Raw genomic sequence first — 55,415 nt, 5'->3', positions numbered from 1 at the left:
AAGAATTGTCTCTCGCTTACGGACTGTCTGAGGATCAAAACTGCCATCACGGTCACGAGGTGTCTCTACAGTTACCTCACCATACTGCGTCTGAACAGTTTTAGGCATTTTGCCATTACGACGATTCCCTGACTCACGGGACCCTTCACTCAAGTGAGCATCCATCTCACCCTCAAGAGCTGCATTCAAAATACGCTCCAACATTGGTGCCAATGCACCATCTTTTCCAAACAACGGCTTGCCTGTACGCAACTGCTCGGCTGCCAGCTTGTAATCAATTTCTTCGTTTGCCATCATAAAATAAACGTGTTAAACTACATTTTGTTGTAGCCTGACACAGTTTACTTTACATTCTCATTAATTTGCTTTTTTGCGATTTATTTGGTTTCGTTTCCATAATCTTGATCTTATACGATTTAATTATTTTAGTTATAATAATAGCTAGAAGTATTGCCTCAACCTATCATATAATATATAAATACCTTCATTTTTGTATATTATAAGATAGGTTATGCTTTAAAGCATAGTGATGAGAAATTGTTTTTGCTATCATACTATCAAGAACCTCATATCCCTTCTCATTAAGATGCATTCCGTCATTAAGGTATAATCGCTTTAGATCATTTTTATAATCTTTGTTCCATGATTTGTATCTTATTACACATACTTTATCTTTGTATCCATTTTCATTTAATAGTTCATCAAATGCATTTCTAAATTGTTGTTTACAATTTATGGGTGTTCCAGTGATCGCCATAGATACATATCTCAGTATTTTCCTGTGTATTTTATGATTAGTAAAAGCTTTTTCTGTGTTGTAGTCTGGAATTTCAATAATTATGGGAATAATTCCTTTTTCTAATAAATAATTAATGATGCACTTCATGCTTTCTTTATAATAATGAGTACTCATTTTTTGGTTTGTATCATTAACTCCTGCCATTATAACACAGTAGTCCGTATCATCTTCCATAAGTTGTTTGATTTCTGTATTCCTATACAGTTCGTTATACACTTCTTTGCTTGTAAGACCGCTAATTCCAAATGAAACTGTTTTTGAAGCTTTTCCTGAGAATTCTTTTATTAAATGATCTATACTGCATTGATGGTAATAGTGCCTTTCGGCCCAACTGTCACCTATAATAGCCACTTTTAGCGTATCGCTAGTTTTATGTTGCTTGTACTTTTGATGAGATTCTTGCTTTGCTGCTGAGTAATAATTGATAGAAAGGATGATTATATATATCAATAATAATATCCCCACAAGTGGCAGCCATATTTTTTTTGTGATTATTATATCGCTTTTCATCTTTTTTTTTGCAAAAGTACTATTTTTTTTGTGCAATCTGGCTTATTAACAACATTTTTTGTATTTTTGCAGACAAGTGTAGTTTCAGTAGTTTTTTGAAATGGAAAGAACAGATGTTAAACAAAGAATAGTTTGGATAGACTGGGCAAAATCTATATGTATCTTCCTAATGGTTGTTGGCCATTGGTCTTCTAATGATAATGTGCTACTTTTTATATATTCGTTTCATATGCCTGCTTTATTTATTATTTCAGGTATATTGTATAAACCTCGACCATGGCATAAGTCAATGTTGTCCTTTGCTGTTCCTGTCGCTTTCTTTTCTATTATTAATATTGCTTTTCTGTTATTAACAGGAAGCATATGTATAGAGAACTTATTCTCAAAAGACGTTTTTTTTCGATTGTTTCATTATAGATATGGTTTAGGAGAGGGTTTTTATTGTGGTGACTGGTTTCTTTGGGCACTGTTGGGTCTAAGATTATTTTATGGTGACATCAGCTATTTGTCAGCGCTTAGAAAGTATTATATTCCCATAGTTGTTAGTGTTATTGTCTATATGTCTTTAGAATCTCATTTCCTCACTATTGATACAATATTTAGGGGGGCATATGTTGGTCGGCTAGTTCCTGCAATGCCCTTCTTTTGCCTGGGATTTTTCTTGAAAGACAATAGCTGGAAACCTTGGGGTTTTTCTGTATATACTTTGTTGGCTTTAAGTGGCTTGTTGCTTGTAATGCCAATAATTAATGGTAATACTTCTATTAATAGCAATATTTATGGTATTTCATATAGCGTGTTTTTTGTTTTTGCTTCTATATCGAGTGTGATTTTGTTTGAATTATCAAATTGTTTGCCAGCATTGAGGTTTGTGACGGTAATATCAAATGGAACTCTTCTTGTTTTGGGATTGCATATTCCAATCATGAAATTTTTGGATATGTTTTTTCCTTCGTGTTTTCATGAGTTCTTGCCCTTAGCTGTTCTTCCAATTTGTTATTTCCCTATTGTGTTTTTGTATAAAAAGTGTCCATTGTTGTTGGGTAAGATTTAAATGATTTTTTGTAGCAAATTTGTGATTCATTATAATTGGATTTGGTATGGATAGTTTATCTTTTAGAATCGTTAATAGTAAGAATATGCTAAGGTATATTATAATTGTATCATTATTGTTTAATGTATGTTGTGGATATATTATTTTCTTTAAGACAGATGTTTGTCAAAAGATAATATATAAAATAGGCTTTGGTGAGAACCCATCAATGGTAAATAAGCGCAAAATAGAGTTTCGTTGTATTCAAGGATGGGAGAATACCTTGTATAAAATGAATGTTGATGCAGATATTGTTTTCTTTGGGAATTCTATTACATATGAAAGTAATTTTCAACAGGTGTTCCCAGATTTGAAGATTGTTAATATGGGATGTAATAAAGATATTATTGATGATTTAATAAATAGGGCGTTTATGATAAAAAGTGTACATCCTAAAAAAATATTTGTTATGGGGGGGATTAATAATTTTAATGCAACTCCACTTGATGAATTTAAGATAAAATATGAGACTTTAGTTGATTCGATAAGAATATATAATCCTGGTGCAAATATTTTTCTACAAAGTATACTTCCTGTGAATCCTACAAAAGGCGTTGGTACAATTTATGTTGACTGCGTTAATAAAATAAAGGATGCCAACGAAATTATAGAAAACATATCTCGAAACAATAACTGTACATACATAGACCTGTTTTCTGCATATCAAGTGAATGACACCTTGCCTCAGAAATATACCAGAGATGGATTACATCTATATCCTAAATATTATGATATTTGGGCTGATGTAATAAAACCATTTGTTGAGTGATTTGTACTTATATGCGCGATTCTGTGCTTATATTGAAAAAGAAATGCATAAAAGTTTGTGAGTAATAAAAAAATAGTGTATATTTGTAGCAAAAAACAGGATGTTGTTTACTGTCATTACGATAAACTATAATAATTGTAAAGGTCTGTACCAAACAATAGAAAGTGTGTTAGGGCAGACCTGTCGTAATTTTGAGTATATTATTATTGATGGAGGTTCTAATGATGGAAGTGTTGATTTGATTAAGGAGTATGGTAAGAAAATCTCTTATTGGTGTTCAGAAAAGGATCGTGGAATATATCATGCCATGAATAAGGGTGTAGCTCTAGCTCATGGTGATTATTGTATATTTATGAATTCTGGAGATCGGTTCTATGATAATAAGGTTCTTGATCAGATAGCTGAGATATATGCAGAAGAAAGTATTATTGTTGGTAAAGTCTCTATTGATGATAATGATAATATTATATCACCTCCTCCTCATGGCGAGTTGACATTTTATCATTTATATTCAGGCGCAATTCCTCATCAAGGGGCTTTTATTAAAACATCATTGTTGCATAAATATCCTTATGATGAGAGACTAAGAATCGCATCAGATTGGAAGTTCTTTGTTCAGACTCTGATAATGGATAATTGTTCTATTCGTTATTTGAATGTCTATGTTGCGTGTTATGATTTAAATGGATTAAGTTCATCAAATCCAGAGTTAATGCAAACTGAAAAACAAAATGTGTTGGCAGAACTATTACCACCAAGAGTATTAGCTGATTATAAGCGAATGAAACAGTCGGAATGTCTGGTACAATCTATAACTCCACAGTTAAAAATTAATTATGGAGTTGATAAACTTCTATATAATATTGGCAAAATACTGTTGAAAATAAGGAGAAAGTAGCATGAATGATATAATAAGAGTAACCATTTTGATGCCAATATTTAAGGTAGAACAGTATTTGGAGAAAACGCTTGATTCTGTTTTCTCTCAAACATACAACAATATTGATTATGTGTTTGTTAATGATTGTTCACCTGATAATAGTTTGCAGGTGTTAAGAAATACTATAAGCAAATATGGAATACCAGAAGATAGGTATACAATAATTGATCACAAACAAAATGAAGGAATAGCTGTTTCTAGAGCTGATTGTATTTCACATGCAAAAGGAGACTATGTCTTTTTTGTAGACAGCGATGACTGGATAGAAAAGAATACTGTAGAAAAAATGGTCGAGGCTACTCGAAATGGTGTTGTTGATATTGTTGGATGTGATTTTTATAAAGACTATTTATCAGAAGATTCTACATATCATCATGAAGATTATGCAGAAACCTGCATGGAGAATCTGTATAGATGCTTAAATTATGATATCGCTACGGTGCTTTGGAAACTCTTGATTAGAAGAACTCTTTTTGACAACTTTACAATAACACCACATGTGGATATTGTTGAAGATTATATTATGTCTGTTAAGTTATATTACTATGCGAAGAGCTTTGTTGCTATTCCGCAAGCTTTTTATCATTATGTACAATACAATCAGGCAAGGGTTTCTCTTCAAACATTATGGAGCGTTAATATGCATATTAAGGGAGTTCAAGAAGTTGAGGAATTTTGTAGAGAGAAAGGATTGTATGATAATTATGTTATGCACAAGCTAAACCTCCGTAAGTTTAATATAAAAAGTAACTTTTTAACAAAAGGCTTGTTAGATTATAAAGCATATAGAAATACATTCCCAGAGTCAAAAAGAATGTGGAGAGAAATGGGTTATACTCGAAACGAGAAACTGAAGTTTTGGCTTGCGGAACATGATTTGTTTGTTTTGTTGAAATTCTTACAAAGATAGATATGGAGCAGAAAGTAAAAGTTTCTATTCTCGTGCCTTTTTATAACGTAGAGAAATATGTAGGTCGTTGTGTTGAGTCTTTATTTACTCAGACATATAAGAATATTGAGTATGTTTTTGTAAATGATTGTACTCCAGATAAAAGCATGGATGTTATTAATGAGTATATTATTAAATATGGAGTGTCGGAGCAATGTAAGATAATAGTTCATGAGGAGAATAAAGGCATATCTGTTTCTCGCAATGACTGTTTGGATAATATGACAGGAGACTACTTCCTGTTTATTGATAGTGATGACTATATTGATAGAGATATGGTAGAACTCTTGGTTGAAGCCGCTTTGAAAGAGAATGCAGATATCTCAGGTTGTGGATATATTGAGGAATATGCAGATCATAGTGTAGAATGTCCGCAGAAGTATACGAATGATCATGATGAGATGATGCGTGCGATTACTCTTCTGACCATCAAAGGGGTAATGTGGAAATTGTTGGTCCGTAGTACGATTGTAACAGATCACAAGGATGAAGTTCGTTTCATCCCAGATCGTAATATGGTGGATGACTATTTGTTCTGTTGTCAATTGTTCTACTATGCTCATCGGTTCGCTGGAGTTGATAGATGTATGTATCATTGGATTCAATATAACCCAAACAATTATACTCATACAACAGTTTTTGCTGTTGAGAGTCAAGCTGCAGCAATTCGTATGGTGGAAGAGTTTTATAGAGGTAAAGGGGTCTTTGAAGTAGTTGAGAATGAACTTAATCAACGTAAATTTATCTCAAAGCTTCCATTGCTTTTGGATAAGAATTGTTTAAGTGTAGAAAAATGGAGGAATCTTTTCCCAGAGAGTAATGCCGTTGGATCTCAGTTGTATTTCTCTGTAGGAAACAAAATTCTTTTCAGGATTGCTTCTTCTCCTTTCTATTGGATTCTTCCTTTGATATATCCTTTTATATCTCGCAAATAATATGTGGCATTAATAATTTGTTATAGTGAATAGAGATAAAAATCTTGATTTATACAAGGGAGTACTGATTATATTAGTTATATTAGGCCATGCTCTTCAGTTTGGATTTGGCCCCCAATATAGATTTTCAGAATTGTTCTATGATGATTTTATGTTTAGAGCAATTTACACTTTTCATATGCCGCTGTTTATGACAATAAGCGGTTCCCTGTTTTACTATTCAAATTCAAAAAGCTATCAATCAGTAATATTGTCTAAAATTAAATATATAGGAATCCCTTTTTTGTCATACTTTGTTATTATTTATGGTCTCATTTTTTACTTTGCCAATGCAGATTCTTTTTATTTCATAGATTTTATTAATAAGATGAGAATAAATATGTGGTTCTTGTCATCTTTGTTGTTGAATTGTATGATAGTATCAAGTACGGTTCATTTTTTTAAAAAGAGAGAACTAGTTTATTTAGTATTCGCATTCATATTTGTTCTCTTTCATGTATTGTCTGATGATATAATCCCTTCTCATCATAAATTCATGTTTTTTTATTTTCTGGTAGGATATTGGTGTTGCAATAAGTTCGGCGTTTTTTTTATATGTAATAAAGTCTTGTTGGTATCTCTTCTTTCTTTATTATTTATATTCACTTTGTTTATATTTGATAAGGAACTATTTGTATATGGAAGTGGTTTATGTATAATAAAAGAAGGACGTTTGTCTCTCCAGCAGTTATTCATTGATATAATAAGATATGTAATCGGTATTGTTAATGGATTATGTTTTTGTAGTGTTCTTGTGTTATTAAATAAATATAGATGGTTTAGTAAGATTTCTGATTATCTCCTTCATTTAGGCAATAATACATTGGCAATATATGGCGTTCAGTCTATCGCATTTATACTTATATCAGAATTATTGGAATTACATGAGGTATGTATCCCTTATAATTATGTGATTCCTATTGCTTGGGTAATTATTGTTATTATTATATCAGAATTGTTTATACTTGTTTTTGATAAATCTAAATTATGTAGATTTTTGTTCTTGGGGCGAAAATAGATAAAAAATAGAATATTAAGATTCAAATGAGAACTAGTAAAAATAAATTTGTAAAGCGATACTTAATCTATGTATCATTTTTACTTAATATATTGTTTGTTGCTCTTTTCTGTTGTTTGTTTTTTAAAAAAAACATCATAAATGAAATACTTATTATGCTTGAATATAAGAAGAGTATAGAAATACCCTACAAGAATAAACCAGAATATCTTGTTGCAGAGGCGTGGGCAAATTCTCTTTCTAAGCTAGATATAGAGGCAGATGTCGTTTTTTATGGAAATTCAATTACTTTTGATAGTGATTTCCAGTTACTTTTCCCTAAAACTAGAATATGTAATATGGGATGTAAGGGAGATGATCTTGACGATTTGATTAATAGATCGTTTATTATTAGTTGTGTCAAACCAAAGAAAATATTTGTGTTAGGAGGTATTAATAAATTCTCTCAAATCTCTTTGGAGGAATTTAAGCATAAATATAAGTTGATGGTAGAAACAATAACGAAACAGAATCCTACAGCTCAAATATATCTTCAAGGAATGCTGCCTGTAAATATAAACTTGCTATATGGTAAGCAATATATTGATTGTATAGACAAGATTAAGGCTGGGAATGATATTATTAAAGATATTGCAACTTCGTCGGGCGTGGTTTATATTGACTTATACTCATTGTTTCAAGATGATGATTCTTTGCCTTTAAAATATACAGAGGATGGTTTGCATATTAATAAAGAAGCGTATTATATTTGGGCAAATTTCATAGAGAAATATCTATTGTAATAATTTACCTATGATGACTTAAATGGATTAATTCTGTATATTGGCTTTATTAAAAACCTTTCAATTATAAGAGCAATTGGATATGTTATTAGAAGAATTGTTGTAAGGTGAATGACATCATAAATAATAGTGTCTTTCGGCAGATTTATATAATATAGCAATCTTTCTGAAATAGTAATAAATGGCCAGTGAATACAAAAAATAGATAAAGAATTTCTTCCTATTTTTGAAAATATATGTGATATTTTTTTACCCTCAACTTTTTTTGCGAGTATTATTAAAATAACACTGCCAACTGAGGCTCCAGGGAACAATAGGAAAAGAGATCTACCATAATATCTTATTGATAAGTTTACTGACCAGGTATAGTATCTGAATATTGCATAAATGATTATTAATAATATAATATGATTTGTTGTGATCTTTTCTAAAATATTGTATTTGCGAATAAGAAATCCTTCAAATAGAAACAGTGCAAAAAGAAAAGCAGTGTCCCAACTCCATGGAAGTAGAATCGGTAAAAAGGATAGTGCATATGAAATAATGAGATACAAAGAAAAAAATACGGTTGTTTTATACTGAAATTTGCTTTCTTGTATTATTTTAAACACACAAAATGATGTAAACATAGAAGGAAGAAACCATAATGGACAATTGCCTGATTGTAGAAACAATATATTATTTTCGTTATTATAAGGAAATAAACTCCATCTAGCATATAATGCTCCTAATATGTCACTTATTGAAAAAGATTGAGAAACAATAAATGCAATTGTAGTGAATAAAATATATGGAATAATTAATTTCCATAATTTTTCCATTATTCTTATTGGCCGATTTGTGCAATATCCACTTATAACAAAAAAAACAGGGATGTAAAAAAGAGATGCCCATGACATAAGAGGGTAAGATGCATGACTACATACAACAAGTATAATTCCCAACCCTTTTGCTATATCTATAAATTCAATATTCTTTTTCATCAAATACGTGTTAATTATGCATTATGTTTTTGATTTTGACGCAAAGATATGAAAAAATACCCAATTATAAAAAAAAGATGATAAAGTTTTGATTATTTCCAAGAATTTAGTATATTTGCAATGGTAAATTTGATGTTTATGTTAAAACAAGGTCGTATAGAATTTGTTGATCTAGCTAAAGGTATTACTATTCTGATTATAGCGTTAACTCATACATATGGGGATTCGGGTGGTTTTGTCTTAGAAATATTTTCTATTTTTAAAGTTCCAACTTTTTTTGCATTATCTGGGATTTTTTTTAAAACTTATGAATCGTCAAATGTGTTTTTTAAGAAAAAAGCAAATCAGCTACTTATCCCTCTTATCTTTACATATTTGTTCTTATCATTGCCTTGGAATGTTTTTTTAGAACTGTATGGAGGTCATACATTGTCTGTTACGAACCTGATTCTTATGCCAGGAACAAATAGATTAAATTTTGGTATGGCTCCAGGTGCATGGTTCGTTTTGTGTCTTTTGTTTATAGAAATCTTTTATTATTTTATATTTGTATTATCTCGAGGGAATATGATGCTTATTTCATTTGTGGCCTTATTAGCCGGCCTTACTGGCTATTTCCTAAATGAAATGAGTCTTCCAATATGGTTTGACACAGCCTTGACATCTATGCCATTCTTCTTACTAGGAATACTTATTGGGCGTTATAGTAGTTTCTTGAAGTTGGAGATGTCCTCAAGACAATGGCTGGTTTTAGCTTTATCGATTATTATATTTTTATATAATATTTATATTCTTGGAGATGGCGAAATCTTTTATGCTGCTAATAGGTATAACGTTAATGTTTTTTGTCTCTTTATTGGTGGTGCGTCGGGCGTTCTTGTTGTTCTTCTGGTTTCAAAGGCTATTAGAACGTTATCATTGATATCATTTATTGGACGTCATAGTTTAATAGTGCTGCTGACTCATCAATTGTACCTCTTTATTCTTAGAAATATCGTATATCAATTAAACCTTCAACAAGATAATATTTTCGTAAGTTTTAGCCTTTTTCTAATTGTTGTAGTTTTATCTGTACCTACAATATATTTCTGTAAGAAGTATCTTCCATGGGCTTTTGGATTAAAGGAACTTGTTAAATGATGATTTTATATGAGGATCAATAAGAATATTATATTGTCTGGATTGTTATTATTATGTGCATTAAATTTATTCTTTATGCACATTAATGTACTCTCTGTAAGTCAAATAGAGGATCCGCTTGATGGTATCTCATGGGTTGATAATGTATTCAGAGTTATATTGGATGTTTGGATAATTTTCGCTATATTTGTTTTATTGGCGTGTGGACGATTGAGAATTGCTATAATAGTGACTTTTATAGTAACATATATATGGTCTTTCTCAAATGTTCTATATTCACGTTTTTTTTATCATTACATAACTCTGTCATCAATTTGTGAGGTGGGGGCTGTGGCTGATGGGTTAGTTATTAATAGTATGATAGCAGGAATCAGATTTATTGATTTCTATTATGTGATGGTTTTATTATTCTTTTTTTTGTTAAATCGTAGATGCACATTCCCAGATGTCAAATTATTACGTTATATGCGTATATGGGTAACCTTTTTTTTGTTCATATATGTATTTGATCTTGCTTCTCATGTTCTATACTGTGTCTCACAACCAGAATTGCGTTATTGGGGATATTGTAAGCGCAGAATAGGAAGACGTGTGTTTGGGCAAAATCATTTTTTTGCTTTGCCGATTTACGCTCATTTTCATAATGGTTCAATCAAATCACTTATTTTAGAGTCTTTTATGACTATAAGGGGAGAGATAGAACTAAATGATATGCAAACAAACTGTATATTAGAGACATTAAAACAATCAGAAAAGTCAATGATAAAATCTGTTCGGAATGGGGAAATAAAGAACTTAATCTTTGTCTTAATAGAATCCCAGATGTCTTTTGTTATAGATAAGATTGTTGATGGTAAAGAAATTACGCCATATCTGAATTCGCTCAAATCCGACTCTTCTGTATATTATAATGGACATGTTCGCCCTAATATAACAATAGGAGAGTCTTCAGATGGTCAGTATGTTTATATGACAGGAATTCTTCCTTTGCGTTCTATATTGACAGTATCAAAAGCATGTAAGAAAAAATTGCCAGGTTTACCAAGACAATTGAGAAAAGTAGGCATTAAACATTCAAGAATGATTCTTCCTACTTCTCCTTCACTGTGGCGACAAGATGAAATGTGTCAACAATATGGTTTCGAAAAATTATATTCAAGCAATGATTATCCTGGTGAACATAAACAAACTTTGACTGATAAACAGGTTTTTGAGTTGGCAGAGAAGTTGGATTCAGAAGAGTCTGATACACCTTTTTTCTCAATAGTTCTTACAGCATCGATGCATCAACCTTATAATAGATTATTAGATTCTTCATTTGAGATTAATGACTCATCAATTGATGAAGAATTAAAGTTCTATCTCAATGCATGTCATTATACAGATGAGGCTATTGGAAACTATTTGGTTTCATTAAAAAATAAGGGATTATATAATAATAGTATTATAGTTATTGCGTCTGATCACCATGTACATTCGACGGATTTCGGAGGTGGAATCTCAACAGATATTCCATTATTTATAATTAATGGAGATTTTAATGGCTCATATGCCGGGGCATGTAACCAATTAGATGTTTATACAACAATAGTTGATATGATGAATGTTCCTAATCCGTGGCCTGGTTTAGGTTATTCCCTACTTAATCCCAAGTACAATAATATTGATTTAAATAAACGTTGGGATGTTTCGGAATGGTTGTTGCTTAGTAACTTTTTTGATAGTTCTAGAATGTGTTATTGGTAAATTTTATATTATTGTTTCTTATTTCTTTTTCTCTTGTATTATATTATTTATTCGTCTTCGGCAATCATTTGCTCCTTTGCAAAATAATGAAATTAATAAAAAATTAATAGCAAGATAAATGATTAGTCCTACAGAACAGTAAAATGTGAGTGATAAGAAACCGCTATTGTACTTAATTGGTATTAAAGTTAAAGAGTAATGTGCAATAATAAAACTGATAATAGAAACAGTGTAGTTGCGGATTGCACCTCGCCAGTAAGTATAGATACTCTCATGAAAACCACTGTGGAAAAGGTAATATGGCTTCCACAATACTATAATCAGCAATGTTGAGACAATTTTACCTAGCAGAATACCGGTAATCCCCAAATAGAATCCGGCAATAATCGTTATAACCACGTTAATGCCAAGTTCTGTCCATGCAGACCATACATCGGCATACAATCCATGAGAGTGGTTATACATGTCAATAACTCCGCGAGACGTACTTATATAAATGTGTATGCAAAGTAAGATGAGTATATTATGACTTAAGATGTATTCTGGTCCTAACCACGTTGAGATAAAAGGTTCAATAAAGTGGAAAATAGAAAAACATAGGAAGCCGGCAACAAAATGCCGAATAGTCATGAGCTCCCAAAAAACTTTCATGGTGTTTTGTTTGTTGCCTTCTGCAACAAGATTACCTACTCCTGCATATGTGCTATCAAGTATTGAGCTAAAAATCTGTCCAACCTTTGCTACAATCATGGTATAATTCCCATAGTATGCAACCATTTTTAATGATACAAAAGCAAAAACAAATAGTTCATCACTTTTGTTAAGAATGAAATCTTTTATTTTGTGGATAAAGATTTGTCGAGTGTTTGTTAGAATGGTTGGATATTTCTTTAGAAGTTGCTTTCCGGCTTTTTTATCTGTTTTAAGCCAAGGATATTCCTTGTTGATTCTCCAATTTAGTACTATGCATCCAATAAGACTAAAAAGAAATTCTGTAGCAACCCAAATATATAGATTTTTGAAACGTATGGCTAGCCATATTTGAAGTGCTATTCGTATCATGTTTGCAGATTGAAAGTATATGGCAACAAGATAGCCTTTCTGGTCTGCTGATAATAATATTTGGCGATAATTTATGAAATAACCTATAAGTGAAGAGCCAAGAATAGAGAGAAAAGAGAAATAGATAATGAATAATGGTAGCTCATCGTTGTGGAATATTAGTGGGAAAAATAGTGAGATAAAAATTCCTACAGAGAGTATAATATATCCAATGCATCGATATAGATATCCAAAAACAGACATAATCTCGTTGATTTCTAATCGATTATTGGATTGTAATGGTTTAAAGAGAAAAAAGCTGATGCAACTACCAATTCCTAGTTCTGCTAAATTCATGTATCCAAGAATATTACTAAGTGTTCCTTGTAAACCTATGAATTCAGCACCGAGATTTGATAGAAATACTTTTCTTGAGAAAAAAGAAAGAAAGAGAGTCAGGAAGTAAAAAAGTAGATTTACTTCTGCATTTTTGATACTTTTACTAACTCGCTCTCCCATAATGAATTATTTGAAATGATAATAAAAATCATTTGAAAGACATCGCCAACACCAATGTAAGTTACTTATGTTCAGTCCATCATTAATGTCGTCTAAAGGCATCATTAGTGGAATGTGATTGATATGAAGATGGTGGTGCTCACAGAACACATTGATAAGCCTTTCGCTCATATATCCATAGATACGACTTTGAATAGGGTCATCTGTTGGTGGGACACGGCGTTCTACTTCGAAAAGTATATCGAATAACCATTCTGAATAGGCATCAAAATGTTTCCAATGTGTAATAAACATGTTATAACCTACAGCTTTATTGCAATGATCCATTGTTTTTTCGAAAGCTGGTATGTATTGAGGACTACGTTCCTTAATAATTTGACGTAGCATTTCCCAATCTTTCGCTATGTGATAATCGCCATATTGCTTAGTGTTGCTTACGCGCCAATGACGAGCAATAGGTAAGATAATATCGTATTTAGATAGTCTTTTCTCTAAATCTGGGAATTGATATTTCTGATTAAGAAATGACTCTGTAGATATAAAATGTTTATCTGCTGAGAATTGTGGCCATTTTTTTGTAAAGTCAAAATAGCGGCGATAATGATTTAGTCCGACAATATCAACATTCTTAAGGTTCTTCCATGCCCAGTAGTGACATGTGAGTTCACAGAAATGAGGATTCTTAATTGATATGTTTTCTCCTTCATTATCTGGCTGATAATCTTTAATGGGATTATGTATGGCCGCTCCTGCTTGGATTGGCAGGAAATAAGGATGTTGTGGTAGCAGAACCTCCTTATGAGCGCAGATGAAAATCTTTATATTACTCATATGCTATGTCGTATGTTCGGTGTGGATAAAATCTGTATTCTTTCTATCTATATGGAGAATGTTCTTCAGCATGCGGAGTACAAGTGTAGGGATAGTTAGTACTTTAGAGAATGAACGGAATCGGATTTCCTTAGGAATGGCGAAAAATAGTGATAGTCCTAATATAGCTAGTGTAATCCACCATTTTTCACACCATGATGGCATGGCAATAGTCATAAAAATGGAAATGCCGGCAAGTAAAACAATTAGTATTGATCTGGGAATTAATGCTTGCTGAATAGTCTTATCAACAAAGTTAATCTTTCCATGAGCTATTGCTCCTGGTATCTTAGGAAGATTGCTCATTAGGCTCTGAACCTGAGCGGTCATCCAGCGCATGCGCTGTTTCTGGAAGTTGTCTTGGTTACTAACCTTCTCGTCGAATACATGAATATCTGGCGCATATTTGATGAAAACTTCCTGATGGAGTAGGAGTGCTTCCATCTCGCGGTCTTCGCCTGCTGTAGATAGTTGGAATACATTCTTTTTGAATAGTTCATAATTGAAACACATACCAGACCCAATCAAGGCAGAAGACAATCCAAGGCGGTTGTGGGCTTTACGGAACAATGTGTTGTTAATTTCTTCGCTGGCTCCGTCAAGTACAGCAACATCGTTATTTGCGTTCTTAGCACAGCGGTGACATTGAATAGCATCGTAGACAGAACATAGAATATTGAGTTGAGATAAGAATTCTGGACGTACAACATTGTCAGCATCGAGTACCACCACGTTGTCGAATGATTCCTGTATCTCATTGATGGCATATTGCATTGCCTTTGCTTTTGAACTCTTCTCGAATGTTGGAGTAAGCAATGTAATCGGAAGGGTTCTTAGAAAATCATTAGTCTCAGGTTTCATGTGGTCAGAGATGACGGCCACAGTATAAAGGTCTGCTGGATAATCCTGCTCAAGGAAATGTTCTACAGCATTGATTATCACCCGATCCTCGTTGTAGGCAGGGTAAAGAATGAGAAACTTTGTCATTCTGTTAGTTAATGCTGCAGCATGTATAGCTACTCGATCTTCTTTCTCGTAAAACAATGAAATTATCGCAAAAAAAACTACATAAGCTACAGAGCCTAAGATTAGTACCCAAAGGGTTATGTCGATAATATGTAATATCTGCCAAATCATAATTGTGTTGAATGTATATTTAGTTGTTATCTTTTTTTCTGTGAATTAATTTTGTACTAATGATTCCCCATAGGGTAACAAATGGTGAACGCAAAAAAGTTCGGTCCCACATCTCATCGACTAGATAGTCTGGAGTAGCTAAAGCAAAAAAGAAAAGTGCCATAGAACTTAGAATCCACCATTTTATTACCATGGTCATGTATATGAAAGGTAGAACGATACTCATTACCATTAAAATACCGACCATACTGGTACGAGGGAGTAACATCCATTGAATCAGTTTGTCTGCCCAATCGTATTGTTTCCTAAAGATTGCTCCAGGTAAATATTTAATGTTCTTAATCAAATTCTGAATTTGTTGTAAGGTCCAACGGCTGTGTTGCTCATTCATCTTTGTCGTTGTTCTTTTCTTTTCACCATATAGGAGAATATTGTCAAAATAGTCAATAAAGTAGCCTTGCTTTAACAAAAGGGCTTCAAGCTCTTTATCTTCTCCTGCTGTTTTGGCTTTCATGACATTTTTCTTGAACCATGAAAAATCATATGCAGTTCCTGAACCAGCTAAAGCCGCAGATATACCGAGATTGATATGGCCTTTACGGAATATGGCATTATTAATTTCCTCGAAAATAGAGCCCATACGAGCTGCTGCTGTGTCTCTATTACGTGAGATACGATGCAATTGAATGGCTTTAGTCGCTGCGGTTTCAAAAGCATCATTTACTTTAGTAAGAAAGTCTTGTTCTACAATGTTATCTGCATCTAATACAAGAGCGATATCGTAGATTTTGAACTCAGGTAATTTTAGAATGGCATATTGTAGAGCCTTTGCTTTTGTACTTTCCGCAAAATCCGGAGTCAGTAAAGTTATAGGATATTGAGCGAGACGCATGTTTGTTATTTCTGATTGGTGGTCGGATACTACAACAACGTCAAACATACGTTGAGGATAATCTTGACTAAGAACAGATACAACGGTTTGCTCAATTACATTATCATGTTTATGAGATGGTATAATAATTGCAAAACGATTCTGTATTTTTGCTGTAGATAGAACACTTTCTCTGCTGAATAGTGATGCAATTGAAAAAACACCAAGATAAAGAACTGTACCACCAACTAAGATGAACAGAAACCAGTCGATAATGTATAATATAATCCAGAAATCCATTGCTCGAATTTAGAATTTGATGTTCGAATTAACAGTTCCTTTGAAGACGGCTTTGACTAAATCAAATCTGCCTTGGAGGGAATATTTAATCATGTCACGAGTTGCGACTATACCAATAAGGTATATATATGATAGGTATTTATTGATACCTTTATAGTTGCGTTTTACGAGAATGAGTCTATTGCGAGTGATGTAATAGGTGCGGAGGGGGCTATTTAGACCTGTTGTCTGACTTTCTTTGTGAAAAACAGTACAACATGGATCGTACCAGATTTCATAGCCGGCGTGGGTGAACATCATTGACCAGTCGATTTCTTCGTAATATAGGAAGAAGCAATCTGGCATCAAACCAACCTTTTCGATAGCTTCGCGTTTGATTAGCATAGCTGCACCATGAGCATAAGGGGTGGGGTGAGCTGTATCATATTGTCCTTTATCTTCTTCGCCAAAGCCAATAGCTTTATTTCTAAGTGTAATGCTTGATAGTGGGGTATATCCTGCAAATTGAATGGGATTATTACCCCAGGCAAAACGAAGTTTGGGGCAAACTATACCTGTTTTTTCAGAAGACTCTAATCGTTTGATAAGATTGTCAATATTGAACTCTTTAAAATAGGTGTCGTTATTTATAAGCAGAATGTAATCTCCTTTAGCCTCTTTGATACCCAAATTGTTTCCTCCTGCAAAGCCTAAGTTTTTGTCGCTACGGATTACTTTTACTTGCGGGAAACGTTCAGAAATGATGCTGGCTTCATCTTCTTTTGAGGCATTATCTACCACTATCACCTCCATGTTGTTATTGAAGGGGATGGAATCAATTAATTCGCAGGTATCTTTTATCCCGTTATAATTGACTGTAATGATAGATAATCTACACTCGTTTTGCAAGTTTCTTTTCTAATTTTAGTCTCTTCTTCTCTGCTTCTTCTGCAAGAAGTTTATCTTCATATTCCTCATATTGAGATTCAATTTTAGGTAGGATGAAAACTGTAGTCAATCCTCCGTAGAATATGAGGACATTAGGAAACTGCATTAAAATCTGGTTAGCATATCCTCCTAGATGCAAAGCTATAAATGCAGCACACCATCCAGCTCCGATTCCCATAAGAGATTTGTTCTTGATTCTAAAAAATACGTAGCTACATGCGCTAATAAACATAATTAGGTTGCAAATAATGAACCATGTAATTCCTATTTTTCCAGTGCGAACCCAAATAAAAACATATTCTGAATCAGGTGGTATTTGAGATACTATTTTAAATTTATTCCAAGCTGGAATATTATCTGCAAATATTCCAATTCCAATACCCCAAGGTGCATCCTTCATGTATTTGGCTATCGCTTCTTTGTTCACATCTCGTACATTGGCGGAAGCATCTTCTTTGTTAAATGCAGATCTCATTCGTCTTATCTGACTGTTGCCTTGGCCAATATCTGTGAATACTAATATAGAAAGGAATAATGCAAGTATTACACTTACAGGAGCTATTATCTTAACAGATTTTGATAATACTAAGAAAACACAGAAACCTGCAATTAGGCAAAAGATAGCAGTTCTTGTGCCTGAAGCAAACATCGCCCATACAGAAAGAATTCCTACAATAGCAAAAAATATCCTATACTTCTTTATCTTATTTGTGATGGCAAGGACTATGAAGAATACTCCTGCTGCAGCCATATGAATTCCAAATATTGCTGCATCGTTAAATACAGACCAATATCTGAGGATACCATTTACTCTGTGTGTTCTATAAGCATAATTATTCAACCAAGCATTTTCTGCTGCTGTAAATCCAATATTTTGTTGTTTCCACGTCCAAAAAACGGCAAACAATAATAATCCTGCCCACCAAAATATAAGTTGATTTATTCTTTTGGGAGTATTAATATATAGGCTAAAGACGATAACTGCATATAATAGTTGAAAAGCCATAAGTCTGGCTCCTGTAAACCATGCTGTTAGATTCATTCCTAAACCACAGGTATCATTAAAAACTTCAATAATACAAAATACACACCATCCTAATACACCGATTAGCATATAGTTGGCCAAATTCTCAAAATTAGATTCTCTTAGATCAATAATAGCTATGGCAATTAATACTAATTCGAGTAACTCGTTTGGTAGTGAAGCCGGTAATGGCATCTTGTTTTCTTTCTGAAGAAACATCACAAAGAAATTTATAAGAAAGAGTGCCCAAAAAGTCAGCATTCTGTAGCTAAATGCAAAATAGACAGCAACTATTGATATTGGTATTGCCAACATCATTGCTATGCCATTAATTCCAGAATTTTTAAAAGAATATAGAGTTAGCAAAAACAGGAGAAAGAGTAAAAAGACTCTTCCTCCGTTTTCATGTGCGTATTCTGAAAATCTGTTGGAATAAACTTTATTTATCATTATTTGGCATGACTATTTTCTACTGCAGTAATTCCCATTTGTGACATACGATAAATGAAGTTGTTGAAACCAGTATATGGTGGCAACTGACCAACAAATTCCTCAACAGCATAGCGCTGGCACTCTGTCAAGTACATGAATAATGAGTTTTTATTCTCTAAGCGCTCGTTTAACTCCTTTAGTGCTTTCTGGTCTACATCCTTCCATGTACGGTTGGCACGAGTTACCATCAAGTTAACTGTACCCATATTAAGCAAAGCTGGTGGAATTGAGTTGTCATCCAGGTTTGGATATTCTACAATAGCAATTTCATTAGGAAGAAGATCTGGGCAAATATCCTTGATATCTTTTGCCATAATGAATCGGCTATCCTCTGCAAGGTAATCTTCATCGTATGTGATACGACGAACCTGAAGGCCAATGGAAATCCAATAGTTCTCAAGTTCCTGAGCAATATAGCTCTTTCCGTTTGCAGCATCAGTGGAGAGGAGATTAAGTACGTTTTGTTTTCCATCTTCAAAGTGGGGCAGAAGAGCTTTGCTGAGCTGGCGTAATGCCATATCAGCAATAGTCTTATTGAATCGACGATAACGCAAGTTGCTCTCTTTAGGAAAACATCCCATTACAGGAAGCTTTGTTATTCTTTCTGAACGCATGCGATCACGAAGGGTGCGATCCAATAACTCTATAATGAAGAAGTACATGGCTGTTAACATGAATGTTAGCATAAATGCTGCCAAGAGTGTTGTCATGCGGTTTGTGGGTTGCGCATTCATGGGGAACATAGGTGGATTAAGTACCCTTAAAGTCGCGGTAGACATCTGGAGATTCTTCTGGCGTAGGCGTGCTGCATTAAGCGCCTTTAGCATCTCCATATAGTTTCCTTCAATAAAGGCGATATGACGATCTTTGCGAGCTATTGTTGCGCCTATTGGAGCGTAATAGAGTACTTCTTTGTCGATTTTTTCTCGCATAACATCTTGAGCACTCTCATGGGCTTTGGTCTCTTCTAATTTTAGAACTTGATCAAGCCATTTCTCTACCATGCCACTTGCCTTAACACCTGTCTCTGTGTTATAGTTACCAGCTTCAATATCTTTAACAAGTCCTCTAACATTGTTAGATGCTTCTTGCAACATACGTTGTGCTTTGGCCAATTCTTGTTGTGTTTCTATTTCGCTACCACCTCCTTCACTACTCATTAATCGAAGGTTAGAAATACGAGACTGGATACGAGAAATATCTGTTACTTGGTTAGTAAAGTCTCTATTGGCCTTGATAACTTTGGCTCTATCTCCTAATTGACGTTCCAAATAGTTCATCAAAGCACGAGTTGTAGTTTTATCTATCATCAGGTCATTATCAGTCGTCTTCTGTGTTGCATCCATACCAGATAGCAGCTTGGTCTGTTCGTCATAATTGATGATTCGTTTTTCAACATTATAACGAATCAAATCATCCTCGGCATTTGTTAAGATACGATAGAGACGAGCAACTTCTCGCTCAAAGAACTTAATAACATTGTTAGTTTCGCCGTAACGTAATAATGCATATTGTCGAGCAAATACATCGTTAAGAATATCCAATGTGTTATATGCTATACCTGCATCATTAGCCGAATAGCCAATATCTATAATGTCACTTTTTGAAAGTTGTACAACTTTCAAACGGCTAGTTATGCTATTTATTCCGAAATAGGGATGATAATTTGTAATACCGAAAATAAAGTTATCGGCAGAAGGACGTTCATATGCTTTAAGATTTGCATAAGTGGCATTTTCGCTATTGTGGTTAATGAGGGCTTTAACTTCTGCTGGTACACTATTATATAATTGGCGGAAATGTTCGGCAGAAATATAATTGTTGTCTTTATTCGCATTACCATACATCATGCAACGTGCAAAAAGACGCAATGATACTTCATGTACTGTTGCATCTGTTGTAATTAATAACATAAGGTTGGTTATGTTTGTTTGTGCTTGACCACCAGCTGTTCCGACTCCTCCCTCAATATTATATCCAGTAATCATTCCTGTATATATTGTGGTGTTAGTGTCATATATTCTTTCCAAGTTTCTTGTGGAAAACCATGCCATAATCAATGCAATCATAGGAAAGATGATGAGATACCATCTTATCTTAAACAGGAATCTGACAATATATCTGAATAAATCCATATATGCAAATATTTATTGTTTCTTTTGCTTTTTCGCTGCTTTGGCTGCCGCTTTTTCAGCTTTTGCTTCAGCCTTTTCTAACTTCTTTATTTTTTGCTTTTCTTCTTTTTCTAATGCTTTAATTCGCTTTTCGCTAGCCTTATTTTCTTTAGCTTGCTCTTTAGGCGTTTTATGAATGCTCTTATCGAGAGTTATTTCTGTAGTTGCATTCGTTATAATAGGTGTGTGAGTTAAAATCTCAAGCGTTATAATATCTGTAGTGATTGTTGTTTGTAAATCTTGATAACCAGATACCTGACTACTTTCTTCTCGCTTTGTATCAGCGTATGCTGCAATCTCCAAGTTTCCATTCTCAAAATCTTCTTTATTTAATGCACCAGCACCTTGAGATGCAGCGGCTGCTTCTCCTAATGTTTTTAGTGAAACCAAACTGTTCGTTATTTTTACGAAAAGGGTTGCAATTTGTAGTTTGAGTTGATCATATGCGATATCCTTATCTATGACCGCTTTCTCAACATCAATCCTTTTACGCTTAACTGCAGCTGTTAAATCTAAAATATCTTCAACAGGTATAGCTAAATTAATGCCAATATTCCAATATGCCTGCTTGGTTCCTTGATATTGCAATATGGTTTGATTATACCCCGAAGAACTATTTCCCCACATGTCACCTATTCCATAGCTATAACTCGCATGACCTGTTACATATGAGAAAATATGTCGCTTTTGTTTGGCAACTTCTGCTTCTGCAAGTTCACGGGCTTTTTCAAGAGACAATATTTGAGGATTGGTTTTCGCGTTTTCAAACAATACTGCCAATGGTGGAAGATGGAATTCAGAGAAGTTGATGTCTTTCTCGCTACTAGAGTCAAAAAATCCTGCACTTATACCGCTCTCGTTGAATTGGGCGAGGGCAGTGGTGCTAGTCGAGGCAATGGTAAATATAAATATCAGTCGTCTGAAGATGTTCATTACTGTAGGGATTTAGTTATACATTCTCCTTCTGGACGAAGGCAAAGAAAGTACGGAAAAGGATCTTCATATCCAACCAGAAATTGTATGTCTGGCCGTACTTTATATCGAGTTGCTTGCGCTCCTCTGCTGACATCATGCCGCCCTTGCCGCGCTCTTCAACCTGCCAAAGACCGGTGAGACCTGCGGGAGCCATGAAACGGTCGATACTGGTGTCGATGGTTAGCTTCTCTGCCTCGTAGAGTGGGAGAGGACGGTTACCAATAACTGACATATCACCCTTAAGGATGTTGATGAGCTGAGGAAGTTCGTCGATGCTATACTTACGGATGAATCTGCCGACCTTAGTGACGCGGGGGTCGTTTTCGATCTTAACGAAAGCATTTTCGATTTCTTCCTTTTTCTCCTTGCTGAAGTCAGTTTCGGAAATAACGAAGTCGTCACCAACCAGCATCACTTCGTCGTCGGAAATCATCATATCGGTGTCGTCGCCAATACTCATCATCATATTGGCTTCCATGCCCAATCCTGTAGGAGTCTTTTTAGGTTCTTCGTCCTTTTTACTCATCTCTGCATATTGATTGCCTGCTTCTTTTGCTACCTCTTTGAGGCGCTCCTCGGCATCCTGGTACATTGAGCGGAACTTCAAGAAATTGAAAATGGTGTAGTTCGCACCAACTCGCTTAGACTTGAAGATAATCGGACCTTTGCTCTCCAAACGGATGGCAATGGCAGTAAGGATGAATATAGGTGAGGTGATGATAAGTGCGAAAATAGCAAAGAATACATCAAAGATTCGCTTCCAAATGGGTATCTTAAAACGCAACATTCTGTACTTGGGCTGCTGATCGTCAAAAAGCATGTTCTCGCGGTCGGAGATGAACTGAATCTTCTTGTTGAACTCTGTGATAGAGGCCTTGGTATCAAGAGTATCGTTAATGCCGCTCTTCTGATACAGAACTCGGTTCTCTGGAGTCAACTCGTTGGTTAGCAGTATGATATATACGTGCTTGTTTTTCTTTTTTAAATAGGTGATTGCGTTAATATCATCGTTTTGGTCGCCTTGCTCGTAAAACACAATAAAATGTTCGTTGCGTACATGCGTAGAACACGCTGATGCCGCATCTTTGTAATTTCTTGTGTATTGCACCAATCGGCCGGGGATGTATTTTAATCGCTCCTCGGTTTTTGGATTGCTGCCAAGATATACAACACCAATCATATTATTCTATTTAGGGAATAATCTTCTTTACACGTATTTTTAACTCCATGGGGTTGAAGGGCTTGACGATATAGTCCTCTGCACCAATCTCCAGCAGGCGGATGCGCTCACTGGTGGAGTCTTCGCTGGAAAGCATGATGACGGGAATCTGCTTGAACAACTCGTTCTGCTTAATCCACTCCAAAAAATCATCGCCACGCATTCCTGGCATACGAATATCAGAGATGATGAGGTCGGGGGTGTTACCAGCTTGCAGCCATTTAACGCCCTGAAGACCATCGGGCAACCACTGAACATCGTAGTCGCTCATCAGATAGATAGAGAGAACCTTTGCAATGGTCTCTTTGTCGTCAAGTATTAGTATTTTTTTCTTCATATATGAATGATATTAATTCTGGTAATTACGTTATTCTATGTGCAAAGGTAAACAAATTATTTTAATTCAACTCAAAAATGCGTAAAAAAATCACTTTTTTAAGGAAAAAAGTCGATTTATTGGAAAAAAATAGGGAAATTTGCATCTGAAACGTACTATAAATAAAGATTTATTAATAAATATTATGGCAAATAGGTATCTATTAGGTTTCGATGTCGGTAGCTCGTCAGTGAAGGCATCATTGGTTAATGCCGATAACGGCAAGTGTGTAGCAACTGCTTTCTATCCGGAAAAGGAGGCTCCCATCATGGCTGTTAAGGCCGGTTGGGCTGAGCAGGATCCTCAGATGTGGTGGGATAATGCCAAACTGAGTCTGCAGAAGATAATGAAAGAGGCTGATGCTACAGCTGAGGAGATTAAGGCTATTGGTATCTCGTATCAGATGCATGGTCTGGTTTGTGTAGATAAAAATCTGAAGGCATTACGCCCAGCGATTATCTGGTGTGACTCTCGCGCCGTTCCTTACGGTGAAAAGGCTTTTAAGGATTTAGGTGCAGATAAGTGTCTGAGCCATCTGCTGAATTCTCCAGGTAACTTCACTGCTGCTAAGTTGGCATGGGTTAAGGAAAATGAACCTGAGGTTTACAGCAAAATTTATAAGGTCATGTTGCCTGGCGATTATATCGCCATGCGACTAAGTGGCGTAGCCAACACTACTGTTAGCGGTCTTTCAGAAGGTATGTTTTGGGACTTCAAGAACAATCAAGTAGCTGACTTCCTGATGAATTATTATGGATTTGATGGATCGCTGATTGCTGATATCGTTCCAACATTTGCAGAGCAGAGCGTAGTTAGTGCTGAGGCTGCTGCAGAGATGGGTTTGAAGGCCGGCACACCTATTACATATAGAGGTGGTGACCAACCTAACAATGCTCTGTCGCTGAATGTACTGAATCCTGGTGAGATTGCCGCTACTGCAGGTACTTCGGGTGTAGTATATGGTGTGCTGGGTGATGTGAACTATGATCCACAGAGCCGTGTAAACACTTTTGCTCATGTGAACCATACTGCAGAACAGACTCGTCTGGGTGTGCTTCTGTGTATTAACGGTACGGGTATTCTGAACGCATGGACACATCGTAACATCACTCCAGAGATTGGTTATGCAGAGATGAATGATCTGGCTGCTAGCGTGCCCATCGGTAGTGAGGGCGTGACAGTTATTCCGTTCGGTAATGGTGCCGAGCGTGTACTGGAGAATAAGGAGATTGGCTGTTCAATTAATGGCTTGAACTTTAATAAGCATAATAAGGCTCATTTGGTTCGTGCTGCCCAAGAGGGAATCGTATTCTCATTCTGTTATGGAATGGAGATTATGCAGCAGATGGGTATGGATATCAAGAAGATTCATGCTGGTAAGGCCAACATGTTCTTGAGCCCATTGTTCCGCAATACATTGGCTGGTGTTAGTGGTGCTACTATCGAGCTCTATGATACCGATGGTTCGGTAGGAGCTGCTAAGGGTGCCGGTCTGGGTGCTGGCATCTATGCTAATGCTGCTGAGGCTTTTGCTTCGCTTGATAAGCTGGAGGTGATTGAGCCTGATGCTGCTCATCGCGCTGAGTATCAAGCTGCTTATGCTGCATGGAAAGAAACTTTGAAAAAGAATCTTTAAATAAAAAGAAAACCCGCCAAACGGCGGGTTTCTTTTTATAATGTTTGTTTATACCATTCAAATAGTTTCTGTACTCCATCCTCGATTTCGACTTTGTGTGTCCAACCGAGAGAGTGGAGCTTGGAGACATCAATGAGTTTGCGCATGGTGCCATCTGGCTTGGAAGTGTCAAACTCAACCTCACCCTCGAAACCTACAGCTTTAACTACGAGCTCTGAGAGTTCGCGAATGGTGAGCTCCTTCCCTGTGCCTACATTGATATGACAATTGCGGATTTCGCCAAGTTTAGGGATGGCGCCACCGCGACCTGCAGAGTGGTTGCGGTCGACGGCTCCATCGGTACTTGTGCCATAGTGTACAGATGAATATTTCTCTATGCCAATAATGTCGCTAAAATTGACATTTAACAATACGTGTACTGAGGCGTCGGCCATATCTTCGGACCAGAGGAACTCGCGAAGGGGAGTGCCTGTGCCCCAAAGTACTACTTTGTTGTCGTAGATGCCGTATTGGGCTAAAGCTGTAAGGATTTCTTCTTTAGAAGATGTAGCATTAACTATCGCCTCCACCCCTTGCCTATCTTGCGTCCCTTCGGTAGCAAGCGCCCCTTCGGGTCGAGCGGTTTCCTCAGAGGTGGGGAGTTTGTAGGTAACGGGACGTTTGTTGAGGTCGACGGCTATTTTGTCCCATGCTCCATCATGGATGAGCTTGGCCAGATAAATCTTTCGCATCATGGCTGGCATGACATGGGAGTTCTCCAGGTGGAAGTTGTCGTTGGGGCCATAGAGGTTGGTTGGCATGACGGCAATATAGTTGGTGCCATATTGCAGATTATAGCTCTCGCACATCTTAAGTCCGGCAATCTTAGCAATGGCGTACTCCTCGTTAGTGTATTCCAGCGGACTGGTCAGCAGGCAATCTTCCTTCATGGGCTGTGGCGCATTCTTGGGATAGATGCAGGTAGAACCAAGGAAGAGTAGCTTCTTGACGCCATGAGCATAAGCTTCAGAGATGACATTGCACTGAATCTTCATGTTCATCATGATAAAGTCTGCACGATAGAGTGAGTTGGCCATGATGCCACCAACGAATGCTGCTGCCAATACAACTGCATCGGGGCGCTCCTCATCGAAGAACTTCTTGACTGCAACCTGATCGGTCAAGTCGAGCTCTTTGTGACTGCGACCAACTAGGTTGCTAAATCCTCGCTGGAGCAGGTTATTCCAAATAGCGGAACCCACAAGTCCGTGGTGTCCCGCTACATATATTTTACTATCTTTATTTAACATCGGTCGAACATTATTTATCTCCTCCACCCCTAGCCCCTCCTCCCAAGAGGAGGGGAGTTTAGGGATGAATTATTCTTCTTCTAAATGAGCTTTAAGGAAGAGCTTCTTGACGAACTTTATGTCGTGCTGAACCATAATCTTAACAAGCTCCTCAAAAGAGGTCTTCTGTGGGTTCCAACCTAACTTCGCCTTTGCCTTTGCAGGGTTGCCAAGCAACTGATCAACCTCGGCAGGACGGAAGTACTTAGGATCGACTTCGACCAGAGCCTTGCCTGTCTTCTTGTCGTAACCCTTCTCGTCGACACCATCACCACGCCATTCGAGTTCAATGCCTACTTCCTTGAATGCGAGAGTGGCAAACTCGCGTACAGTATGGTATTCGCCAGTGGCAATTACGAAGTCGTCGGGTTCGGGCTGCTGTAGGATGAGCCACATACACTCGATATAATCCTTGGCATATCCCCAGTCGCGGAGTGAATTCAGATTTCCAAGATAAAGCTTGTCCTGATATCCCTGAGCTATACGTGCTGCAGCAAGGGTGATCTTGCGGGTTACGAAAGTCTCGCCTCGGCGCTCACTCTCGTGGTTGAAGAGGATACCGTTGCAGCAGAACATGTTATATGACTCGCGGTAGTTCTTCATAATCCAGAAGCCATAGAGCTTGGCAACTGCGTATGGAGAGCGAGGATAGAATGGGGTGGTTTCTGACTGTGGAACTTCTTGAACTTTACCATAAAGCTCGGATGTAGAGGCCTGATAGATGCGGCAAGTGTCGGCCAAACCTGCGATGCGAACTGCCTCGAGCAGGCGGAGAACGCCATTAGCATCGGTATCGGCAGTATACTCAGGTACATCGAAAGATACCTTAACATGACTTTGGGCCGCAAGATTATAAATCTCGGTAGGGCGAATCTTAGAGATGACGCGAATCAGAGAAGATGAGTCTGTCATGTCGGCCCAGTGGAGGTTTACAAGACGTGCTTTCTTCATATCGCGTACCCACTCATCGAGATAGAGATGCTCGATGCGGCCTGTGTTGAATGATGAAGAACGGCGCATGAGTCCGTGCACCTCATATCCTTTCTCTATTAAGAATTCTGCCAAGTATGAGCCATCCTGACCGGTTATACCAGTGATAAGAGCTACTTTTTTATCCATAAGTTATTAATTGTTTCCTGAGAATTGTTTGATTCGTTGTTCCTCAGACAGTTTGCAAATCAGCAAAGTGTCGTCGTTCTCGGCAATGATATATCCATCGAGCCCCTGTATGACAACCTTCTTTTCCTGAATCGTATGCACGATACAATTGTGGCTCTCGATAAGACTGATGTCCTCACCAATGCTTACATTGCCGTAGAGATCTTTCTTGCTTTGCTCGTGGAGTGAACCCCATGTGCCAAGGTCGCTCCAACCAAAATCTGAAGGACAGACAAAAATTTCCTCAGCCTTCTCCATAATGGCGTAGTCTACTGAGATGTTCTCGCATTCAGGGAACAGACGGTTGATCTCTTCCTGTTCCTGATCTGTGCCATATATAGGGAGTAATGACTCGAATATTTTGGCCATAGAAGGCTGGTAGATGCGGAATGCATTGACGATGGTGTTGACATTCCATATAAAGATGCCTGCATTCCAGAAATAGTTGTTCTTTTTGATGTAAGCCTGAGCTGTTTCGAGATTGGGCTTCTCACGGAATGAGTCAACTCTGAAGATTTCCTTGTTTCTAAGTGAACTTGTGCTGAGATCGGCCTGGATATAACCGTAGCCTGTCTCAGGGCGGTTGGGTTTCATTCCTAGAGTAACAATAGCGTCGGTCTCGCTAGTGAATTGCATACATTCCTTGATAACACGCTGGAACTCATTCTTGTCAGTAACAATATGATCACTTGGGGTCACAATAATGTTGGCCTTAGGATCTTTAGACTTGATGCGCCAACTAACATATGCAATGCATGGTGCTGTGTTTCTGCGACATGGTTCGCAGAGGATGTTTCCTGCTGGCATATCAGGTAACTGCTTTTTGACGATGTCCTGATATTTCTGGTTTGTAACTACCCAGATGTTTTCGGGCTTAACCAGATTGCCAAATCTTTCTACCGTTAACTGAAGTAATGTCTTTCCAACGCCGAGAACGTCGATGAACTGTTTCGGGTTCTCGGTAGTGCTCATTGGCCAGAATCGGCTACCTACGCCGCCGGCCATGATAACTAAATGGTTGTTTGTTCTTGCCATAATCGTTGTTTGCTGATAATAATGTGCAAAAATACGAATAATTATGGAAATAAGCAAGAATTAAGCAAAAAAATGTTATTTACGCTGTCTTTTCTTGCTTATGATTAAGTTTTCGTTTGATAACGAAGTAAATTGCAGCTACCACGATAAGTCCAAGAATGGCAAATTTGATATATTCAGCATACTCGCTGATTTTGCTATTCAACTGATCTTCGGGAACAATAGCGTGCAAATACCATCCCAAGATGGCCAAAACACTATGCCATCCGCCTGCACCAATTGTAGTGAACAAGATGAACTTGCCATAATGCATACGAGCTAAACCGGCGGGAATGGAAATGAGATGGCGGATGACAGGAACGAAACGTCCTGTAAGGGTTGCAGCAATGCCATGATCGTCAAAGTATTTCTCGCTCTTCTCAACCTTCTCCTGATTAAGCAGGCACATCTTGCCCCACTTGCTGTTGGCAAACTTGTATATAACAGGACGTCCAACATATAGTGCTACAAAGTAGTTGATACTGGCGCCGACGTCAGCTCCAAGTGTTGCAAAAAGAATAACCAGGAAAACGTTAAGTGAACCGCTTGCTGCATGATATGCAGCTGGGGTAACAACAAACTCTGATGGTACGGGAACTACTGTGCTTTCTAATAACATCAGAAAGAAGATGGTGGGATACCAGCCGAGATAATTGAGAATGTTGGTAATAAAATTCATATTAATGATTGTTCAAATGTTTTAATGCATAATTGTAATAGTCCTTTGGATCCAAATCCTCAGGGAAGAATTCACCTAATACTGCTTTTACCTCATCAGGATTGCATTCACAGGCTTTCTTGAGGTAGCACAAGAATTCGTCTTCTTTCTTCAAGTCATTGCAACATAAGGCGATATAGGAATAGCCTTCTTTCCAGTTTTCGTCGACATTCTTGAAGAATCCCAAGTATAATTTATATGCCTCATTCAAGTACATATTGTCGTGATAAGATATAATAATCTTCAGTTTTATCTTAGGATCATTATGTGATAGTTCTAATGCTTTGATAAATTCTTGTCTCGCTTCTTTTTCTTTCTTGTTTGATAACAGGACATGCCCTCGCATGACAGCCATGTGGAGATGGTCGCAATCCAGTTTGTCGGTCAGGTCAATACACTGAAGAGCTTTCTCAACATCGCCTATTTTACTATAGATAAACGCCATTTCCTGATAAATCTCTGGTAGATAAATCGATTCTACAGGTGTTACGCTGACGGCTTTTTTTAATAATTCCAGGCCTTCTTCGTTCTTACCTTTGTTGACAAGGCATAGTGCTTGATGAAGATAGCTGAATTCGTCGTTTGGCATTTTTTCGGAATACCTTTGGAAGTAAACCAATGCTTCGTCGTAATTACCTAAAGTATATAGGGTGTTGGCTTTTGACAGCAGACCATCGGCATCATTGGGGTCAATGGCAATGGCGTATTCGCTACAGGTTAGAGCTGCATTGTAGTCTCTCTTCATATACTGAACTCCTGCCAAGGAATTCCAATAATTGGTCGAGTAAGGATTTTTGTCAAGAAGCTCATTGAAGAGTCTCTCACTGTCCTTATATTTACCTAATCCAAATAATGTGCGGGCCATGAGCTCCTTTAGACCTTCGGACTCGGCACCTGTGAAACGGGCTATCCATTCAAATGCCTTCATAAACTGGTCGTAGTCTAAGTATAGTTGCACTACTCCCTTGACGAAATCTGTGTATTCGTCGGTTGGCACGTCGTTTTTAAAGTATTCTGAAAGAATGGTGTCAGCTTTGTCAATATCATTCTTCTTGATTAGAATCTCTGCACGTAAATATACAGCTTCAAGCGTGTCGAGTGGGGTGATTCTGTCGGCATATTTGTCTGCCGTTTCGAAGTCTTTAGCTTCTAATGCTTCGCGGGCTTTATATAGCATTGGGCCAACTGCTTCTGGATTGTATTCCATAGCCAGAGATATGGCCGCATTTGCTTCGTCTATGCGGTTGTGATAATGATAATAATCAGCGACATCAGCCAAGTCGTCGGCGTCCATGTAGATGCGCTCGCCCGACTTGACTGACTCTTCGTATTGTCTCAGGATTTCTTTAAAATCCTCGCTTTCAAAATACTCTGTATGATCCGTCACTTCTTCCAAGTATCCTTAAGTCCTACAGTCTTATTGAAGATAGGTTTCTCGGCAGTAGAGTCTGTATCAGGAGTGAAATATCCGATACGCTGGAACTGCAGATAGGTGAGCGGTTTCATATCAGCTGCGAATGGTTCGATGTAGCAGTTCTTGATAATGTGGAGTGAATCGGGATTGATAATCTCCTTCATAGCGGTAACTGCATCGCAATTCTTTTCTTCACGGATGGCGGCCATGTCGTCACGAGGGTTCTCAACCTTCCACAGACGATCGTATAGGCGTACCTCAGCCTCAACGGCGTGCTTGCAACTTACCCAATGCAGCGTCTTGCCCTTAATCTTGCGGTTTGAACCAGGAAGACCACTGCGCGACTCTGGGTCATAGGTGCAGTAAATAGTGGTTACATTGCCGTTCTCGTCCTCATCGCATGGGTGATCCTCATTACATTTAATAATGTATGCATTCTTCAGGCGAACCTCTTTGCCAGGAGCCAAGCGCATAAATTTCTTCTCGGCCTCCTTCATGAAGTCGTCGCGCTCAATCCAAAGCTCGCGTGTAAACTCGACAGTATGAGTACCGTCGGCCTCGTTCTCTGGATTGTTGACGGCTGTGAGCTGCTCAACCTGATCCTCAGGATAGTTGGTGATGATCACCTTTACAGGATCAAGAACTGCACTAACTCGGATGGCGCGCGCATTCAAGTCGTCGCGAACGGCACTCTCAAGCAGAGCCATGTCGTTAAGTGCATCGATCTTGGTGTAACCAATCTTGTCGATGAACTTGATGATACTTTCTGGACTATAGCCACGACGACGGAATCCGCAGATGGTTGGCATACGGGGGTCATCCCAACCATTCACAAGCTTTTCGTTTACCAATGCCAGCAGATTACGCTTTGACATCAGCGTGTAGTTGAGGTTCAGCTTGTTGAACTCTGTCTGGCGTGGACGGTTGTCCTCGATGTTGTCAGTCTCGCCCTTCCATTCCTTCATCCATGTAACGAACAAATCATACAAGGGGCGATGCTCTACAAACTCAAGTGTGCACCATGAGTGAGTTACACCCTCCAGATAATCGCTCTGGCCATGAGTGAAATCATACATAGGGTAGGCGTTCCACTTATTGCCTGTACGGATATGGGGGATGTTGAGAACACGATAAATCAATGGGTCGCGGAACAACATGTTGGGGTGAGCCATATCGATCTTGGCACGAAGAACAAGTGTTCCTGGCTCGCACTTGCCGCTATTCATGAACTCGAACAACTTGAGGTTCTCTTCTACTGGACGGTCGCGGAAAGGACTGTTGGTACCAGGGCTTGTGGTAGTTCCCTTCTGCTGGGCAATCACCTCAGCACTCTGCTCATCAACGTATGCACGTCCCTGTTTAATCAACCAAACGGCAAAGTTCCAAAGCTCCTGGAAATAGTCGCTGGCGTAGTAGACATTAGCCCACTTGAAGCCAAGCCATTTGATATCGTTCTCGATGCTCTCGATATATTCTGTATCCTCCTTGATGGGATTTGTGTCGTCGAAGCGCAGGTTGCAGGTACCGCCATATTTCTTGGCCAGTCCGAAGTCAATGGCAATAGCCTTTGCGTGTCCGATGTGCAGATAGCCGTTGGGCTCTGGTGGGAAACGGGTCTGCATTCTGCCGCCGTTCTTACCCTCAGCCAGATCATTGATTACCTTCTGCTCAATGAAGCTAACCGACTTGACCTCTGTTCTAGCCTGCTCACGCTCGGCATTGTTCAAACAAGTTTGACTATGCTCTCGCTTACTCGCAGCCTTGTTCTCCTCGCTTTCGTTCTTAATAATCTCTTCCATATCTTAATTATCAATTATCAACTGTCAATTACTTAATTCCTCTTTCGTTAAGTGCTTTTGAATACTTGGCCGCATTCTTCAGGTGTTCCTGATAGGTCTTGGCAAAGTTGTGGGTGCCAGAGAAATCTTCCTTGGCGCACATATACAGATAGTCGTGAGCAGTACGGTTGAGTACGGCATCGATACCTGCTACGGATGCAATCTTGATAGGTCCTGGGGGGAGTCCTGTATTCTTATAGGTATTATAGGGACTATCAAACTGCAACATGTTGTGATAGATGCGTTTCAAGGCAAAATCCTTCAAAGCGAACTTGATGGTTGGGTCGGCCTGAAGCGGCATTCCTGCTTTGAGACGGTTGAGATACATACCTGCTATCATCGGCTTCTCTGCATTGTTTGCAGTTTCCTCGTCGATGATGCTGGCTATCGTACATACCTCTTCTTTGCTTAGGTTGAGGGCATCGGCCTTGATAGTGCGCTGCGTGTTCCAGAAATTCTCATTCTCTTTCTTCATGCGCTTCATCAGGTTCTCGATGGAGATGTTCCAATAAACCTCGTATGTGTTGGGGATAAAAAGACAAGCAATAGTTGCTGTATCGTATCCCTGCTGAGCACAGAATGACGAATCGCTGAGTAAAATAGCTACAGCGACGCTATCCATCATCAGTTTCTTTGAGAGATAACCCGCCAAGCGATCCATGGTACGACTCTCGGGTATGGTGAGTCTTACAGGCTCCTGATGGCCATTCTTCAGGTTACGGAAAACCCGGATTGTACTTTGGTCAGGAGTGATGGCATATCGTCCGCTACGTATGTTGTCGGAATATCCACCATGACGTGACATCATTTTAAATGCAATGAGACCATGGTATGATGCTATGGGTTCTAACTTGGCACAAACCGAATCCAGATTATCATTGTCATCGATATACACGTATTCTGTGGAGCTGAGTTTTGAAAAACTCCCCACAAAATAGTAATATGCGATGGCCAAGATTCCAATGAAGCATATTGCAATAGGAACCAGATACCTTGACTTTTTAAACCAATTCATCTTTATAATCTTGAAAAAACGCTGCAAAGTTACAAAAATCTCTTCACTCTTATCGCTAATTTCCCATTTTTTTGTATCTTTGCCCTAAAATATAACATATGAAACTTAAGTTTTCTATACAATATGGCACTCAATGGGGGCAAAACCTCTATGTGGTGATCACATATCGGAGTACAGATCAGACCGAAAAAACTGAACGTCTGATGATGGTTACTACCGATGGTTTGGTGTGGTCGCTGGAAACTACGGTGCTAGAGTCGCGTAAACATCCCATTGCGTCTTTCCTATATCATTATCAGGTTGAGGATAATGATGGTAATGTGATACGTAGGGAGTGGAATGCTATTCCCCGAATATATTATTTTGATACGTCGAAGAGTTATGTGATGGCTGATCAATGGCGTGATGTGTCCTTGCAGTATCATTTATATAGTAAGGCTTATCTTACCACGATGGGGATGGCTGGTGATGGTAAGGTGGAACCTCTGCGTGTGCCACTTTATCGTAAGACAATACTGTTCAGAGTGTCTGCGCCACAGTTGCAGAAAGGTCAATCGGTGGCCATCGTAGGTTCACATCCTGCCTTAGGCAGTTGGAATGTGGCTCGATATCTGAAAATGGAGTCAATAGGTTGCTTTGAGTGGTTGCTATCCGTGAATGTAGATGCGGTGTTACTGCCTATTGAGTATAAATATGTAATTGTTGATGACGAGACTCATGCTCTGGTGGCATGGGAAGAGGGGGATAATCGCACGACTGAAGGTCTATTGCCCGCTGACCAATCGATGGTTCCTGATGGAACGGTTCTTGTGGCTTACGGCGAGAGCCTGAGAGTAAGAGAACATATTTGGCGTGCAGCAGGTGTCGTAGTGCCCGTATTCTCATTGCGAAGCAAAGAGTCGTACGGTGTAGGAGATTTTGGTGATCTCTGCAGATTGGTTGATTGGTGCGTAGCAACGGGGATGAAGGCCATCCAGTTGTTGCCTGTAAATGATACAACCAGCTCTGGTAACTGGAGCGATTCTTATCCATATAATATTGTTTCGGCCTTTGCATTACATCCACATTATCTGGATTTAGAGGCTGTTGGTGTATTGAAGAATAAGACTAAGATGACCGCTTATCATCGTCAACGTCAGGAATTGAATGCTTTAGGCTATAGCGATTATGAGGCCGTTGATAGGGTTAAACGTGCTTATATAGAAGATGTATTTGGCGAACGTGGGCAGCAAACGCTTGATTCAAAGGAGTTTAAATCGTGGTTTGCTGAGAATAAGGAATGGTTGGAGCCTTATGCTAATTGGTCTTTGGCTAAATCAGTTTATAGTAGTATCGCTGTTATCTATTATATTCAATATCATCTTCATCAACAGTTAAAAACGGCTGCAGATTATGCCCGTTCTAAAGGAATCTTCCTTAAAGGCGATGTGCCTATCGGTGTAAATGGTGATAGCGTGGAGACTGCTACTCATCCTGATTTCTTCCATCTTGATGCCCAGACGGGTGCACCGCCTGATGCTTTTTCGCAGAACGGACAGAACTGGGGCTTCCCCACCTATAATTGGAAAACGGGCGTTGTGGATTGGTTTCATCGTCGATTGAACTGGATGGAGCAGTACTTCGATGCGATTCGTATCGATCATATACTAGGATTCTTCCGAATATGGGAGATTCCTGAAGATGCTGTGTTTGGTATCTTGGGCCATTTCTCACCATCGCTGCCTATGACTGTTGGTGAGATTGAGTATTTTGGCTTGCCTTTCCGTAAAGATCTTTTTACTCGTCCATTTATCAATGATAGGGTGCTGGATAAGCTCTTTGGCTTGCATGCGCCTTATGTTCGTGAGCATTTTCTGGTGGCTCGTAGTTATGGACTATATGATCTGAAGGCTGATTATGATACTCAGAAAAAGGTTCAAACAGCTTTCGAGGGTCGTACTGATGAGAATAGTCTGTGGATTCGTGATGGACTTTATCGACTGATAAGCGGTGTACTCTTCCTTGAAGATCCACAACAGCCGGAGATGTATCATCCTCGTATAGGCGTGATTGGCGAGCTTGTATTCGATGCTCTGTCATCAGAAGAGAAGGACGCGTTTATGCGACTATATAACAACTATTATTATCAGCGTCATAACTTCTTCTGGGGGGCTGAGGCTATTCGCAAAATTACTAATGTGTTTGGAACAACCCGTATGCTTTGTTGTGGTGAAGATTTGGGTATGTTGCCAGATTGTGTGGCTCCAGTGCTCGACCAGCTCCGCATTCTGACGCTTGAAATCCAGTCGATGCCCAAACAGAGTGGCTATGAATTCGCGCATCTTGACGCCAATCCTTATCGTTCAGTAGCTACTATCTCTACTCACGACATGTCGCCTCTGCGTCTGTGGTGGAGTGAGAGTCCAGAACGTACCCAGCGATACTTTGTATCGATGCTGCAGAAACAGGGTAGGGCTCCAGAGCAGTTACCGGCTCATTTGGCTGAGGAGATTATTGGTCGCCATTTGTATTGTCCATCTATGCTTTGCATGCTTTCATTGCAAGATTGGTTGGCTATGGATAGTGAGTTGCGAAGTAAGAATCCTCGAGAAGAACGAATAAACGTGCCCAGCGATCCGTATAATCGTTGGAAATATCGTATGCATATAACAATCGAAGAATTACTAAAGGCCGATAAATATAATAATAAGGTGAAAACCATGATTCAGCGTTCAAAAAGATGAAATACAATACTTATATTTTCGACCTTGATGGTACGTTGCTAGATACTCTTACTGATCTTGCAGCCTCTTGTAATTATGCCCTTCGCACTCACGGAATGCCTGAGCATTCTATTGATGATGTGCGTAGGTTCGTGGGAAACGGTGTACGAAAACTAATGGAACGAGCTATCCCTGATGGCGATGCGAATCCGGATTTTGAAGCAACTTTTGCTACGTTCCGTGAGCATTATATGCATCATTCGCTTGATACAACTCGTCCTTATCCAGGTATTCCTGAGATATTGGCTGAGTTAAAGGCTCGTGGATGTAAGCTTGCTGTAGTGAGCAATAAGATGATGGCTGCGACAGTAGAACTCTGTCATCATTTCTTTCCAGATACCATCGAAGTGGCTATAGGTGAAAACGAAGCCGCAGGCATCCGCAAAAAGCCTGCTCCAGATACCGTCTTTGCCGCCTTTGATTCTCTCAGTATTCCCCGACCCTTAGGGGGAGGGGCTAGGGATGAGGAAAACTCTGCCGTCTATGTTGGCGATAGCGATGTAGATATAGCAACGGCCCATAATGCAGGCATTCCTTGTATCTCTGTGCTATGGGGCTTCCGCAATCGCGAATTCCTCATCGAACATGGTGCAGAAACATTCGTTTCAAAACCATCAGATTTGCTATAACTGCTGTAGGCGAGCGATATACTTGCCAAGGATGTCGAACTCGAGGTTGACAACTGAGTCTACACGGATGTCGCAGAAGTTAGTGTGCTCGAAGGTGTAGGGGATAATGGCAACCTGGAAGGTGTTTGATGTAGGATTGCAGACCGTTAGACTAACGCCATTTACTGTTACGCTACCTTTGTCGACAGTAAAATAGCCTTTCTTTGCCATTTCTCTGTTTTCTGGATATTCGAAAGTGAAGTAGGTTGAACCATCGGCATCTTCTACAGCGATGCAGCGGGCAGTCTCGTCTACGTGGCCCTGAACGATGTGTCCATCCAATCTACCGTTCATCAGCATCGAGCGCTCTACGTTTACCTTATCGCCCACCTTCAGTAATCCAAGGTTGGTTCGATCAAGTGTCTCCTTCATGGCCGTAACAGTATATGTGCCATTTTCGATGGCAACAACGGTTAAGCACACGCCATTGTGAGCGACACTTTGGTCGATCTTCAGCTCGTCGACAAATGAACACTTCAAGGTGAAATCTATATTCTCGCGATCCTTGCGGATAGCAGTTACAGTAGCAAATTCTTCGATGATTCCGGAAAACATAATTGTCTATTTAGATTAAAAAGAAAAGGGTACGTGCCGATGATTTGGTGAAAACTCCTGTTTCACACGATTTGGGGGCTCCCCGCTGTTGTAATCCACCGGCATTGCTGCTCTCCTCATAAAGGATAATCGTGGCCCGCCATTGGCAAGGGAAACGATCCCGATTTGATTTTTTAATGTAGAGTATCCCGATCTATCAGGCACGACCCACTGTTTCTGCTGCAAAGATACAAATAATCTGTGACTTATCCAAACCTTTTGCCGTTTTTCTTGGTAAATCGGAACTTTTTCTTTAACTTTGCACTCAAAATAGGAAAGATTATGGCAAAGACAGTTTGTATCATAGCGGGTGCTCGCCCCAATTTCGTCAAAGTGTCGCCTCTGGTTAGAGCTATTAATAAGAATCCAGAAGCAACTTGTTTGTTGGTTTATGCTGGTAGTGAGAATGATCCCACACTTGAACCTTCGCTTTTTGAGGATTTGCAGATGCCACGCCCGCAATATTATTTAGGTGTTGACTCAATGAGTCTGAATGAGATTACTAGTCAGGTGATGGCTCGATTTGATGCTTTTCTTGATGAGCATGCTGTAGATGTGGTGATTGTGGTTGATGATTTGGCTTCTACTATGGCTGCTGCGATTGTTACTAAGAAGCGTGGTATCCGATTGGCCCATCTGGTGGCTGGAACACGCTCGTTTAATATCAATATGCCTAAGGAAATTAATCGTTTGGTGATTGATGCTTTATCTGACTATCTGTTTACTGCTGGCGTGAAGAGTACAGGCGTTGCCACTCGCGAACAATCAGAGAATTCCCAGACTTATATGGTGGGTAATATTCTGATGGATACACTCCGCTATAACTATGACAGATTGAAGAAACCGGCTTCCATACCTTCGTTAGAAGAGAAGAAATACCTGGTGTTTACATTGAACCGTAAGGCTCTCATTGCTGATGAGGAAAACTTGGAGCGTATGTTGAAGGCTATGGTTGAGGCTGCTAATGGTGTTCGCATCGTGGCTCCTTTGCGTGGTAATGCTCGCAAGGTGGTTGAAGGCTTGAATCTTGGAATCGAGATTGTTGATCCACTTAGCTATCTGGAATTCGGATGGCTGACAGCTCATGCGCTTGGCATTATTACAGATTCTGGTAATGTGTCAGAGGAGGCTACGTTTAATGGTGTGCCCTGTATTACATTAAACAATTATACAGAGCATCAGGAAACTGTAAATGTGGGCTCTAACGTGTTGGTAGGCGAGGATGCTGAAAAACTACGTACAGAAATGGTTAAGATGGTTGCTGGTGAGTGGAAGAAATGCGCTCTACCTGACCGTTGGGATGGTCGTACGGCAGAGCGCATCGTTCAAATTATACTCGCCCCATGAGTATTCCCCTCCTGTTTAGGAGGGGATAGGGGACTTTAATAATTTTCTGCTTTTACCTGGAAGTATGCCTGCGGATGATCGCATACGGGGCATATTTGTGGCGCTTTCTTTCCGATAACGATGTGACCGCAGTTTGAACACTGCCAGATGACATCGTTCTCTTTTGAGAATACACGCTCCTTCTTCACATTGTCAAGAAGCTTGCGATAACGGGCCTCATGTTCTGCCTCGACTTTAGCAACAAGTTCGAATTTGATGGCAATTTCGTTGAATCCCTCCTCACGGGCCTCTTTAGCCATACGGGCATACATGTCGGTCCACTCATAGTTCTCACCATTGGCAGCTGCCTCAAGGTTTTCGAGAGTAGTCTTGATGCCACCGCCTTCCAGCAGTTTGAACCACATCTTTGCATGCTCTTTTTCGTTAGCTGCAGTTTCTTCAAAGATGTTTGCTATCTGTACAAATCCATCCTTCTTGGCTTTTGATGCCCAGTAGGTGTACTTGTTGCGTGCCATTGACTCACCTGCAAATGCTTCCTGCAGGTTCTTTTCTGTTTTTGTTCCTTTCAGTTCTTTCATAATTGTATTGTTTAGTTTATATATTATGTATTCAGGGGCAAAGATACAACTTTATTTTCAAATCTACAAATATTTAACTACTTTTATGTAATATAGGATAAGGTACGCGCGTGTATATATATTGAGTAGGTGAAGTTTGATAAAATTGGAAGCTTTTGCTCTCGTTTATAAATCAAAGTTTCCAAAAAAGAAAATCTTGTTCCGGTTTATGAAGAATTATGTTTTTGCTTGTTTGTAATATCTGGGTTTACTTTTGGGAATGGCGGTATGTTGTCGTGTGTTTTGGTGGTTTCTGTATTAATATTCTGAAAATCAGAATGTTATAATTTGAAGTTAGAGAATGTTGAATTGCTATTAACATTCTTTTGTAGTTTTTTTATTGAATCATATAATGCTAGTTTGTGTAATTTTAGTATCTTTGCAACCGAATTCGGATTTTCTTTTTGGAAAACTTTTCCGAATTAAAAAACAAAAAAGTTTCCAAAAAAAGAAAACTGAAAAAAAGAGAGAGATAGTAAACTTAAAAAAATATAAGCAACAAATGGAAATTAAAAACTTTACCATCACTAAACGAGACGGTTCAAAAGACCTTTTCTCACTTGACAAGATTATGAATGCTATTGTAAAGGCATTCGAAAGTGTTCAAGAACCAGCAGACCTGGCAATCGTATCTAAGATCCTTAATCATCTTGACATGCACGACAACATTACCGTAGAGGATATCCAGAACCAAGTGGAGGAAGCTCTGATGCGCGAAGGATATTACAAGGTAGCTAAGTCGTTCATCCTCTATCGACAGACTCACTCTGAAGATCGTGAAACTCTGGAAAAGATGGTTTTCCTTTCTGAGTATTGCGAATCGGTAAATGCTGCAACCGGTTCAAAGTATGATGCTAATGCTAATGTAGAGCATAAGAATATTGCAACGCTGATTGGCGAGTTGCCAAAGTCAAACTTCATTCGTCTGAATCGTCGACTTCTGACTGATCGTATTAAAAAGATGTACGGCAAGCAGTTGGCGGATGAGTACATCGATAAACTGACTCACCACTTTATATATAAGAACGACGAGACATCGTTGGCAAACTATTGTGCTTCAATCACCATGTATCCTTGGTTGATTGGTGGTACTATCGCTATTGGTGGAAATTCAACTGCACCAACCAACATGAAGTCGTTTGCTGGTGGCTTTGTTAATATGGTGTTTATGGTTAGCTCCATGTTGAGTGGTGCTTGTGCTACTCCTGAGTTCCTGATGTACATGAACTATTTCATGGGTAAGGAGTACGGACTGGATTACTACAAGCGCGCTAACGATCAGGCAGACCTGAGTCTGAAGCAGCGTACTATCGATAAGATTGTTACTGATTATTTCGAGCAGATTGTCTATACCCTGAATCAGCCTACTGGTGCACGTAATTATCAGGCTGTGTTCTGGAACATCGCCTATTACGATAAGTATTATTTCGAGAGTATCTTCGGAGAGTTCTACTTCCCCGATGGCTCTAAGCCCGACTGGGAAGGTCTTTCTTGGTTGCAGAAGCGCTTCATGAAGTGGTTCAATCTTGAGCGTACCAAGACTCTGCTCACATTCCCCGTTGAGACCATGGCGCTGCTGGTTGATGAGAATGGCGAGTGCAAGGATAAGGAGTGGGGCGACTTTACTGCTGAGATGTATGCCGAGGGTCACTCGTTCTTCACCTATATGAGTGATAATGCCGATTCATTGTCAAGCTGCTGTCGTCTGCGTAACGAGATTACCGATAACGGATTCAGCTATACCCTTGGTGCTGGTGGCGTAAGTACAGGTTCTAAGAGTGTGCTCACAATTAACCTGAACCGTTGTATTCAGTATGCAGTTAACCACAATCAGGATTATCTGGAATACCTGAGTCATGTGATTGATCTCTGCCACAAGGTGCAGCTGGCCTACAATGAGAACCTGAAAGAGTTGCAGGAGAATGGTATGCTGCCTCTGTTCGACGCTGGCTATATCAATATCGGTCGTCAGTATCTTACCATCGGTATCAACGGATTGGTAGAGGCAGCCGAGTTTATGGGACTTAAGATAACACCAAACGATGATTATCTGCACTTTGTTCAGGGCATCCTCGGACTGATTGAGAAGTACAACCGTCAGTATCGTACAAAGGATGTGATGTTTAACTGTGAGATGATTCCTGCAGAGAACGTAGGTGTTAAGCATGCTAAGTGGGATCGTGAGGACGGATACTTTGTTCCACGCGACTGCTATAACAGCTATTTCTATGTTGTTGAGGACGATTCGTTGACTATCATCGATAAGTTTAAGTTGCATGGTGCACCATATATTGAGCATCTTACTGGTGGATCGGCTCTGCATATGAATCTTGATGAGCATCTTTCAAAGGAGCAGTATCTGCACTTGTTGAAGGTGGCCGCCAAGGAGGGATGTAACTACTTTACATTCAATATTCCTAACACGGTATGTAATGAGTGCGGTCATATTGACAAGCGCTATCTGAAGGAGTGCCCACATTGCCACTCTAAGAATGTAGACTACATGACCCGTATTATCGGCTATCTCAAGCGCGTCAGCAACTTCTCTCAGGCCCGTCAGGAGGAGGCATCTCGCCGCTATTACGCAGGACAGAATAAACTATGCTGAAATACGTAAACACAGGAATAGTTTTTCAAGAGATACCCGACGAAGTGACACTGGCAATTAACATTAGTAATTGCCCGTGTCATTGTCCTGGGTGTCATAGTTATTATCTTTGGGATGATATAGGTCTTCCACTTGATACTCATGCTATCGATGCTTTTGTTGATAAGTTTGGTACTGATATCACATGTATATCGTTTATGGGAGGTGATGCCGATCCGAAAGCAGTAAATCAGTTGGCTTTGTATATTCACGAGGAGCATCCTGAATTTAAGGTAGCCTGGTATAGTGGTAAGACAATTATATCGTCTGTCATTAATAAGCGTGATTTTGATTACATTAAGATAGGTCCCTTTATCAAACATCTGGGTCCGCTCAAGAATCCCAAAACGAATCAAAGGCTCTATCGACAGAAAGACGATGGAACCTTTGAAGATATCACCTCACGCTTTTGGCGTCAGTAATTAATACGTTATTTCGCCTCGGATACTCATTTGCATGTACTTTCGTACCGTGTCCGGATCATCGGGGAAGTGTGATTGTAGGAACATCAGTTTTGTTACGGCCGCTTCTACTGTAGAATCGCGTCCGCTTATCACACCAGCCTCCTGCAGATGGTAGCCGCAATCGTAACGGCTCATCTCTACAGCTCCTTGCATACATTGACTGATATTCACTATGACTTTTCCATTACGTGTTCCTTCACGAAGTGCATTTAATAACCAAGGATGCTGAGGTGCATTGCCACTACCGAATGTACGCATCACAATGGCTTTCAGGTTGGGCGTATGGATGATATGGCGAATCAGATCTTCGCGGATGCCAGGGAAGAGGGAGAAAATAATGACGTTATTATCCAATCGGAAGTGGGGAGTCATCGGCTTGTCCCATTCTGGTTTCAGAATACGGTCACGATGATAGGTGATGTTCACACCTGCATCAACCAGATGGGGATAGTTGAACGATTCGAAGGCATTAAACTCTTCTGCGCTCTGCTTGGTGGTTCGATTACCACGCAACAGGTGACCTCCGAAATAGATGCCTACCTCAGGAACTAATGCATGACCCTCACGGTCCTTGGCTGCGGCAATCTCAACAGCAGTAATCAGATTCTCCTTACCATCAGTTCTTAACTGTCCAATAGGCAACTGCGAACCTGTGAAGATAACGGGTTTTGTCAGGTTCTCAAGCATATAGGATAGGGCAGAGGCGGTATAAGCCATCGTGTCTGTTCCATGCAGTACCACGAAACCATCATATAGATCATAGTGGTCGGCTATGCAATGTGAAATGTCTGTCCACATGCGTGGTGACATATCGCTTGAATCGATTGGAGGGTTAAACTGGTATGTCTCAATGGTAATGTCAAACTGCTTGAGTTCAGGTACATTATATAATAGGTGTTCGAAATCGAAAGGCTCCAGTGCTCCTGTACGTGGGTTCCGATTCATTCCTATGGTGCCTCCAGTGTATACGAGGAGGACTTTACTACGGTACGTCATCGTTTACGTTTCAATTTTTCTGCAAAGATAGTGTTTTTATTCGAGATTTTCTGTATCTTTGCAAAAAATTTAAGCAGAACCTATTAACAAATAAAATTATGAAGCAATTCAATGACGATAATTTCGTTCTGGAGACCCAGGTGGCTCAGGACCTTTATCACAATCATGCGGCTAAAATGCCTATTATCGACTATCATTGTCATCTCATTCCTGAAATGGTGGCTAAAGACCACAAGTTTAAGAGTATTACCGAGCTTTGGCTGGGTGGCGACCACTACAAGTGGCGTGCTATGCGTACCAATGGTATCGATGAGAAATACTGTACAGGTAAGGACACTAGCGACTGGGAGAAGTTTGAGAAGTGGGCCGAGACTGTTCCTTATACTTTCCGCAATCCGCTTTATCACTGGACTCACTTGGAGCTGAAGACTGCTTTCGGTATCACCAAGCAGCTTTCGCCAAAAACAGCTCGTGAGATCTTTGACGAGTGTAATGAGAAACTGCAGCAGCCTGAGTTCTCAGCTCGTGGCCTGATGAAGCATTACAATGTAGAGTGTGTATGTACTACCGACGATCCTGTTGATGATCTGCATAACCACATTGAGTATGCCAAGAGCAAGGCAAAGGATGATCCTATGATGATTCCTGCATGGCGCCCTGACAAGGCTATGAATATTGAGAAGGCTGATTTCTCAAAATATGTTGAGCAGCTGGGTGAGGTGAGTGGCGTAACCATTACTAAGTTTGCTGATATGGTAGATGCACTCAAGAAGCGTCACGACTTCTTTGCTGAGAACGGCTGTAAACTCTCTGACCATGGTATCGAAGAGTTCTACGATGAAGAGTATACCGATTCTCAGATTGAAACCATCTTCGAAAAGGCTATGCGTGGATTGCAGCTTTCTAAACTTGAGGTTCGTCAGTTCAAGAACTGTTTCTTGACTGTTATGGCTGAGATGGATGCTGATTCTGATTGGACACAGCAGTTCCACTACGGAGCTATCCGCGATAACAATACCAAGATGTTCAATGCCCTTGGTCCTGATACAGGTTTCGATTCTATTGGTGAATTCAATACCGCTAAGGCTATGTCATCATTCTTGAATAAGTTGAATATGAAGGATAAGCTTACGCGCACCATATTATATACTCTGAATCCTTGCGCTAACGAGATGATTGCTACTATGCTTGGAAACTTCCAGGGTGGTGAGCCAGGAAAGATTCAGTTCGGTTCAGGTTGGTGGTTCAATGATCAGATGGATGGTATGGTCCGTCAGATGAATGCCCTTTCTGTACTTGGTCTGCTGAGCCGTTTCGTAGGAATGTTGACTGATAGTCGCTCGTTCTTGAGCTATCCTCGTCATGAGTACTTCCGCCGTATCCTCTGCAACCTCCTGGGTAATGATGTTGAAAAGGGATTGCTGCCATGCGATATGGAGATTCTTGGACGAATGGTTGAGGATATCAGTTACAACAACGCCCGCCGTTATTTCAAGTTCTATTAAATCATAAAAATGACCGCAGATTTCCGAATCTGCGGTTTTTTTATGCATAAATTTGGAAAATCGCTCACTTATTCGTAACTTTGCACCCAGATATGAGATACAATTCAGGTTATAATCGTGAGGGTGACTATGAGCACCTGGTGGTTAATGAATCAAAACCGCTACTTGAGTGGCTGTTAGAGAATGTTCAGCAAAGTCGCAATAAGATCAAGGCGACTCTGCAGGGTAGGGGTATCAAGGTTAACGGTAAGACTGTTAGCCAGTTCGACTTCCAGTTGGAACCAGGAATGAAGGTTGCTGTGAGTAAGACTAAGCGTAACCAGAATTCTTTCAAGAGCCGTTACGTCAAGATAGTCTACGAGGATAAATGGCTGATTGTGATTGAAAAGGCCGAAGGCATCCTCTCAATGGCGGCTGGTCACTCTTCGCTGAATGTGAAGACGGTGCTTGATGATTATTTCAAGAAATCGCGCCAGAAGTGTACTGCCCATGTGGTTCATCGTTTGGATCGCGATACTAGCGGTCTGATGGTATATGCCAAAGATATGGAGACAGAACAGATACTTGAGCATAACTGGCATGATATAGTTTACGATCGTCGTTATGTGGCAGTTTGTTCTGGTGAGATGGAGAACGATGAGGGTACGATTGCTAACTGGTTGAAGGATAATAAGGCATACGTCACCTATTCGTCACCCACTGATAATGGTGGCAAGTATGCTGTTACTCATTATCATGTGTTGGATCGTACTACCGACCATTCGCTGGTAGAGTTCAAACTGGAAACAGGTCGTAAGAATCAGATTCGTGTACATTCATCAGATATGGGACATCCGGTTTGTGGTGATCCCAAATATGGCAATGGCGATGATCCTATCCATCGTCTGTGTTTGCATGCATGGCTACTCTGTTTCCATCATCCTGTAACAGGCGAGCCAATGGAGTTTGAGACACCTGTACCAACAGCATTTAAGAAACTGTTCAAGTAATATGGAGAACGTAGGATATTACATTTTTGTGCTTGTTGCTATCATAGTAGCTTTCTTGGTGATTAAGAAGGTGGCTTCTTGTCTCATCAAGTCGGCTATTCTGATTGCTATGGTAGTGGCTCTTGCTGCTATTTACTATCTGTATTTAAGATAGCAACCTCTTCAGGGAAGATACGATTAAAGGCCTCGCGCAGCTGTTGAGGCTGTTCTATGAGATTCTGCAGTTCGCTCAGTCGCTTGGCGTTTGGCGAATTGGGAATCCATAGTTTGATGTATCCATCCTTAGAATATTTGTTGTGCATGTGCTCCTTGAATCGAACCCAATGTTCTTCTTCGGTCTTTTCCGGGTAGTTGGCGAGTCCGAACTGGATGCATCTGCGGATAATTCTATCCGGATCGATGTCTCTGTCTGCTTCGGCAACAATCTTTCCATAGATGGTTCTTGGGCTGCGACTGGCTGATGCGCGATGATCCTCTACCGCTTCCTTCATAATTTTAATCTGTTCGGGCGAGAACCATTTCTTAAGTCTGGCATCTGTGGCAAGGATTTTTCCACCTCTGATGTGATGGTCGGCACGATGTCCGCACATCCCCAAGTCGTGGTATGCAGCAATGGTATAAACCATATTGGTATCAGCTCCTGTGGGCCTGATCAACTCTAGCGAATTACGTATAACTCTTGTTACGTGCTCCAGATTGTGGGCACGATCGAATTCTGCGTATTTGGGGAGTATCTGAGTCTCGATAAACTCCACTAAATCTAGGCTTGGGGTATTGTTTGTCATAAATATTTTCTTTTTTCTTTGCAAATTTACAAAAAAGATGTTACTTTTGCAAGAAATTTTGGAAAATAATGGCAGAAGATAAGAAAATTAAGACAAATTCGGTTAAGGCGTGGTTACTAGCAGCACGTCCTAAAACGCTTTCTGGGGCAGCTGTTCCTGTCATGATCGGTGTGGCATTGGCGTATGTTGATGCAATAGAGTATGGTACCGATTCTTTTAGTTGGATAGCTGCGTTGCTCTGTCTTTTTTTCGCGTTTGCTATGCAGATAGACGCCAATTTCATCAATGATTTCTTCGATTTTGTCAATGGTACTGATGATGCTGAGACGCGCCTTGGTCCTCGTAGAGCCTGTGCCCAGGGCTGGGTTAAGCTCGAGTCAATGAAGAAAGCCATTGCCATCACCACTTGTGCTGCATGTGTTATTGGTCTGCCGCTTGTGTATTATGGCGGTCTGGAAATGGTGCTGATAGGAATGATCTGTGTGGTATTTGCTTTTTTATATACTACCTATTTCTCTTATCAGGGCTTAGGCGATTTGCTGGTACTTGTTTTCTTTGGTATTGTGCCAGTATGCTGTTCGTACTATGTTCAGTTGCATACTTTTACTTGGCAGGTGTTCTTAGCTTCACTTGCATGCGGTATGGTGATTGATGCATTACTTATCATCAACAATTTCCGCGATAGGGATAATGACCGTGAGGCTGGTAAGAACACGATTATTGTACATCTGGGCGCTGAGGCTGGATTGCAATTATATATAGGTGTAGGTGTTGGCGCTATTATTCTGGGTGGCACATTCCTGATGAATGGGCATATCCTGGCTTTTGTATTCCCCTTCATCTATCTGGTGCTGCATTTTATAACCTATCTTAAAATAAAACGCATATACCAAGGAAAAGCGCTGAATCTCTGCTTAGGAGAAACAGCGCGTAATATATTTATCTATGGTGTATGCGTAAGTGTCGGACTTCTGCTCCTTTAGTTGAAGAAAGGCCACGATACACCAAAGTGTAGTACCGATCCGTTAGTGGGGTAGTGTGGGGTCAGGAACTTCATGTGGTTTCCTCCGCCGTTTACTACATTACTCATTACCAAGAAGAATCTTACACCTTTCAGGGTCATGTTGGCATATACGTCAACAAATGGATAACCACCAAGCTCCACACGACTAGCCTCATTCTTCTGTACTGCAAACTGATTGATGCCTGGGCAGAAGTCGGGGGCATAGTATTTCGAGAAGTAGGTGGCGTCAGCTCCCAGTTCCACTCCCAGCACCTTAGCTATACGGAACTTGAGATACAGATTGCTGAATAAGTTCCAGTCGGGCAGGGGTAATACATCCTTATTGCTTGAATTCTGATAGGTGATAACGTTCTCCCAGTTCAGCGGTCCAAGACGGAAGTTCTGATGTAGTTGTGCTGTCATAACCCTGATGTCGTCCGATTCCTGATAGATACCTGCTGTCATGTTTTTGCGACCTCCGTTTTCTGTCAGATCGTAGCTCATGCCATAGTAGGTGTAGTTGCTCAGGTTCTCCAAAGCTACACGCAGTTTTGTGTCTGTCTTCTGATAACTGAAGGTGCCTTCAATGCGAGTACGAGTTTCGCGGTCAAGATCTTCATCCCACCAGAAGTGCTTAGAGTGCTGCTTGGCCTGGAAGAATACAGGATAGCATTTATACAGATATGCCGATGCTGCTAACTGTACGGTGTCGCCGAACAACGGGAAGTTCAAGTCGGTACTGAAGTCGATGGTATAGTCGCCTTTATCTGCTCCCGAAACCCATGTTTCAGCTTGCAGGTCGAAGTGCAGCGTCTTACCTTGAGTCTTGCTCAGCTGTCCGCCGATACTCAGATCGTATTCATTCCATTTCTCCCAGTATAGATTACTGTTTGAATCCATTTCCGGCATTGAGTATGTGCAGTAGTCGTAGCTAACAAAACCTTTCAGTCCGGCCTTTACATATTTGTTGAATCCTTCTAGCAGTGCTACTCCCAATGTGTTTTTTATACGGAAATGCTTAGCCTGATCATAGATGGAGTCGTTGCCTAATTCCAATCCCTGTTTGTAATAGGTGTTCTTATAATAATCGGTGGGCGTATAGTACGACTGATAGATATGATCGTAGTTGTCGATATCAAGCGTATGGATAAAGCTGGTTACAGGCACATACTCGCGTTTCATCGTGGCATCGATAGAATCCTGAATAGCTTGCAGACGATTCAGGCTATCGATGGCGGCCTGCCCATTAATCTTTATTCTGGTTGTATCTGCAGCAATGTTCAGCGAGTCTTTCTTTGGCTCTTTGCCCATAACCATTGCGCCAGTTGGTCGGCCTGTAGGCTTCTTGATGTCCTTGTTTCTGGCATCTCTGCTGCCCATCTCATCATGCTCCTTCTTCGCATTGTGCTCTTGCTGTGATTCCTGGGCAAACTTTCGGGCTTTGATCTCCTCATCGGTCATCTTAACCTTACGGTAGAATCCCAGATTGTATCGATGCGAAAGATATACGTGCTGATGATCGTTACGATTCCAGTTCTTCGACAGTACTGTGGGTATCTCACTTTCAGTATAGTTGTCGGTAAACGACTCTGGATGCGTCACATAATTATCATCGGTAATACCGCCGTTTTCGGCTGTCTTCTGGTGGGCAGCGTTAAAGAAGAAGTGCATCTGATAACGATCGCCCAGATATGATGAGAAGAGAGTTCCGCTGAAGTGCGATGTACTCTGATTGCTATAATAACCGCGGGCATAAGCGTAATCAAGGTCGAATCCTATGTTGAAACGCTTGTTTACATTGACGCCGAATTTTGCATCGATGTGGTCTTCGCCGTTAGTCTTGTCGCCGCAGTTGTCGTAAAGTATCTGGGTGTAGGGCGACAGCGTATTCATAAACAAGAATTCATCAGGCTTCTTGTTTACGAAACTGTATGGCTCTGTAAATGTGAAGTACTCTCCAAAAGGACGGTCGATAAATATACGGCTCATACGGGCTGTATAGTTATTACCCGTCGTGTTATATTCACCATAGAATCCGCTGTTGAAGGTGGTGTTCATAAACAGATGCGGCAGTGTGTCTGGTTCTGCAGGAATCACATCGCCAAATCGTCTGTCTATCGTCCACGCATAAATTCCCTTTGGAATTTCCTTATGCTGCGTTGTGTCTTTGTTGTGTTTATTAAAGTTTTCGCTTCGCCGCGTAACGGTTCCATCTTCATCAATCTGGTTATATTGACGATCTGTCTGGGCGCTTGCCTTTGTAAGAGCCAGTAATGCAAATATTAGTGTTGATAGTTTTCTGTACATAAATTACTTTATCATTCGCATAGACGATTCTGCTATTTTAAAGCACATCGAGAATAGTATGATATATGTGCCCATGGTTCTGTCTTTGGTCAGGTACCAAATCACGCCCACAAGGGCCGTAATCATAAAAATGATATTCAGAATATTACGTATCTTGTCTTTGTTCATGTTCTGTTATTTGTCGTTTAGCAACGAATTGAATTTACCGAAGATAAAGTCCTTGCGGTCTATTGTCTTTCTGCGGAACTTGGCCGAAACAGGATAAAGCTTGGTGCGCTTCTTGTTGACGGCATACTTGTCGGTAATCCATTCTTCGGCAGTGTAGTGGGTTGGCTTGCGATCCAAATCGTAATCGTAAGATATACGTGTCATCTTTACGTCGGCTTTTCCGTCGGTACATTTCACTATCAACTGGAAGTTGAGCTGCGTACGATCCAATGAAAGGGCCGAGCTCTTGAATACCAGCCACTCATGGTAAACAGCGCCAAGCTCATATTTCTCTGTATCGCTGACGACTACTGCACTATTGGCAATCTGATTGGGCTCTTTAGTCATCTTGTCCATCTGCTTGTACAGAATGTCGTATATTTCTTTTGCCGATTTGCCAGGAGCATTGATGGCTGTCTGCCAGCAAACTTTTCCGTCTACAAGGGGTACAGCCCCTTCTGCCAGATATTTTGCATCAGGGTTTTCTTTCTCAGCAGGAGCCTGTTCAATACGTTCCCAAGTGTTGTCCTGAGCCGAAGCAATCAGTGGCATTGCCATCAGTATGGCTATCAAATACTTTTTCATATTTACCTGTTTAATTATTAAAACCGTGCAAAATTACTAAGATTTTTTTATTTTCGGGCACGGTTACACGGATTAACACAGATTTTTTTAATTCTTTAATTATTTAATTCTTTAATTTTCATTTTAGCTCCAGTTCTTTCTGCAGCCTTACTATCTCATCGCGATATTGTGCAGCCTGAAGGAAGTCAAGATTCTTGGCAGCCTCTTTCATCTTTCTGGTTGTCTCTTCTATCAGCTTCTCCATTTGTGGTCGGGTCATTCTCTCCTCAATCGGGTCGGCAGCCATCAGTATGCCTGTATTGCCGTTTTCTGCTGCAAGTGGAATGTCGCGCATCAGTTCCTTGGTATCAGCACGGTTCTCTTTCTGTAGTGCGCTGAATGTCAGGTTCTTTACTATCTGTTTAGGCGTTATGCCGTGCTCCGCGTTATAATTCATCTGCTTGATTCTGCGGCGCATTGTCTCATCGATAGTGAGTTGCATCGAAGCTGTTATCGTATCGGCATACATTATCACCTTACCATTTACGTTTCTGGCAGCACGTCCGGCCGTCTGTGTCAAGCTGCGATGACTTCTCAGGAATCCCTCCTTGTCGGCATCCAATATGGCTACCAGCGATACTTCGGGCAGGTCAAGACCTTCACGCAGCAGGTTTACGCCAACCAATACATCGTATACGCCCTGCCTCAGGTCGCTTAGAATCTTTACACGGTCTAGTGTGGCTACATCGCTGTGAATATAGGCAGTGCTTACGTTATGCCCTAGCAGATATTCGGTCAGTTCCTCTGCCATTCGCTTGGTCAGGGTGGTAATCAGCACTCGTTCGCCGCGATTCCTGCGGGTTATGATCTCGTCCAGCAAGTCGTCAATTTGGTTCTCGCTTGGACGGACTTCAATCTCTGGGTCCAATAGGCCGGTGGGGCGGATCACCTGTTCTACCACCACGCCTTCGGCTTCGTTCAGTTCATAGTCGGCTGGGGTCGCACTCACGTATATCACCTGATTAACCTCTTCCTGAAACTCCTCAAATTTCAGCGGACGGTTGTCGAAGGCTGCAGGCAGTCGAAAGCCATATTCCACCAGATTCTGCTTTCGACTTCTGTCGCCTCCGTACATCGCACTTATCTGAGGCACACTTACATGACTCTCGTCTATAATCAGCAGATAGTCGTCGGGGAAGAAGTCCAGCAGACAGTAAGGCCTTTCACCAGCCTGTCGCCCGTCGAAGTAACGGCTATAGTTCTCGATACCAGAGCAATGCCCCAGCTCCTTAATCATCTCCATATCGTACTCCACACGCTCTTTGATGCGCTGGGCTTTGATGGTGTCGCCTATCTCTTCGAAGTATATCACCTGTTTCATCAAGTCGTCTTGAATCTGACGGATGGCTATATTGGTCTGTTCCTGCGAGGTCATAAACAGGTTGGCAGGGTAGAGACGGTATTCTTCGAAACTGGCCAGACGGTCGAATGTAACAGCATCCATCTCCTCGATGGCATCAATCTCGTCATCCCAGAAGGTTATTCTCAGCACCACCTCGCTGTAGGCCATCGCAATGTCTACCGTATCGCCTTTCACACGGAAGTTGCCTCGTTGCAAATCCAGGTCGTTTCGTACGTAGAGCGCTGCTACTAACTTTCTTAACAAAGCGTTGCGGTCTAATATCTGACCTTTCTTCAGTTCTATCACGTTCTCCTGCAGGGCCACGGGGCTTCCCATACCGTAAATGCACGAAACCGATGATACCACCACCACGTCGTTACGTCCTGATAATAAGTTTGATACGGCCGATAGTCTCAATCGGTCTATCTCGTCGTTTATGGCCAGATCTTTTTCTATGTAGGTGTCTGTGCTTGGCAGATAAGCCTCTGGCTGGTAGTAGTCATAATAGCTTACATAATACTCTACGGCGTTCTGCGGAAAGAATCCCTTCATTTCCTCATAAAGCTGAGCTGCCAGCGTCTTGTTGTGACTCAATATCAGGGTGGGGCGATTGTGTTGGGCTATCACGTTTGCCATTGTGAAAGTCTTACCCGATCCCGTTACTCCAAGCAGTACTTGGGCTCGGTCTCCGCGGTCCAAACCTTCAGTCAACTGACGTATTGCCTCGGGCTGATCGCCAGTTGGTTTATATTCCGATGTTAGTATAAATTTGCTCATTGAGTGTGCAAAGATACGAATAAGTTATTAAAAAAACATCAAAAAACGCCAAAAACATGTATTAAAACTTTGTTATTTGCGCGAAAAGTACTAATTTTGCACCCCGAATATGAATAAAGGTATCATTACATTGGCATGTGCGGCCCTGCTACTTAGCAGTTGTGCCTCAGAGTTTAACAGTGTCTACAAATATGGAGACTCTGATTATAAGTATGAGTATGCCAAAGAGGCATTCGCATGTGGAAAGTTCCAGCAGGCTACATCGCTGTTGGAAGAACTGGTAACAATCAAGAAGGGGTCTGATGATGCTCAGGAGTGTCTTTACATGTTGGGTATGGCCCAATATGGCAATATGGATTATGATGCAGCTTCTGAGACTTTCAGGAAATATACTACAAGCTATCCTCGTGGCACTTATGCAGAGTTGGCTTACTTCTATGTAGGTCAGTCACTCTATCAGAGTGCGCCCGAGCCTCGTTTGGATCAGTCGCCTACCAATGGCGCTATCACCGCCTATCAGCAGTTCATCGATTTGTATCCAGAGTCAGATCTTCGTTCTCAGGCTCAGGATCGTCTCTACGAGCTGCACGATAAGCTCATTCAGAAGGAGTATCTCTCTGCCGAGCTTTACTACAATCTGGGCGGATACTTCGGCAACATCAACTCTAACGAGGAGAGTAATTATACATCGTGCATCATCACGGCTCAGAACTGCCTGAAGAGCTATCCTTACTGTAGTCTTCGCGAAAAGCTGATGGTGCTGATTATGAAGGCCAAGTTCGAGTTGGCCGAGAACAGTTCAGACGAGAAACGACTGGATCGTTATCGCGATGCCGAGGACGAATGCTATGGTTTCCTCAACGAGTTCCCCGAATCAAATAATGCCTCATTGGCAGAGAAATATATCAATAAGTGCAAAAAAGTAATTAAAGATTAAGATATGGATTATAAGAAGTCAAAAGCACCGGTTAACACCGTAACACGTAACATTATGGATCTGTGTGACGACACAGGCAATATCTACGAGAGCGTAGCTATCATTGGTAAGCGTGCCAACCAGATTAGCCTTCAGATTAAGGACGATCTGTCAAAGAAGCTGGCAGAGTTCGCTTCGTACAACGATTCACTCGAGGAGGTATTCGAGAATCGTGAGCAGATCGAGATTTCTCGTTACTACGAAAAACTGCCAAAGCCAAGTCTTCTTGCAACTCAGGAGTTTGTAGAGAACAAGGTTTACTGGCGTGATCCTTCTCGCGAGAATCAGGTTCAGGAAGATTAATTCGTTATGATACAGCGTAAGCAGACATTATATCTTTTGGCGGCCATTATTATGACCGTCATTTGTCTTTGTATGCAGATAGGTTCATTTAAGTTGGGTGGTCTGCAGGTAGCTCGTGTGTACAATCTCTGGTATACCGACCCTATTGGCAGGCATCATTTCGACACTTGGCCTCTGATGGCAGTACTGCTGCCAACAACTGCTATTGCAGCCTATACCATATTTATATATCACAACCGCAAGATGCAGGCTCTGTTCTGCCTTTTCAATGTGTTGTTTATCATAGGTTGGTATGTGTGTTTCTTCGTTGTAGGTCAGATGGTTGGCGATAAGTCGTGGGGCGCGGTTAATTTCCGTCCCTCATGGCCAGCAGTATTCCCCGCCATCTCGCTGATACTCTATCTCATGGCCCGTCGCGCTATCATTGCCGACGAGAAACTAGTCCGTTCGATGGACAGAATCAGATAATAAAATATCAAATATTACGATAATCCCCGCTAGGCTTCCTGGCGGGGATTATTGTATACTTACAACTAGACCATAAAGAAGTAAATTGTTCTTTTTCTCCTTTTTTATGGTAAAAAAAGTTTCGAAAAAGTTTGGAAGTAAATGATTTTTTTCTTATATTTGCCCCAAAGTATTTGATTTATCAATAATTTAAAAACCTATAACACATGAAGAAACTATTACTCT

The 55,415-nt window shown here is 40.1% G+C and carries 50 protein-coding genes; 22 read left to right on the top strand and 28 right to left on the bottom strand.

Going from position 1 to position 55,415, the window contains the following annotated elements; translation table 11 throughout:
• Window positions 1–294: transposase (locus BUB86_RS14870; RefSeq protein ID WP_175549522.1), on the bottom strand; the 294-nt coding region annotated here is incomplete at its 3' end.
• A gap of 190 nt (window positions 295–484) precedes the next feature.
• A complete protein-coding gene (locus BUB86_RS14865) occupies window positions 485–1,309 on the bottom strand; it encodes an SGNH/GDSL hydrolase family protein (RefSeq protein WP_073210932.1) in 825 nt (274 codons plus the stop codon).
• Between the two features lie 100 nt (window positions 1,310–1,409).
• On the opposite strand from BUB86_RS14865, the gene BUB86_RS14860 reads away from it, so the two are divergent.
• The 7 genes from BUB86_RS14860 to BUB86_RS14830 all read left to right on the top strand — a co-directional run bounded on the left by BUB86_RS14860 (window position 1,410) and on the right by BUB86_RS14830 (window position 7,834).
• On the top strand, window positions 1,410–2,363 hold the full coding sequence (locus BUB86_RS14860) for an acyltransferase family protein (RefSeq protein WP_073210930.1): 954 nt from the start codon (window positions 1,410–1,412) through the stop codon (window positions 2,361–2,363).
• A 46-nt stretch (window positions 2,364–2,409) separates the two neighbouring features.
• A complete protein-coding gene (locus tag BUB86_RS14855) occupies window positions 2,410–3,171 on the top strand; it encodes a GDSL-type esterase/lipase family protein (RefSeq protein ID WP_073210928.1) in 762 nt (253 codons plus the stop codon).
• Between the two features lie 100 nt (window positions 3,172–3,271).
• Window positions 3,272–4,069: a glycosyltransferase family 2 protein gene (locus BUB86_RS14850; RefSeq protein ID WP_073210926.1), complete on the top strand. Its 798-nt coding sequence runs from the start codon at window positions 3,272–3,274 to the stop codon at window positions 4,067–4,069.
• Between the two features lies 1 nt (window position 4,070).
• On the top strand, window positions 4,071–5,021 hold the full coding sequence (locus tag BUB86_RS14845; RefSeq protein ID WP_073210924.1) for a glycosyltransferase family 2 protein: 951 nt from the start codon (window positions 4,071–4,073) through the stop codon (window positions 5,019–5,021).
• Between the two features lie 2 nt (window positions 5,022–5,023).
• On the top strand, window positions 5,024–5,995 hold the full coding sequence (locus BUB86_RS14840) for a glycosyltransferase family 2 protein (protein ID WP_073210922.1): 972 nt from the start codon (window positions 5,024–5,026) through the stop codon (window positions 5,993–5,995).
• A 25-nt stretch (window positions 5,996–6,020) separates the two neighbouring features.
• On the top strand, window positions 6,021–7,052 hold the full coding sequence (locus BUB86_RS14835; RefSeq protein WP_073210920.1) for an acyltransferase family protein: 1,032 nt from the start codon (window positions 6,021–6,023) through the stop codon (window positions 7,050–7,052).
• A gap of 26 nt (window positions 7,053–7,078) precedes the next feature.
• The gene (locus BUB86_RS14830) at window positions 7,079–7,834 is read left to right on the top strand and encodes a GDSL-type esterase/lipase family protein (protein ID WP_073210917.1); all 756 of its coding nucleotides are present in this window, start codon (window positions 7,079–7,081) and stop codon (window positions 7,832–7,834) included.
• Window positions 7,835–7,842: 8 nt separating this feature from the next.
• Here BUB86_RS14830 and BUB86_RS14825 read toward each other — a convergent pair whose 3' ends face one another.
• Window positions 7,843–8,817: an acyltransferase family protein gene (locus BUB86_RS14825; RefSeq protein ID WP_073210915.1), complete on the bottom strand. Its 975-nt coding sequence runs from the start codon at window positions 8,815–8,817 to the stop codon at window positions 7,843–7,845.
• Window positions 8,818–8,955: 138 nt separating this feature from the next.
• Between BUB86_RS14825 and BUB86_RS14820 the strand changes: the two genes are divergently transcribed.
• Both BUB86_RS14820 and BUB86_RS14815 read left to right on the top strand, forming a co-directional pair.
• Complete coding sequence (locus BUB86_RS14820) at window positions 8,956–9,957, top strand: acyltransferase family protein (RefSeq protein ID WP_073210913.1); 1,002 nt, start codon at window positions 8,956–8,958, stop codon at window positions 9,955–9,957.
• A 9-nt stretch (window positions 9,958–9,966) separates the two neighbouring features.
• Window positions 9,967–11,703 carry an LTA synthase family protein gene (locus tag BUB86_RS14815; RefSeq protein WP_073210912.1) on the top strand — a complete coding sequence of 579 codons (1,737 nt, stop codon included), beginning with the start codon at window positions 9,967–9,969 and terminating at the stop codon, window positions 11,701–11,703.
• A gap of 18 nt (window positions 11,704–11,721) precedes the next feature.
• Here the strand turns inward: BUB86_RS14815 and BUB86_RS14810 are convergent, their stop codons facing one another.
• From BUB86_RS14810 to BUB86_RS14765, 10 genes are all read right to left on the bottom strand, one after another.
• The gene (locus BUB86_RS14810) at window positions 11,722–13,263 is read right to left on the bottom strand and encodes a lipopolysaccharide biosynthesis protein (RefSeq protein WP_073210910.1); all 1,542 of its coding nucleotides are present in this window, start codon (window positions 13,261–13,263) and stop codon (window positions 11,722–11,724) included.
• Between the two features lie 6 nt (window positions 13,264–13,269).
• A complete protein-coding gene (locus BUB86_RS14805; protein ID WP_073210908.1) occupies window positions 13,270–14,094 on the bottom strand; it encodes a DUF4422 domain-containing protein in 825 nt (274 codons plus the stop codon).
• Window positions 14,095–14,097: 3 nt separating this feature from the next.
• The gene (locus BUB86_RS14800) at window positions 14,098–15,120 is read right to left on the bottom strand and encodes a glycosyltransferase (protein WP_175549520.1); all 1,023 of its coding nucleotides are present in this window, start codon (window positions 15,118–15,120) and stop codon (window positions 14,098–14,100) included.
• A 169-nt stretch (window positions 15,121–15,289) separates the two neighbouring features.
• A complete protein-coding gene (locus tag BUB86_RS14795) occupies window positions 15,290–16,441 on the bottom strand; it encodes a glycosyltransferase (RefSeq protein ID WP_073210904.1) in 1,152 nt (383 codons plus the stop codon).
• 9 nt (window positions 16,442–16,450) lie between these two features.
• Window positions 16,451–17,329 carry a glycosyltransferase family 2 protein gene (locus BUB86_RS14790; RefSeq protein ID WP_073210902.1) on the bottom strand — a complete coding sequence of 293 codons (879 nt, stop codon included), beginning with the start codon at window positions 17,327–17,329 and terminating at the stop codon, window positions 16,451–16,453.
• Window positions 17,313–18,842 carry an O-antigen ligase family protein gene (locus BUB86_RS14785; protein WP_073210900.1) on the bottom strand — a complete coding sequence of 510 codons (1,530 nt, stop codon included), beginning with the start codon at window positions 18,840–18,842 and terminating at the stop codon, window positions 17,313–17,315. The genes BUB86_RS14790 and BUB86_RS14785 overlap by 17 nt, the downstream gene beginning before the upstream one ends.
• Window positions 18,842–20,953, bottom strand: coding sequence for a hypothetical protein (locus tag BUB86_RS14780; protein WP_254795186.1), 2,112 nt, complete (start codon window positions 20,951–20,953; stop codon window positions 18,842–18,844). Before BUB86_RS14780 ends, BUB86_RS14785 begins: the two co-directional genes overlap by 1 nt.
• Before the next feature lie 78 nt (window positions 20,954–21,031).
• A complete protein-coding gene (locus tag BUB86_RS14775; protein ID WP_073210896.1) occupies window positions 21,032–21,991 on the bottom strand; it encodes a TolC family protein in 960 nt (319 codons plus the stop codon).
• Between the two features lie 16 nt (window positions 21,992–22,007).
• Window positions 22,008–23,213, bottom strand: a complete 1,206-nt coding sequence (locus tag BUB86_RS14770; RefSeq protein WP_073210894.1) for a sugar transferase — start codon at window positions 23,211–23,213, stop codon at window positions 22,008–22,010.
• Window positions 23,214–23,223: 10 nt separating this feature from the next.
• A complete protein-coding gene (locus BUB86_RS14765; RefSeq protein ID WP_013063705.1) occupies window positions 23,224–23,589 on the bottom strand; it encodes a response regulator transcription factor in 366 nt (121 codons plus the stop codon).
• Window positions 23,590–23,773: 184 nt separating this feature from the next.
• Between BUB86_RS14765 and BUB86_RS14760 the strand changes: the two genes are divergently transcribed.
• Window positions 23,774–25,264: a xylulokinase gene (locus BUB86_RS14760; RefSeq protein ID WP_073210891.1), complete on the top strand. Its 1,491-nt coding sequence runs from the start codon at window positions 23,774–23,776 to the stop codon at window positions 25,262–25,264.
• Between the two features lie 35 nt (window positions 25,265–25,299).
• Here the strand turns inward: BUB86_RS14760 and BUB86_RS14755 are convergent, their stop codons facing one another.
• From BUB86_RS14755 to mltG, 7 genes are all read right to left on the bottom strand, one after another.
• Window positions 25,300–26,553 carry a GDP-L-fucose synthase family protein gene (locus BUB86_RS14755; protein ID WP_073210889.1) on the bottom strand — a complete coding sequence of 418 codons (1,254 nt, stop codon included), beginning with the start codon at window positions 26,551–26,553 and terminating at the stop codon, window positions 25,300–25,302.
• Between the two features lie 69 nt (window positions 26,554–26,622).
• On the bottom strand, window positions 26,623–27,711 hold the full coding sequence (gmd, locus tag BUB86_RS14750) for a GDP-mannose 4,6-dehydratase (RefSeq protein ID WP_073210887.1): 1,089 nt from the start codon (window positions 27,709–27,711) through the stop codon (window positions 26,623–26,625).
• Between the two features lie 6 nt (window positions 27,712–27,717).
• Window positions 27,718–28,785, bottom strand: a complete 1,068-nt coding sequence (locus BUB86_RS14745; protein WP_073210885.1) for a mannose-1-phosphate guanylyltransferase — start codon at window positions 28,783–28,785, stop codon at window positions 27,718–27,720.
• Between the two features lie 79 nt (window positions 28,786–28,864).
• Window positions 28,865–29,503 (bottom strand): DedA family protein, encoded by a 639-nt coding sequence (locus BUB86_RS14740; RefSeq protein WP_073210883.1) that lies wholly within the window; start codon window positions 29,501–29,503, stop codon window positions 28,865–28,867.
• A 1-nt stretch (window position 29,504) separates the two neighbouring features.
• On the bottom strand, window positions 29,505–30,929 hold the full coding sequence (locus BUB86_RS14735) for a tetratricopeptide repeat protein (protein ID WP_073210881.1): 1,425 nt from the start codon (window positions 30,927–30,929) through the stop codon (window positions 29,505–29,507).
• Window positions 30,926–32,755: a glutamine--tRNA ligase/YqeY domain fusion protein gene (locus BUB86_RS14730; RefSeq protein WP_254795185.1), complete on the bottom strand. Its 1,830-nt coding sequence runs from the start codon at window positions 32,753–32,755 to the stop codon at window positions 30,926–30,928. Before BUB86_RS14730 ends, BUB86_RS14735 begins: the two co-directional genes overlap by 4 nt.
• Window positions 32,756–32,783: 28 nt before the next feature.
• On the bottom strand, window positions 32,784–33,809 hold the full coding sequence (gene mltG / locus BUB86_RS14725) for an endolytic transglycosylase MltG (RefSeq protein WP_073210879.1): 1,026 nt from the start codon (window positions 33,807–33,809) through the stop codon (window positions 32,784–32,786).
• Window positions 33,810–33,907: 98 nt separating this feature from the next.
• On the opposite strand from mltG, the gene BUB86_RS14720 reads away from it, so the two are divergent.
• Complete coding sequence (locus BUB86_RS14720) at window positions 33,908–36,532, top strand: 4-alpha-glucanotransferase (protein ID WP_073210877.1); 2,625 nt, start codon at window positions 33,908–33,910, stop codon at window positions 36,530–36,532.
• Window positions 36,529–37,200, top strand: a complete 672-nt coding sequence (locus BUB86_RS14715) for an HAD family hydrolase (RefSeq protein ID WP_073210875.1) — start codon at window positions 36,529–36,531, stop codon at window positions 37,198–37,200. The genes BUB86_RS14720 and BUB86_RS14715 overlap by 4 nt, the downstream gene beginning before the upstream one ends.
• Here BUB86_RS14715 and BUB86_RS14710 read toward each other — a convergent pair.
• Window positions 37,195–37,794 carry a riboflavin synthase gene (locus tag BUB86_RS14710; RefSeq protein WP_073210873.1) on the bottom strand — a complete coding sequence of 200 codons (600 nt, stop codon included), beginning with the start codon at window positions 37,792–37,794 and terminating at the stop codon, window positions 37,195–37,197. The two genes, BUB86_RS14715 and BUB86_RS14710, sit on opposite strands and share 6 nt — an antisense overlap.
• Before the next feature lie 321 nt (window positions 37,795–38,115).
• Here BUB86_RS14710 and BUB86_RS14705 point away from each other — a divergent pair, with 321 nt between their 5' ends.
• Complete coding sequence (locus BUB86_RS14705; protein WP_073210871.1) at window positions 38,116–39,180, top strand: UDP-N-acetyl glucosamine 2-epimerase; 1,065 nt, start codon at window positions 38,116–38,118, stop codon at window positions 39,178–39,180.
• Between the two features lie 35 nt (window positions 39,181–39,215).
• Here BUB86_RS14705 and rbr read toward each other — a convergent pair whose 3' ends face one another.
• Window positions 39,216–39,758, bottom strand: a complete 543-nt coding sequence (rbr, locus tag BUB86_RS14700; protein WP_073210868.1) for a rubrerythrin — start codon at window positions 39,756–39,758, stop codon at window positions 39,216–39,218.
• 541 nt (window positions 39,759–40,299) lie between these two features.
• On the opposite strand from rbr, the gene nrdD reads away from it, so the two are divergent.
• Together nrdD and nrdG are read left to right on the top strand one after the other, a co-directional pair.
• On the top strand, window positions 40,300–42,405 hold the full coding sequence (gene nrdD / locus BUB86_RS14695) for an anaerobic ribonucleoside-triphosphate reductase (RefSeq protein ID WP_073210866.1): 2,106 nt from the start codon (window positions 40,300–40,302) through the stop codon (window positions 42,403–42,405).
• Window positions 42,399–42,866, top strand: a complete 468-nt coding sequence (gene nrdG, locus BUB86_RS14690; protein WP_073210864.1) for an anaerobic ribonucleoside-triphosphate reductase activating protein — start codon at window positions 42,399–42,401, stop codon at window positions 42,864–42,866. The genes nrdD and nrdG overlap by 7 nt, the downstream gene beginning before the upstream one ends.
• On the opposite strand, the gene BUB86_RS14685 is transcribed toward nrdG, so the two are convergent.
• Complete coding sequence (locus tag BUB86_RS14685) at window positions 42,867–43,904, bottom strand: asparaginase (RefSeq protein ID WP_073210862.1); 1,038 nt, start codon at window positions 43,902–43,904, stop codon at window positions 42,867–42,869.
• Between the two features lie 98 nt (window positions 43,905–44,002).
• On the opposite strand from BUB86_RS14685, the gene uxaC reads away from it, so the two are divergent.
• From uxaC to BUB86_RS17760, 3 genes are all read left to right on the top strand, one after another.
• Window positions 44,003–45,409 carry a glucuronate isomerase gene (uxaC, locus tag BUB86_RS14680; RefSeq protein WP_073210860.1) on the top strand — a complete coding sequence of 469 codons (1,407 nt, stop codon included), beginning with the start codon at window positions 44,003–44,005 and terminating at the stop codon, window positions 45,407–45,409.
• Between the two features lie 92 nt (window positions 45,410–45,501).
• On the top strand, window positions 45,502–46,398 hold the full coding sequence (locus tag BUB86_RS14675) for an RluA family pseudouridine synthase (protein ID WP_073210857.1): 897 nt from the start codon (window positions 45,502–45,504) through the stop codon (window positions 46,396–46,398).
• A 1-nt stretch (window position 46,399) separates the two neighbouring features.
• Window positions 46,400–46,552: a hypothetical protein gene (locus BUB86_RS17760; RefSeq protein ID WP_175549519.1), complete on the top strand. Its 153-nt coding sequence runs from the start codon at window positions 46,400–46,402 to the stop codon at window positions 46,550–46,552.
• On the opposite strand, the gene BUB86_RS14670 is transcribed toward BUB86_RS17760, so the two are convergent.
• The gene (locus BUB86_RS14670) at window positions 46,527–47,183 is read right to left on the bottom strand and encodes an HD domain-containing protein (RefSeq protein WP_073210856.1); all 657 of its coding nucleotides are present in this window, start codon (window positions 47,181–47,183) and stop codon (window positions 46,527–46,529) included. The two genes, BUB86_RS17760 and BUB86_RS14670, sit on opposite strands and share 26 nt — an antisense overlap.
• A 68-nt stretch (window positions 47,184–47,251) precedes the next feature.
• Here BUB86_RS14670 and menA point away from each other — a divergent pair, with 68 nt between their 5' ends.
• Window positions 47,252–48,166, top strand: a complete 915-nt coding sequence (menA, locus tag BUB86_RS14665) for a 1,4-dihydroxy-2-naphthoate octaprenyltransferase (RefSeq protein ID WP_073210854.1) — start codon at window positions 47,252–47,254, stop codon at window positions 48,164–48,166.
• Here menA and BUB86_RS14660 read toward each other — a convergent pair.
• The 4 genes from BUB86_RS14660 to uvrB form a co-directional block, all read right to left on the bottom strand.
• Entirely contained in the window at window positions 48,163–50,493 is a 2,331-nt protein-coding gene (locus BUB86_RS14660; protein WP_073210852.1) for a putative porin, read from the bottom strand. The genes menA and BUB86_RS14660 overlap by 4 nt on opposite strands.
• A gap of 3 nt (window positions 50,494–50,496) precedes the next feature.
• Complete coding sequence (locus tag BUB86_RS17755; protein ID WP_175549518.1) at window positions 50,497–50,661, bottom strand: hypothetical protein; 165 nt, start codon at window positions 50,659–50,661, stop codon at window positions 50,497–50,499.
• Between the two features lie 6 nt (window positions 50,662–50,667).
• Window positions 50,668–51,285 carry a DUF4468 domain-containing protein gene (locus BUB86_RS14655; protein WP_073210850.1) on the bottom strand — a complete coding sequence of 206 codons (618 nt, stop codon included), beginning with the start codon at window positions 51,283–51,285 and terminating at the stop codon, window positions 50,668–50,670.
• 118 nt (window positions 51,286–51,403) lie between these two features.
• Window positions 51,404–53,443, bottom strand: coding sequence for an excinuclease ABC subunit UvrB (gene uvrB, locus BUB86_RS14650; protein WP_073210848.1), 2,040 nt, complete (start codon window positions 53,441–53,443; stop codon window positions 51,404–51,406).
• Window positions 53,444–53,552: 109 nt separating this feature from the next.
• Here uvrB and BUB86_RS14645 point away from each other — a divergent pair, with 109 nt between their 5' ends.
• Genes BUB86_RS14645 through BUB86_RS14635 form a run of 3 tightly spaced genes read left to right on the top strand, consistent with a single transcriptional unit; the run spans window position 53,553 to window position 55,190 of the window.
• Window positions 53,553–54,380, top strand: a complete 828-nt coding sequence (locus BUB86_RS14645) for an outer membrane protein assembly factor BamD (RefSeq protein ID WP_073210846.1) — start codon at window positions 53,553–53,555, stop codon at window positions 54,378–54,380.
• 3 nt (window positions 54,381–54,383) lie between these two features.
• Window positions 54,384–54,722, top strand: coding sequence for a DNA-directed RNA polymerase subunit omega (locus BUB86_RS14640; protein ID WP_073210844.1), 339 nt, complete (start codon window positions 54,384–54,386; stop codon window positions 54,720–54,722).
• A 6-nt stretch (window positions 54,723–54,728) separates the two neighbouring features.
• On the top strand, window positions 54,729–55,190 hold the full coding sequence (locus tag BUB86_RS14635; protein ID WP_073210842.1) for a DUF4293 domain-containing protein: 462 nt from the start codon (window positions 54,729–54,731) through the stop codon (window positions 55,188–55,190).
• The last annotated feature ends 225 nt before the right edge of the window (window positions 55,191–55,415 follow it).

The organism is Xylanibacter ruminicola (assembly GCF_900142525.1).
Classification (GTDB): Bacteria; Bacteroidota; Bacteroidia; order Bacteroidales; family Bacteroidaceae; genus Prevotella; species Prevotella ruminicola_A.
This window is presented reverse-complemented; position numbering and strand designations above follow the sequence as displayed.

Excerpts from the sequence above, each read along its gene's own strand:
- BUB86_RS14865 (WP_073210932.1), bottom strand. The coding sequence starts at position 1,309 with ATGAAAAGCGATATAATAATCACAAAAAAAATATGGCTGCCACTTGTG.
- BUB86_RS14860 (WP_073210930.1), top strand. The coding sequence starts at position 1,410 with ATGGAAAGAACAGATGTTAAACAAAGAATAGTTTGGATAGACTGGGCA.
- BUB86_RS14855 (WP_073210928.1), top strand. The coding sequence starts at position 2,410 with ATGGATAGTTTATCTTTTAGAATCGTTAATAGTAAGAATATGCTAAGG.
- BUB86_RS14850 (WP_073210926.1), top strand. The coding sequence starts at position 3,272 with ATGTTGTTTACTGTCATTACGATAAACTATAATAATTGTAAAGGTCTG.
- BUB86_RS14845 (WP_073210924.1), top strand. The coding sequence starts at position 4,071 with ATGAATGATATAATAAGAGTAACCATTTTGATGCCAATATTTAAGGTA.
- BUB86_RS14840 (WP_073210922.1), top strand. The coding sequence starts at position 5,024 with ATGGAGCAGAAAGTAAAAGTTTCTATTCTCGTGCCTTTTTATAACGTA.
- BUB86_RS14830 (WP_073210917.1), top strand. The coding sequence starts at position 7,079 with ATGAGAACTAGTAAAAATAAATTTGTAAAGCGATACTTAATCTATGTA.
- BUB86_RS14825 (WP_073210915.1), bottom strand. The coding sequence starts at position 8,817 with ATGAAAAAGAATATTGAATTTATAGATATAGCAAAAGGGTTGGGAATT.
- BUB86_RS14820 (WP_073210913.1), top strand. The coding sequence starts at position 8,956 with ATGTTAAAACAAGGTCGTATAGAATTTGTTGATCTAGCTAAAGGTATT.
- BUB86_RS14815 (WP_073210912.1), top strand. The coding sequence starts at position 9,967 with ATGAGGATCAATAAGAATATTATATTGTCTGGATTGTTATTATTATGT.
- BUB86_RS14810 (WP_073210910.1), bottom strand. The coding sequence starts at position 13,263 with ATGGGAGAGCGAGTTAGTAAAAGTATCAAAAATGCAGAAGTAAATCTA.
- BUB86_RS14805 (WP_073210908.1), bottom strand. The coding sequence starts at position 14,094 with ATGAGTAATATAAAGATTTTCATCTGCGCTCATAAGGAGGTTCTGCTA.
- BUB86_RS14800 (WP_175549520.1), bottom strand. The coding sequence starts at position 15,120 with ATGACAAAGTTTCTCATTCTTTACCCTGCCTACAACGAGGATCGGGTG.
- BUB86_RS14795 (WP_073210904.1), bottom strand. The coding sequence starts at position 16,441 with ATGGATTTCTGGATTATATTATACATTATCGACTGGTTTCTGTTCATC.
- BUB86_RS14785 (WP_073210900.1), bottom strand. The coding sequence starts at position 18,842 with ATGATAAATAAAGTTTATTCCAACAGATTTTCAGAATACGCACATGAA.
- BUB86_RS14780 (WP_254795186.1), bottom strand. The coding sequence starts at position 20,953 with ATGATTGCATTGATTATGGCATGGTTTTCCACAAGAAACTTGGAAAGA.
- BUB86_RS14775 (WP_073210896.1), bottom strand. The coding sequence starts at position 21,991 with ATGAACATCTTCAGACGACTGATATTTATATTTACCATTGCCTCGACT.
- BUB86_RS14770 (WP_073210894.1), bottom strand. The coding sequence starts at position 23,213 with ATGATTGGTGTTGTATATCTTGGCAGCAATCCAAAAACCGAGGAGCGA.
- BUB86_RS14765 (WP_013063705.1), bottom strand. The coding sequence starts at position 23,589 with ATGAAGAAAAAAATACTAATACTTGACGACAAAGAGACCATTGCAAAG.
- BUB86_RS14760 (WP_073210891.1), top strand. The coding sequence starts at position 23,774 with ATGGCAAATAGGTATCTATTAGGTTTCGATGTCGGTAGCTCGTCAGTG.
- BUB86_RS14755 (WP_073210889.1), bottom strand. The coding sequence starts at position 26,553 with ATGTTAAATAAAGATAGTAAAATATATGTAGCGGGACACCACGGACTT.
- gmd (WP_073210887.1), bottom strand. The coding sequence starts at position 27,711 with ATGGATAAAAAAGTAGCTCTTATCACTGGTATAACCGGTCAGGATGGC.
- BUB86_RS14745 (WP_073210885.1), bottom strand. The coding sequence starts at position 28,785 with ATGGCAAGAACAAACAACCATTTAGTTATCATGGCCGGCGGCGTAGGT.
- BUB86_RS14740 (WP_073210883.1), bottom strand. The coding sequence starts at position 29,503 with ATGAATTTTATTACCAACATTCTCAATTATCTCGGCTGGTATCCCACC.
- BUB86_RS14730 (WP_254795185.1), bottom strand. The coding sequence starts at position 32,755 with ATGGAAGAGATTATTAAGAACGAAAGCGAGGAGAACAAGGCTGCGAGT.
- mltG (WP_073210879.1), bottom strand. The coding sequence starts at position 33,809 with ATGAATTGGTTTAAAAAGTCAAGGTATCTGGTTCCTATTGCAATATGC.
- BUB86_RS14720 (WP_073210877.1), top strand. The coding sequence starts at position 33,908 with ATGAAACTTAAGTTTTCTATACAATATGGCACTCAATGGGGGCAAAAC.
- BUB86_RS14715 (WP_073210875.1), top strand. The coding sequence starts at position 36,529 with ATGAAATACAATACTTATATTTTCGACCTTGATGGTACGTTGCTAGAT.
- BUB86_RS14710 (WP_073210873.1), bottom strand. The coding sequence starts at position 37,794 with ATGTTTTCCGGAATCATCGAAGAATTTGCTACTGTAACTGCTATCCGC.
- BUB86_RS14705 (WP_073210871.1), top strand. The coding sequence starts at position 38,116 with ATGGCAAAGACAGTTTGTATCATAGCGGGTGCTCGCCCCAATTTCGTC.
- rbr (WP_073210868.1), bottom strand. The coding sequence starts at position 39,758 with ATGAAAGAACTGAAAGGAACAAAAACAGAAAAGAACCTGCAGGAAGCA.
- nrdD (WP_073210866.1), top strand. The coding sequence starts at position 40,300 with ATGGAAATTAAAAACTTTACCATCACTAAACGAGACGGTTCAAAAGAC.
- nrdG (WP_073210864.1), top strand. The coding sequence starts at position 42,399 with ATGCTGAAATACGTAAACACAGGAATAGTTTTTCAAGAGATACCCGAC.
- BUB86_RS14685 (WP_073210862.1), bottom strand. The coding sequence starts at position 43,904 with ATGACGTACCGTAGTAAAGTCCTCCTCGTATACACTGGAGGCACCATA.
- uxaC (WP_073210860.1), top strand. The coding sequence starts at position 44,003 with ATGAAGCAATTCAATGACGATAATTTCGTTCTGGAGACCCAGGTGGCT.
- BUB86_RS14675 (WP_073210857.1), top strand. The coding sequence starts at position 45,502 with ATGAGATACAATTCAGGTTATAATCGTGAGGGTGACTATGAGCACCTG.
- BUB86_RS17760 (WP_175549519.1), top strand. The coding sequence starts at position 46,400 with ATGGAGAACGTAGGATATTACATTTTTGTGCTTGTTGCTATCATAGTA.
- BUB86_RS14670 (WP_073210856.1), bottom strand. The coding sequence starts at position 47,183 with ATGACAAACAATACCCCAAGCCTAGATTTAGTGGAGTTTATCGAGACT.
- menA (WP_073210854.1), top strand. The coding sequence starts at position 47,252 with ATGGCAGAAGATAAGAAAATTAAGACAAATTCGGTTAAGGCGTGGTTA.
- BUB86_RS14660 (WP_073210852.1), bottom strand. The coding sequence starts at position 50,493 with ATGTACAGAAAACTATCAACACTAATATTTGCATTACTGGCTCTTACA.
- BUB86_RS17755 (WP_175549518.1), bottom strand. The coding sequence starts at position 50,661 with ATGAACAAAGACAAGATACGTAATATTCTGAATATCATTTTTATGATT.
- BUB86_RS14655 (WP_073210850.1), bottom strand. The coding sequence starts at position 51,285 with ATGAAAAAGTATTTGATAGCCATACTGATGGCAATGCCACTGATTGCT.
- uvrB (WP_073210848.1), bottom strand. The coding sequence starts at position 53,443 with ATGAGCAAATTTATACTAACATCGGAATATAAACCAACTGGCGATCAG.
- BUB86_RS14645 (WP_073210846.1), top strand. The coding sequence starts at position 53,553 with ATGAATAAAGGTATCATTACATTGGCATGTGCGGCCCTGCTACTTAGC.
- BUB86_RS14640 (WP_073210844.1), top strand. The coding sequence starts at position 54,384 with ATGGATTATAAGAAGTCAAAAGCACCGGTTAACACCGTAACACGTAAC.
- BUB86_RS14635 (WP_073210842.1), top strand. The coding sequence starts at position 54,729 with ATGATACAGCGTAAGCAGACATTATATCTTTTGGCGGCCATTATTATG.